Below are 50,861 nucleotides of genomic sequence, written 5' to 3'. Positions count from 1 at the left end.
GGCCCCGGCTGCCGGAACAGCCGGGGTCGCCGCGGGCCTCAGCCCTTGACCAGTTCGGGCGGGGTCGCCTCGAACTCCCCCTCGACGTCCTCCTCGACCGTGGCCCGGCCGGGCAGCAGGACCGCGGCCACCACCACGATCAGCGCGAGCGCCGCGGAGACCAGGAAGGCGAGGCGGGTGCCGTCGAGGTGCGCGGCGACCGCGTCGGCGCCGTCCTCGATCAGTGCGCTGCTGCGCGCGGACATCACGGTGATCACCAGCGCGGTGCCGAAGGCGGCCGCCACCTGCTGCAGGGTGGCGAGCATGGAGCTGCCGTGCGAGTACAGGTGCTGGGAGAGCGCGCCGAGCCCGAGCGTGAAGACCGGGGTGAAGGTGGCCGCCAGCGCGAGCATGAGCAGGATGTGCCACGCGAGCAGCTGCCAGTACGGCGTGGTCATGGTGATCCGGCTGAAGCCGGCCAGCGACACCGCGATGCCGACCGCGCCCGGGATCACCAGCCAGCGGCCGCCGAAGCGGTCGAAGAGCCTGCCGACGGTCGGGCCGAGCAGCCCCATGGCGAGCCCGCCCGGCATGACCAGCAGGCCGGTGGCGAGCGGGCTGAGCCCGCGCAGGTTCTGCAGGTAGAGCGGGAGCAGGATCATCGAGCCCATCATGGCCAGGAACGCCACCGCCATCAGGACCAGCGCCTTGGTGTAGGTGCCCGCCAGCAGGACCCGGAGGTCGAGCAGCGGGATCCCGGTGCGCTGCAGCCGGACCTGGCGCAGCGCGAACACCGCGATCAGGGCGATGCCGCCGCCGACGATGAGCGCGGGGACTGTGTAGTCGCCGCTCTCGAAGCGGCTCAGCCCGAAGACCAGCCCGCCGAAGCCGAGCGCCGCGAGCACCACGCTGAGCACATCGATCGAACCGGCCTCCGGCTCGCCGACATTGCGCAGCTGCCGCAGCCCGAGCCAGGTCACCAGCCCCGCGATCGGCAGCACCAGCACGAAGAGCCAGCGCCACGACCCGACCTGCAGCACCAGCCCGGAGAGCACCGGCCCCATGGCGGGCGCCACCGAGATGGCCAGCGTGACATTGCCCATCACCCGGCCGCGGTCCTGCTCCGGCACCACGGTCATCAGCGTGGTCATCAGCAGCGGCATCATGACGGCGGTGCCGCCCGCCTGCACGACCCGGCCGATCAGCAGCACCTCGAAGGTCGGCGCGGCCGCGGAGAGCGCGGTGCCCGCCAGGAAGACCGCCATCGCCGTCGCGTAGGCCTGCCTGGTGGTGACGCGCTGCAGGAACCAGCCGGTCGCCGGGATGACCGCGGCCATGGTGAGCATGAACGCGGTGGAGACCCACTGCGCGGCGCGGTCGTCGACGTGCAGATCCGCCATCAGCCGCGGGATCGCGTTGATCATGATCGTCTCGTTCAGGATCACCACGAAGGTGGCGAGCACCAGCACCCGGATGACGAGCGGGGTCCGGCCCTTCGGTATGGGCACTGCGGTTTCGACGGGCATGGGCACCTCCGGGGGCGGAACGTCGGCAAGGTCTGGGCTGACCCGTGGCCGCGGCACCGAACTCCCCGCCGGCGCCACAGCGGTTCAGACGGTATGCACCGGTCGAACTCATCGGGTGCCGGTCAGTATTCCGCCGGGCACCGACAGACCGCATCCGATTTTTCGCCCCGACCGACGCAGAACGCCCCCGGCAGGGAGGGCCGGGGGCGTTCGGAGCGCGGGGGATCAGCCGCGCAGTACCTGGATGAGCCGCTGCCGCAGCCAGCTCAGTGCGGTCACCCCGCCGGGCGCCACGCTGTAGCTGGCGTACGACTGGTGGATGCCGGACTTCAGGAAGTCGTCCACCTGCTGCTTGCGCTCGTCGTAGGCGTTGGAGTTGAGCTGATCGGCGAGCAGGCCCCAGCCGCCCGCGGCGAAGGCGTCGCTGAGCAGCTCGCCCGCCTGGTACTGGTAGCTGCCGATCTTGGACGGATCCGGGTTGGAGAGCTGCACCGCGAACCCGGCCAACCGGCCCGCGAAGTCACCGTCCGGCATGGCGCAGTACAGGTCGCCCTCGATGCAGAAGGTGTACGTCGCCGGGCTGAGCCAGCCGAAGCCGTTCACCCTGGGCCCGACCGCGCCCGCGCCGGAGACCGGCGCGCCGATCAGCGCGTCGGTGGGCGAGCGGCGCGGGTCGGAGACCAACCCGACCAGCGCCACCCGGTTGGCGGGGACGACGGTGATGCCGGTGCCGATCTCGGCCGCGACGTCACCGGCCGCGTCCGCGCCCTGGCTGTAGCCGAGCAGCGCGATCTTGGTGTCGGCACAGGCCAGCGCCATCGCCTGGACGGCGCCGCGGGCACCGTCGACGGCCTCGGCCTTGGAGCGGCCGTAGACCTCGCCCTCCCAGGGGAAGGCGGTCGCGGCGTAGTGGATGTAGTCCACCCGGACGTCGCCGGGCAGCCCCTCCGCCGCCAGGCCGAGGATCCCGCGCCCTGGATCCTCCTTCGACGTCTCCCAGGTGCCAGGGACCGCCACCACGTACAGCTCCGGGCAGCCGCCCGGAGCCGCCGAGGCGACGGGGCTCTGGGCGAGCAGCGCACTCGACACCGCGGTGGCCGCACAGAGGGCGGCCATCGATTTCCACCGTGCAAGCATCATGGTCTCCATGTCGTCTCGAGAAGCATCCCTCGTGTGCCCCGAGTCCCCGACTACCTCGGCGGCACGCTCATGTCACGGTTCATGGTAGGGATCTCGATGCTCAACGGCATCCTGAGTTCCGACAGGTAGACCAGCGCGAACTGGCGAAGGAACTCGTCGAAGAGCCAGTAGGCGTCCGGCGCCAGCGGCACGATCGGCAAGAGCCCTTCACGGACGGCGACGAACGGGCCCCAGGAGACGTCGAGCAGCGTCTCCCAGACCGGCTCGCGCGCGATCTGCAGATCGTCGGCGAGGCGGTCGCCGAGGATGAAGCGGGTGAACGCGCCGAGCACGCCCTTGGACAGGATCGCCAGGTCCAGGTTGTTGCCGAGGTGCAGCAGCCGGTCGGCGAGCTTGATGCCCTCGGGGGTGGCCGCGACGACCGGGTCCAGGGTCTGCGCGGCCTGGGCGTTGGCCTGGTCCCACGAGTTCGGGATGTACTCGTCGCGGATGCCGAGCATGTGCGCGCAGACCTGCCACGAGTGCAGGAACGCGTCCGACTCGTGCACCGGGATCGGCACCCCCCAGGCCGTCAGGTGCCGCATGACGGTGGTCGGCAGGCTGTGCCAGGTGACCATCATGTCCTGCTGGCTGATCGGGATCTGCTCCTGGGCCGAGCTCACCCAGTGCGGCGACTGCGGCAGCAGGTGCCGCACGCCGGAGTGCGCCAGCCTGGTCTTGACGCAGGTCACGATCATCTCGCCGTCGGGGGCGTAGGCGTTGTTCGAGCCGATGTCGTAGCCCAGCTTGGCGGTCTTGGAGATGCGGTCCTTGAGGTCCTGGCCGCCCTTGGAGTAGTAGACCGCCTTGGCCTCCTTCGGGATGACCGTCGACATCATGCCGGAGGCCAGGCCGTAGAGGACGCCGAGGTAGAGCCCGCGCTTCTTGTTGAACTCGATCGCGGTGTTCAGCTTGCCCTGGTCCGCCCAGGCGGGCATCTGCCGGTTGCGCTCGATGAAGTCGTGCAGATCGGCGGGCAGCCCTGCGGGCAGCGGCTGCGAGTTGCGGGTCCAGGTGCGCAGCACCGCGTTGATCGCGGGGACCTCGCCGCGATCGATCAGCGAGGCGACCAGCTGGTCGGACTCCGGGTCCCAGACCGTCATCGGATCGGCGCCGTCACCACTGCCCGCCACCGAGCCGTCCGGCGTCCACGTCCACGGCACCGCGCGGGCCGGGGCCACCGTCGCCAGGGCGCCGACCGCGCCGAGCGCCCCACCGACCTTCAGTGCGTTGCGCCTACTGAATCCATCCATGTCGCTACTCCTCGTCGAGTTCCTGCACGCCCCGACCGCCGGGAATCTCGTGCCTCATGAACCGGAATAGTCAGTAACTTAGCAGGGTTCGGTTGTGGGCGACAGACTTTCCCAGATTTTGGGCAACGGCCACCCCCAGTTCCCCGAGAAATACCGTTGAACAGTCACTTTGGTGACGAACATGTTGCGGTCTACGGAGGGCCAACACTGCCGCGTCAACCCGGGGAGAGCCCCGAATAGGCGGTAACGTCGCAGTTGCACCGAGCGGAAACCGACCGCCCCGCACCGCCGGAGCGGCGCGGCGGGCCGCGATTGACACAATGAAACAGCTTTTGGATACTCGTTACATGCCGGAGCGGTACGACAGCGTGGACGAGTCGATCATGGACGCCGCGCTCGACCGGATCCTCCAGGTGGGGATCCGCCGCGCCAGCCTGGAGGACATCGCGCGCCGCGCGGGCATCAACCGGATCACCATCCACCGCCGCTTCGCGGGCAAGGACAACCTCGTCGAGGCGGTGCTGCAGCGCGAGACCAGGCGGATGCTGGCCGAGGTCACCGCGATCGCCACCACCGCGCAGGGGGTGGAGGCGCAGCTCGAGGAGACGATCCTGTACGTCCTGCTGCAGACCGGGATCCACCGGTTGGTCACCCAGCTGCTGCGGGTCGCGCCGGAGGAGGCGCTCGGCTTCTACACCGTGCAGGGCGAGCGGCTGGTCGCGATCGGCATCGACTACATCGTCGGCATGCTCACGCACGCCCAGGAGGCCGGGCTGGTGGCCCGCTACGATCCGCGGCCGGTCGCGGAACTCGTGGCCCGCCTGGCCCATTCGCTCATGCTGACGCCGGGCGGCGGCAGCGTGGACTTCACCGATCCGGAGCTGGCCCGCGCCTTCGTCCGGCATTCCCTCGTGCCGCTCATGAAGCACGGCATCGCCACCACCACCGAGGAAGTCACCGATGACGACGACCGCGCCCGTTCCCAGCCGACACCCGGAAAGGCCACGTAAGGCCCCCGGTCTCGGCCCGTTCGCCCTGCTGCTCGGCATCGGGAAGCCGAGCGCCGAGCGCTGGCGGCAGCTCGGCGAGTCGCTGCTCGTCGGCGACGAGCCGATGGACCGGCTGGTCGACTGGATGTACGCCGAGGGGATGCGGAGCACCCGCCCGCTCTTCGAGCAGGCGCTGCGCACCGGGATCGACAGCGTGCCGGAGGCGCCGGAGCCGCTGCGCGCCTTCTTCACCGCGGTCGAGGCGACCCCGGACTGGGTCGACCCCGAGCTGCTGCGCCGCGGCGAGCGGGTCTTCCGCTCCGGCGGCACCGACGGGCTCTACTTCGCCCGCGACGTCTCCTTCCTCGGCGGCTACCTGGCCTCCGGCTTCAACAAGACGCTGCTGCGCACCGGCGCGCTGGAGAAGGGGCCCGCCCAGCGCTTCGCCGAGACGCTGCAGTGGGCGATGGACGTCGCCACCGAGAACGGGATGGCGAAGTTCGGCCGGGGGTACCGCTCCACGCTGCACGTGCGGCTCATCCACGGGCTGGTGCGCAGGCACGTGGCCGGCATGCCGGACTGGCGCGGCGACGAGTGGGGGCTGCCGATCAACCAGACCGACATGGCGGCCACCCTGGTCGGCGCGCTGCTGGCGCCGTTCGTTGGGGGCATGGCGCTCGGCATCATCCCCAGCCGGGCCGACACCGCCGCGGCGGCGCACCTGACCCGCTACGTCGGCTGGCTGATCGGCGTCAGGGACGAGTGGCTGCCGACCGACTTCCGGGACGGCGTCGGCATCCTCTACCACTGCCTCAGCGCCATCACGAACCCGGACGACACCAGCAGGCAGCTCGCGCTCCCCATGGCCGACGACCCGCTGGACTGGCACTACCCCAACCTGCCCGAGCTGCGCGGAAAGATCGCCCGCTCCCAGCACCTCTCGATCACCAGCGCGTTCCTCGGCCCGAAGGCCATGCGGACGCTCGGCCTGCCCGCGCACCTGCCGTGGTACCCGGCGCTGCGCATCCCGGTGAACCTGGCGCGCAGCGCGCTGGTGCGGGTGGTGCCCGGTGGCGTCGACCGCGCCGCGGTCAAGGGCAGGAGCGAGCAGGAAGAGTTCCTGCGGCTGCTGATCGGCGAGACCGAGGCGACCATCGGCGAATCCGCGCCGCCGCACGCGCGGATCGCCTGACGGCCGATATCACCCGGCGTGGCTGCCGGGTGCGGCGCTGCCGCTGTAGTGCCCGAGATCGGAGACCAAGCGGGAGATCTCGGGCATGGCGGCGTAGCGCCGCTGGTGCAGGGCGGCGATCTTCGCGCCGAGTTCGGGGTCGGGGTCGTCGGTGATGTCGAAGGACATGAAGGAATCGACCAGCGGGAGCCCGACCCGGTCGGTGTTCAGGTGCGCCGGGTGCACCAGGTACTCCCAGTAGCCGTCGAGATCGTCGATGGCGAAGACGGCGCCCCACTCGTACTCGCCGCCGTAGTCGGGGCCGACGGTGAAGTGCCGCACCGCCGGGATCACCCGGCCCTGGTTGCGCAGGCTCGCCAGCGCGACCTCGCGCTGGGCGGTGCTGACGCCGGGCTTCAGGGTGAAGCGGTTGCCGTGGTAGATCATGACTTTCGACCTTTCTGCAGGAGGAATCCCGCGCCGAGCAGCGCGAGTCCGGTGGTCGTGAAGGCGCCCTCGATGCCGATGCGGGCGACGAGCGGTGCGAGCACGACCGGGGAGAGGAACTGTCCGAGGAAAATGGCGGTGACCAGGCCACTCAGCACCCGGCCGCGCCGGTGCGGCGGGGCCAGCTCACCCAGCCGGGTATTGAGGTCGGGCACCACCGCCCCGACGCCGAGGCCGCCGATCAGCAGCCCGGCGAGTACCTGAGCCGGGTGCGCGGCGGTTCCCGCGACCAGCCAGCCGAGGCCGAGCAGCGCGAGGCTCGCCGCGGTGACCGCGGTCGGGGTGAGCCGGGCGCGCAGCCGCGGGAAGAGGAGCGCGCCCGCGATGCTCGTCAGCGTGCTGCCCGCGACGATGACGCCGACGGCGGCGGGTCCGGCGCCCTGCTCGGTGAGCAGGAAGGGCAGCTGGGTCGGGGCCATGAAGAAGGCGAGCGTGGCGGTCAGCGCCAGCAGGTAGATGCCGAGAATTCCCGCCGTGTTGCCCTGTCCGCGCACCGGATCGGGTGTGTTCGGTGCGGCGGGCGGGCCGTCGCGCAGCAGCAGCGCCGCCGCGACGGCGATCGGCGCGGCCGCGGCGTGCAGCCAGAACGGGAGCCGCCAGTCGATTCCGGCCAGCACGCCCGCCAGCGGCAGGAAGACGACGCCGCCGAGGGAGGCGGCCGCCTGCTGCCGCCCGAGCCAGAGCGCCCGGCGCGGCCCCTCGTACCAGTCGGTGAGGGTGGCGGCGACCGCCGTCATCACCGCACCGACCGCGATGCCGAGCAGGATCCGGCTGCCGAGCAGCGCGGGCAGGCCGGTCAGGAACCAGCCCGCGGTGCCGCTCACCGCGTACAGCAGCAGGCCGCCGGTGAGCAGCGACGCCCGGCCGACCCGGTCGGCGAGCGCACCGGCGAGCGGCGCGCTCACCGCGATGGCGAGCGAGGTGATCCCGACCGCGAGCCGGACCAGCAGCTCCGCTCCCGGCGTCCCGGCGTAGGCCGTCGCCATGGCGGGCAGCGCCGGGGCGATGACGGCCGCGGCCATGAGGGTCAGGGCGGCCGCCGCCAGCACGGTCGCCAGGGCGGGCAGCCCCGGAGCGGCGCGCGCGGTGGCGATCGGCGCGTTCACGGCTCCAGCACCACCTTGCCCACCACCGTGCGGGATTCGGCGAGGCGCAGCGCCGCGGCGGCGTCGGTGAGCGGCAGCCGCGCGGCGACCTGCCCGCGGACGTCACCGGCCACGGCGAGCGCGAAGACCCGGCCGAGGTCGTCGGCGAGCCCGGCCCGGAAGGCGGCGGCGTTCCTCCGGCCCGCCCAGAGGTTGAAGAAGTGCGCGCGCCGCTTGTTCGGCAGCGCGTTCCAGAGCGCCAGCCGGGCCAGCAGTTTCAGCACGGGAAGCCGGGAATCGCCCTCGACGTCCTTCGTCGATGCGGTGCCGTAGGCGACGAGGGCGCCGCCGGGGGCGAGCAGCCGGAAGGAGTCGACGATGCCGGGGCCGCGACGTGGTCGAAGACCGCGGCGACGCCGTTCGGGGCCAGCTCGCGCACCCGGGCGGGCACGTCGCCGGTGTAGTCCACCCACTCGGCGCCGAGCGCGCGCACCGCGTCGGCATTGCGGGCCGACGCGGTGCCGATCACCGCGATCCCGGCGGCGCGGGCCAGTTGGACCAGCACCGAGCCGACGCCGCCGTTGGCGCCGTGCACCAGGATGGTCGCGCCCGCGGTGGTGCGGGCCGTGCGGTGCAGCATCTGCCAGGCGGTGATGCCGTTGACCACCAGCGTCTCGGCCTCGGCCGGGTCGAGATTGTCCGGCACCGGAATCAGGTCGGCGGCGTCGAGCAGGACGTGGCTGCGCCAGCCGCCGACCTTGGTCAGCGCCGCCACCCGGCGCCCGGTGAGCGCGGGGTCGACCCCTGCGCCGCCCGCGACCACCTCGCCGACCAGGTCGTAACCGGGGACGAACGGGAACGGCGGCTGGTCGAAGTACTTGCCGCGCCGCATCTGCTGCTCGGCGAAAGAGACGCCGGTGGCGAGCACCCGGACCATGGCTTGCCCCGGGCCGGGCGGCGGCAGTTCGCGCCGCTCGACGCGGAGCCCCTCGGGCTCGACCTTGCCGGGCAGCACGATCTCGATGGTGTTCACGATGATTCCTCCTGGTGTGTGATTGGTCAGTCACCTTGAGCGAAAGCGGCGCCATTGCCGTGACGGTCAGGGATCAGTCGCGGTTCGGGTGCCGGATTCCCTCGGTGAGCAGCGCGGCCCACTCCCCCGCGCCCGCGTCGATGTCGAGCGTGGTGATGAGGTGGCAGAGCTGGCCGTAGGCGATGAAGCGCTGGACCTGCTCGGCGCTCCCGCCGGAGCGTTCGGCCGCGTACGCGGTGACCAGCTCCAGCCCCCGGCGCATGGCCGCCGCGATCTCCGGGATGTCCGCCGCGGACTGGGCGTGCACCTGCACCATGAGCAGCCGGTTGTCCGCGATGAGCTCGGCGTAGGCGCCGCCCATCCGGTGCAGCACCGCCTCCGGGGTCTGCTCCCCCGGCGCCGCCGCGCCCACCGCCAGCGCCTCCCGGACCAGCTCGAAGGTGCGGTCCAGCGCGGCGACGAAGAGCGCGACCTTGCCGGGGAACAGCTTGAAGACGTACGCGGGCGAGATCTCCGCCCGCGCGGCGACGCTGGTGATCGGCGTGCCGTGGTAGCCGGTGCGGGCGAACCCGTCGATCGCGGCCTCCACCGCGGCCTCGCGACGGAGTTCCGCGGTGGAGAGGGTGGCCCGTCTGCTCATATGAGTGACCGTACACTCACTTGTCGCGGGGTGTCCACCCGAACAGCCCCGGCGGCGCGTGCCGGATGATGGGCGCATGGCGAATATCGAGCTCGGGACCGTGCCCACCTGGTTCGACGTGCGCGGCGACGGTGACCCCGTGGTCCTGCTGCACGGCGGCTTCGTCGACTCGCGCACCTTCGCCGCCGCGCTGCCGCTGCTGATCAGCCGGTTCCAGGTGTACCGGATGGACCGGCGCGGGCACGGGCACACCCCGGACGTGCCGGGGCCGCTGAGCTACGCCGCGCTGGCGGCGGACCTGGTCGCGTTCCTGGAGCGGGTGGTCGGCGGCCCGGCGCACCTGGTGGGGCACAGCGACGGGGCGAACCTGGCGCTGCGGGTCGCGCTGGAGCGCCCCGACCTGGTCCGCAGGCTGGTGCTGATCAGCGGTAACCACCACGTGGACGGCGTCCTGCCCGGCGTGCTGGACGGCTTCGAGGACGAGGCGGCCATGGCGTACCTGGCCGCGAAGCACGGCGAGGTCTCGCCGGACGGCGAGGAGCACTTCCCGGAGCTGGCCCGCAAGGTGATCGAGCTGGGCCGCAACGAGCCGAGCTACACCGACGGCGACCTGGCGGGTGTGGCCGCCCGCACGCTGGTGATGGCGGGCGACGACGACATGATCACGCTGGAGCACACGATCGCGCAGTACCGCGCGATCCCCGATGCCGAGCTGGCGATCGTGCCCGGCACCTCGCACCTGCTGGTGGTGGAGAAGCCGGAGCTGGTGTACCGGCTGGTGGGCGAGTTCCTCGGCACCGACCCGGTGCCGACCAGGCAGCCGGCCCGGCGCGCCGGGCGGTAGGGGCCCCGGGCGGAGGCCGGGTCGCGGGGCGCCCGCCCGGGGCCGGTTACGACGCCAGGGCCCGCACCAGCAGGAGCGGACAGGGTTGCCCGGGCGTCACCCCTCGGGGTTGCTCCGATCCCCCTGCTCAAACGTGTTGACCGGCAATCGGTTCGGTGGAGGCGCGCTCGACCAGGGTGGGGCGGAAGCAGACGTGTTCGGGCTCACCGTCGCTCTCCGCGCCGGCGACCAGCAGGTCGACGGCGGAGGAGCCGATCTCGGCGCGCGGCTGCCGGATGGAGGTGAGCGGCACGATGGCGGACTGCGCGAAGTCGATGTCGTCGTAGCCCATCAGCGCGATGTCGGCGGGGACCGCGACCCCGCGCAGGGTGAGCGCCTGCAGCACCCCGATGGCGAGCAGGTCGTTGACGCAGAAGACGGCGTCCGGGCGCTCGGCGGCGGGCTGGTCGGCGATGAGCTCCCCGACCTGCCTGCCCGCGAGCACCGTCGGCGCGGCGGTGTCCCAGATTGCGACGGTGACGCCGTGCTCGGCGGCGGCGCGCCGGGCGCCGGTGCGGCGGTCGGCGACCTGGGCGAGGGTGGCGGGCCCGCCGACGACGGCGATCCGGCGCCGCCCGGTCGCGCAGAGGTGCCTGACCGCCAGGTCGCCGCCCGCGATGTCGTCGACGGCGACCGAGGAGAACGGGGTGCCGTGGCCGTCCCGGTCGACCAGCACCACCGGGACGCCGCGGCTGCGCAGCGCGACGATCCGCTCGTCCCCGGCCCCGGACGGCGAGATCATGAGCCCGAAAACCCGCTGCTCGTCGAAGGTGTCGAGGTACTGCCGCTCGCGCTCTGGGTCGTCGTCGCTGGAGCCGAGCAGCACGACGAGGTCGTGCGCGGCGGCCCGCTCCTGGGCGGCGCGGGCGATGTCGGAGAAGAACGGGTTGCCGATGTCGAGCACCACCAGCCCGACGCAGCGCGAGCGCCCGGCCTTGAGCTGCCTGGCGGCGTCGTTGCGGACGAAGCCGAGCCGGTCGATGGCCTGCTGCACCCGCTGCACGGTGGCGGGCGCGACCTTCTCGGGGGCATTGAGCACATTGGAGACGGTGCCGACGGAGACCGACGCCGCGGCCGCCACCTCCCGCATGCTCACCACCGGGGCTCGCCCCTCCTCCGTGCCGGTTCGGGCACCGCGCCCGAACTGCTCACCCCCGATCTTGATCGGCGACCGGGCGCGGGGCAAGTCTGGTGAACTGCGTGACGTGCCGCGGCTCCAGCTCCTCCAGGCTGCTGACCCCGAGCAGCCGCATGGTGCGCTCCACCTGCCCGGCCAGGATCTGCACCGCGCGCGCCACCCCGGCCTCGCCGCCCGCCATGAGGCCGTACAGGTAGGCGCGGCCGATCAGGGTGAAGCGGGCGCCGAGCGCGATCGAGGCCACGATGTCGGCGCCGGACATGATGCCGGTGTCCAGCACGATCTCGGTGTCGCGGCCGAGTTCGCGCGCGACCTCGGGCAGCAGGTGGAACGGGATCGGCGCCCGGTCCAGCTGCCGCCCACCGTGGTTGGAGAGAACCAGGCCGTCCACCCCGACGTCGACGACGGCGCGGGCGTCGGCGAGCGTCTGGATGCCCTTCACCACGACCTTGCCCGGCCACTGGTCCCGGATCCAGGCCAGGTCCTCGAAGGTCACGGTCGGGTCGAACATGGAGTCGAGCAGCTCGGCGACGGTCCCGGACCAGCGGTCCAGCGAGGCGAAGGCGAGCGGCTCGGTGGTGAGGAAGTCGATCCACCAGCGCGGGCGGGGCAGCGCGTCGAACACGGTGGCGGGGGTGAGCGCGGGCGGGATGGACATGCCGTTGCGGGTGTCGCGCAGCCGGGCGCCCGCCACCGGGACGTCGACGGTCACCAGCAGGGTGTCGTACCCGGCGGCGGCGGCGCGCTCGACCAGGGCCATGGAGCGCTCCCGGTCCTTCCACATGTAGAGCTGGAACCAGTTGCGGCCGTGCGGGTTCGCGGCGGCGACGTCCTCGATGGCGGCGGTGCCCATGGTGGAGAGCGCGAACGGGATGCCGGAGCGGCCCGCGACCCTGGCCCCGGCGTACTCGCCCTCGGTCTGCATCATGCGGGTGAAGCCGGTGGGCGCGATGCCGAAGGGCAGCGCGACCGGCGCGCCGAGCACGTCCCAGCCGGTGGTGACCTTCTCGACGTCGCGCAGGATGGCCGGGTGGAACTCGATGTCTTGAAAGGCTCTGCGCGCCCTGTCGATTGATATCTCGGCCTCGGCGGCGCCGTCGGTGTAGTCGAAGGCGGCGCGCGGGGTGCGGCGCTTGGCGATCCGGCGCAGGTCCTCGATGGTGAGCGCGGCGTCGAGCCTGCGCTGCGCGCCCAGCTTCGGCCTCTTGAACTGCATGAGCGGCGCGAGGTCGCGCGGCTTCGGGAGCTGTCGTTTCATCAGCCTGCCTTCCTGACGGGTTCGGTGCGGGGCGCGTACCGGCGCGGCGGGAACGCGGTGGCCACCTCGGCCCGCAGCGCGTCCACATCGCCGTGCAGCAGCCCGTGCGTGCGGGCCTGCACCAGTATGTTGCCGAGCGAGGTCGCCTCGACCGGCCCGGCGAGCACCGGCACCCCCGCGTGGTCGGCGAGCAGGGTGCAGAGCAGCGTGTTGCGCGCTCCCCCGCCGACCAGATGGATGGTGCGCACCGGGGTGCCGGTGAGCTCGGCGGCGGTGCGGACGCCGGTGGCGAGCGCGACGGCGAGGCTCTCCACGATGGCGCGCACCACGGCGACCGGGTCGGCGGGGACCGGGAGGTCGCGGGCGGCGTACCACTCGGCGATCCGGCCCGGCATGTCGCCGGGGGTGAGGAAGACCGGGTCGTCGACGTCGAAGGTGGCGGCGGGCGCGGGGGCATCGGCGGCCGCGGCGAGCAGCCGGGAGAGGTCGGCGCCGGTGCCGGTGCGCTGCCAGTGCCGCACCGACTCGCTGAGCAGCCACAGCCCCATGACATTGCGCAGGTACCGGGTGCGGCCGTCCAGCCCGCCCTCGTTGGTGAAGTTGGCGGCCCGGCCCGCCGCGCTCACCAGCGGCGCGGTCAGCTCGACGCCGACCAGCCCCCAGGTGCCGCAGGAGATGTAGGCGGCGGAGTCCGGCGCCATCGGCACCGCGGCGACCGCGGAGGCGGTGTCGTGCGAGGCCACGGTGCTCAGGGTGAAGCCGGGGTCGAGCCCGAAGCCCGCCGCCACCGTCGGCAGCACCGGGCCGAGCGACGTGCCGGGGTCGACCACGTCCGGGAAGAGCGCGGGCAGCCCGAGCCGGGTGTGCAGAGCGGTGTCCCAGGTGCCGTCCAGCCCGAGCAGCCCGGTGGTGGAGGCATTGGTCCGTTCGGTGACCCGGGCACCGGTGAGCCAGTACCCCAGCAGGTCCGGGACGAGCAGCGCCGCGTCGGCGGAGTCCAGCGTGCCCGTGAGCTTCTCGGCGGCGAGCTGGTACACCGTGGTGAAGGGCAGGAACTGCAGGCCGTTGCGGCGGTAGAGCTCCGCCTGGTCCACCACCGCGTGCACGGCCTCGACGCCGGCGGCGGCGCGGGTGTCGCGGTAGTGGTAGGGCAGGTTCATCAGCGCCCCGCGGTGCAGCAGGCCGTAATCCACCGCCCAGGAGTCGATTCCGGCGCCGAGCAGCCCCGGCTCCAGCCGCGCCGCCTCGGCCAGCCCGCGCCCGACCTCCCGGTACAGCCCGGGCAGGTCCCAGTGCAGCGCCGAGCGGTCGCCGTGCCAGAGCGGCAGCGGGTCGTTGCCGAAGCGGGCGACCTGGCGCATGTCGATCCGGCCCGGCCCGACCCTGGCGAGCATGACCCGCCCGCTGGTGGCGCCGAGGTCGACGGCGGCGACCGCGCCGGTCATCGCAGGAACGCCGCGGCGACCCCGGCGTCGACCGGCACGTGCAGCCCGGTGGTGTGCGAGAAGTCGGCGCTGCACAGCGCGAACGCGGCATTGGCGATGTGCTCCGGCAGCACCTCCCGCTTGAGCAGCGTGCGCTGCGCGTAGAAGGCGCCGAGCTCGGACTCCTCCACCCCGTAGACCGCGGCGCGCTGCGCGCCCCAGCCGCCCGCGAAGATCCCGGAGCCGCGCACCACCCCGTCCGGGTTGATGCCGTTCACCTTGACCCCGTGCTCACCCAGCTCGGCCGCGAGCAGCCGGACCTGGTGCGCCTGGTCGGCCTTGGCCGCGGAGTAGGCGATGTTGTTCGGCCCGGCGAAGACCGAGTTCTTGGACGAGATGTAGAGGATGTCGCCGCCCAGCCGCTGGTCGATGAGCGCCCGCGCGGCCGCCTTGGAGACCAGGAACGAGCCCTTCGCCATGACGTCGTGCTGCAGGTCCCAGTCGGCGGCGCTGGTCTCCAGCAGCGACTTGGAGAGCGAGAGCCCGGCATTGTTGACGACCAGGTCCAGGCCGCCAAAAGCGAGCACCGCGGCGTCCACCGCGGCCTGAACCTGCCCCTCATCGGTGACGTCGGCGCCGAAGCCGATCGCCACGTCGGCCGAGCCCAGCTCGGCCGCGACCTCGGCGGCCTTCGCCGCGTCCCGATCCGCGACCACCACGCAGGCGCCCTCGGCGGCCAGCCGCCGCGCGATCGCCTTCCCGATGCCGGAGGCGGCGCCGGTGACCAGCGCGATCCGCCCGGCCAGCGGCTTGGGCTTCGGCCGGCGCGCCAGCTTGGCCTCCTCCAGCGCCCAGTACTCGATGCGGAACTTCTCCGCCTCGTCGATCGGCTGGTACCGGGAGACCGACTCGGCGCCGCGCATGACATTGATCGCGTTCAGGTAGAACTCGCCCGCCACCCGCGCGGTCTGCTTGTCCGCGCCGTAGCTGAACATGCCGACGCCGGGGATGAGCACGATGGCCGGGTCGGCGCCGCGCAGCGCGGGCGAGTCCGGGGTGGCGTGCCGCTCGTAGTAGGCGCGGTACTCGGCCCGGTACGCCTCGTGCAGCTCGGTGAGGCGCTGCTTCGCTTGGTCCAGCGGGGCGTCGGCGGGCAGGTCGAGCACCAGCGGGGCGACCTTGGTGCGCAGGAAGTGGTCCGGGCAGCTGGTGCCGAGCGCGGCCAGCCGCGGGTGCTCGGCGCGGGCCAGGAAGTCCAGCACCGGCTCGGTGTCGGTGAAGTGCCCGACCTGGCGGCGGTCGGTGGAGGCGAGCCCGCGCAGGAAGGGCGCCAGCGCGGCGGCCCTGGCCCGGCGCTCGGCCTCGGGCAGCGCCGCGTAGCCGGGCAGGACGGCGCCGAAGGGCTCGGCTTTGCCGTTGGCCGCCAGGAACTCCTCGATGGTCCGGATGATCTCCAGCGAGTTGGCCTCGGCCTCGTCCGAGGTCTCGCCCCACGCGGTGATGCCGTGGCCGCCGAGGATGGTGCCGATGGCCTGCGGGTTCGCCCGGCGGATCGCGGCGATGTCGAGCCCGAGCTGGAAGCCGGGGCGCCGCCACGGCACCCAGACCACCCGGTCGCCGAAGATCTTCTCGGTCAGCTCGGGGCCGTCCACCGCGGTGGCCAGCGCGATGCCGGAGTCCGGGTGCAGGTGGTCCACGTGCGCCGCCTCCACCAGCCCGTGCATGGCGGTGTCGATGGAGGGGGCGGCGCCGCCCCTGCCGTGCAGGGTGTAGTCGAAGGCGGCGACCATCTCGTCCTCGCGCTCCACCCCCGGGTAGACGCCGGTGAGCGCGCGCAGCCGGTCCAGCCGGAGCACCGCCAGCCCCGGCTCGGTGAGCGTGCCGAGGTCGCCGCCGGAGCCCTTGACCCACAGGAGCTCGACCGGCTCGCCGGTGACCGGGTCGGTGTCGGTGCCCTTGGCGGAGGTGTTGCCGCCCGCGTAGTTGGTGTTCTTCGGGTCGGCGCCGAGCCGGTTGGACCTGGCGATGAGTTCCGCGACCGTGGGGTGGGTCATGGCAGGTGTTTCCTCGTTTCCGATATCGGTGTGGTCAGGCGCCCCAGGAGGCGGCGGCTCCGGTGCGCTCGGCGGCGAGCCGCTGCTGCTGCCCGGAGCGGGCGTAGGCGGTCATCGGGTCCTCGGGCAGGCCGCGCTCGGCCCGCCAGGCCGCCAGCCGCGGCCGGACGTCGGTGTAGAAGGCGTCCATCAAGACGGCGTTGGCGCCGAGCACGTCACCGGCCTCCTGCGCGGCGGCGAGCGCGTCGAGGTCGACCAGCGCCGCGCGCGCCGTCATCTCCTGCACGTTGAGCACCGAGCGGAGCTGGCCGGGGATCTTGTCCTCGATGTTGTGGCACTGGTCGAGCATCAGCGCCACCGGGGAGCCCGGCTCCAGCGCGCCGCCGCGCAGCACCTCGAAGAGGATGCGGAAGAGCTGGAACGGGTCGGCCGCGCCGACGATCAGGTCGTCGTCGGCGTAGAAGCGGGAGTTGAAGTCGAACGAGCCGAGCTTCCCGAGCCGCAGCAGCTGCGCCACGATGAACTCGATATTGGTGCCCGGCGCGTGGTGGCCGGTGTCCAGGCACACCACCGCCCGCTCCCCCAGCGCGCTGACCTGGGCATACGCGGTGCCCCAGTCCGGCACGTCGGTCATGTACATGGCGGGCTCGAAGAACTTGTACTCCAGCACCATCCGCTTCGCCGCGCCGACGTGCTGGTAGATGGTGGCCAGCGACTCGGCGAGCCGGTCCTGCCTGGCCCTGATGTCGCCCTGGCCGGGGTAGTTGGTCCCGTCGGCGAGCCAGATCTTGAGGTCGCGGGAGCCGGTGCGCTCCATGATCTCCAGGCAGTCGAGGTGGTGGTCGATCGCCTTCTGCCGGATCCGCTTGTCGGTGTGGGTCAGGCTGCCGAGCTTGTAGTCGTCGTCCTGGAAGGTGTTGGAGTTCACGGTGCCGAGCCGCACCCCGAGATCGTTCGCGTACCGGCCGAGCGCGGCGTAGTCGTCGACGGCGTCCCACGGGATGTGCAGCGCGACGGCGGGCGCCAGGCCGGTGAGCCGGTGCACGGTGGCGGCGTCCGCGATCTTCTCCCGCACGGTGCGCGCGGTGCCCGGTGTGCCGAACACCTTGAAGCGGGTGCCGGAGTTGCCGAACGCCCAGGAGGGCAGCTCGATCGCGAGGTTCTGCAGTGCGGTGTCGACGGACACGGTGCTTCCTTTCTCGGGGTGCGGCACGGGTCAGGCCACCGGGGTGCGCGGCTCGGCCGCGGCGACCGGGGCGCCGTAGCGCTCGGTCTCGATCTCGCGCAGCGTCTTGCCCTGGGTCTTCGGCGCGAAGGCGGCGCCGATCACGAGCGCGACGGTGAGCAGCCCGACCAGCAGCAGCCCCACCGCGGTGAGCCCGGTGGCGGCGAGCAGGGTCGGGAAGAAGTAGCTGAGCAGGCCGGTGGCCGAGCGGACCACGAAGAACATGAAGCCCTGGGCGCTGGCCCGGTACGGGGTGGCGAAGAGCTCGCTGGTCCACAGGCTGTAGAAGGCCTGCGCGCCGATGCCGCTGGAGATGCCCCAGAGCACCGCGAAGATCAGCAGCGTCGGCATGCCCGCGTCGGTGAAGAACACCAGCACGCACCAGGCCAGGATGCCGAGCGCGGCGCCGAAGACGTAGAGCCTGCGCTGCGAGACCCGGTCCGCGTAGGCCATGAAGCCCCAGTAGGTGGCGGCCACGGTGCAGCCCCAGACCAGCACCTGCAGCAGGTTCTGCTGGACCGCGCTGTGCACGCCCGCGCTGTCGTAGACCCGCGGCATGAAGATGCCCGCCTGGCCCGCGACGGTGTTCCAGAAGCCGTAGATGCCGATGAGCACGAGCAGCGCGGTGATATTGATCCGCCGGGAGAACAGCCCGCGCATCCCCTGGCCGCCGGTGGTCGCCGCGGTGGTCGCGCCCGCGCCGGAACCGGTCTCGTCCTTCCAGATCTGCGACTCGGCGAGCCCCTGCCGGATCCACCAGACCACGGCGGCGACCACGAACAGGTGCAGGAAGATCAGCCGGGAGCCGAGCAGCTCCAGCGGGGCCAGCGCCGCGGCCAGCGCGAAGCCGATCAGCGGGCCGACCGACCAGGCCAGCTGGGCGGTGCCGACGTGCTTGGCGCGCGCGGTGCTCGGCGCCTGCTCGGCGATGTAGGTCCAGGAGGCGGGGACGCCCGCGCCGACCGCGATGCCGGTGATCACGAAGGCCGCGAGCAGCATGCCGAAGTTCACCGCGAAGGCCGCGAGCAGCACCCCTGCCATGTAGACCAGCAGGTCGTAGGTGTAGATGGCCTTGCGGCCGTAGCGGTCGCAGAGCGGCCCGCCGATGCCTGCGCCGATCGCCGCGCCGAAGGCGTTGGCGGAGAGCGCGGCGAGCAGGCCGACGGCGAAGTTGCTGATGCCGAACGCGTCCTGCCAGAAGGTCAGGCTGGTGGCGATGGCGATGATGGAGCCGGCCTCGATGTAGTTGGACATCGCGACGGAGATGGTCGCTTTCCACCCGGTGGTGGAGCGAGCGCCTACCTTCATGGTCTTCCTCGGGGTGCGGAGTGGGGGTTGGTCGGTGCGGGGGTCGGGGGGCTCAGTCGAGGTGGAAGTACTCGGTGAGCCGGTGCAGCGCTTCGTCCGGACGGGTGCCCGCGGCGCCGGTCGAGACCGGCCGGAAGTACTCGGCCATGGCCGACTGCCAGCGGGTGTTCACCGCGGTCGCGGCCATGGCCGACTGCGCCCGCTCGAAATCGGGCGACTCCAGGTAACCGACCACCATGCCGTCCTCCGGGCGCAGGAAGAGCGAGTAGTTGCGCCAGCCCGCGGCGCGCAGCGCGTCGAGCATCTCCGGCCACACGGTCTCATGCGCCGCGAGGTAGTCGTCGATCCGCTCCGGGCGCAGGGCCAGCAGGAAGCAGACGCGTTCGGTGGTGTCGGGCATCGGGGTGATCCGCCTCGTCGTTGAACCGGCACGGATTGAAACGTTTCAATCTGTGAGTGCAGTCACCGTACGCCCGAGGGCGCGGTCAGGTCAACAGCTACCTCAGAGCAGCCCGACGCCGAGCACGTTGCGCACCTCGGCCAAGGCGAAGCGGTGGATCCGGATCTCGCCGAACTCGTTGCCGCCGATCGTGGTCACCACGCCGTCCCGCGCGGCGAGGACCAGGTTGACGTGCTCCCCGAATGCGCTCTTCTTGTGGTAGAGCAGCACGTCCCCCGCCTTCGGCGGCGGCGCTTCGGCGATCGGTGCGAAGCGACCCTCGGCCTCGTAGTACTCCTTCAGTGTGTACACACCGGGGATGCGCCACGAGCCGGAGTTCGGGTTGGCATACGGCACCCCCGCGGCCCGCATCACCCAGCTCACGAAGTCGGCGCACCAGGGCTCGGCGATGCCGTCGGCGTACTTGGTGCCCGGCCCCGGAGCGGCGAACTCCCGCTCGGCGGCGGTCGCGATCGCCGCCTGGGTCGGGTCCAGCGCGGCGCGGTCGAGTACCGGGAATGTGGTGAGCCGCTCCCCCGCGATGGCGGTGTCCCCCGCGTCGCCCGCGCACCAGCGGGCGCCGAGTACCACGGCGACGGCCAGCCCCAGCGTCAGCAGCCCGGCCAGAGCGGGCAGCACAATTCGTCCGATCATCGCAACCTCCCGTTTTGCGTTGATGTCCTGACGTTCAGACGCACAGGAGGGCGAATCGGTTCCCGGGCTCAGCTGCCGAAGGTGCGGGCGGTGGCGAGGGTGGTGATCCTGTCGTCGTTGCCGGTGTCCCTGACCTGCACGCGGGCCAGCTCGCCGTGTTTGCGGGCGGTGGCGGTGACCGGCCCGACCCTGGCGCCGAGCAGGTAGCGCAGGCCGAGGAAGCCGAGCGTGGCGCCGGGGGCGAGGGAGAGCACGGACTCCTCGGCGACCAGGGCGAGGAGTCCGCCGTTCACGGTGTCGGAGGCGTTGAGCCCCTCGACGGTCCTCGGCAGCACCGCGACCCCGGGGGCGGCGCGGACGCACTGCGCGCGTTCGGCGAGCGGGACGCGGAGCCGCTCGGCGCTCGGCGGGAGTTCGACGCTGAGCCGGTCCGGCAGCGTGACGGCCGGGTCCGGCGCCACCATGAAGGAGGCGCCCGCGACCGCGATCGGCTCGCCGCGCACCGTGAAGTCGAGTTCGGCGACGAATACCGAGCGGCCCACCTTCACCGTCCGGCCGACGGCCTCGACCAGGCCCGCGGCGGGCGCCGGGCGGTGCAGGTGGATGTCGAGCTCGAGGGTGACCGGCACCCGGGGGCCCATGACCACCGAGGCGAGCAGCCCGGCGAGGGTATCGGCCCAGGTGACGAGGACCGAGGTGCGCAGGTGCTCGGTGCCGGGCACGTGCATCTCCGGCGTGATCTCCGCGGCGCCGTGCAACTCGTCGCCGGAGCGGCGGGTGGCGAAGTTCAGTTCGCGCAGGATCTGCCCGCGCCCCTCCAGGCTGCTGTGCACCGTCATGGCATCTCCCGCCGCGTGTCCGATAATGACATTCTCATGGTAGAGAATATCTGTTTCGGGCCTGGCGGCGGCGCTCCGGGTGGGAGCATGGCCGCGTGTTCGAGAATGTGATTCCGGGCCGGGTCCTCGGCGCCGTCGCCGCCACGGTGGCGCTGCTCGCCGCACCGGCCGCCGTCCCCGCCACCGCCGCCGCCGACCCCGGCGCGGTGCCGTCCGCCGGGTGCGCGGCTCCCCCCGCCGCAGCGGGCCACACCACCCAGACCTATGCCGGGGCGGGCCGCTCCGGTTTCTACCTGCGCGACGTTCCCGCTGTTCCGGGGCCGTACCCGCTCGTCGTCGACCTGCACGGCTACCTGGAGCCCGCCGAGATCCAGACCAGGAGCAGCGGGGTCGGCGAGTACGGCCTGCGGCAGGGGTACGCCACGGTCACCCCGCAGATCGAGGAGCCGGGGGTGCCGCGCTGGAACTTCCAGCCCGGCGGCGCCGACATCGACTGGCTCGCCGGGGTGATCGACGACGCCGAGGCGACGCTCTGCGTCGACACCGGGCGGATCTACGTCACCGGGCTCTCCATGGGCGCCTTCACCACCTCCGCGCTCGCCTGCCGCCTCTCCGACCGGATCGCGGCGATCGCGCCGGTGGCCGGGCTGCAGGACTTCGCGTGGTGCGACACCGAGCGGCCGGTGCCGGTGATCGCCTTCCACGGCACCGACGACCCGATCGTGGCCTACGGGGGCGGCGCGGGCCCGAACGCCAGGTTGCTGCCGCGCACCGACGGCACCGGCTCGGCGAACCCGGACGACCTGGACCGGGGCCCGAACGGCCCGGCGCCGCAGAGCATCCCGGACAATGCCGCGGCCTGGGCGGCGCGCAACGGCTGCGCGGCGGAGCCCGCCGTCGACCAGGTCGCGCCGGACGTGGTGCGCTACCGCTACGCCTGCCCGGCCGACGGCTCGGTGGAGTTCTGGTCCATCACCGGCGGCGGGCACGTGTGGCCGGGCAGCGCGATCCCCTTCCCGGAGCTCTTCGTCGGCAAGGACACCCCTTCGATCGCGGCGACCCCGCTCATCTGGGACTTCTTCCGCGCGCATCCACTTCCCGCGTGACCGGTGCGCCGAGCTCGTCCGCCGCCAGGACGATCTCGGCGTACCGCACCGCGATCCGGTGCGAGATGCAGGCCAGGGTGAGCAGCCCGAGCGCGACGTTGCCGAGCGCCCCGAACCCCTCGGTGGCGAAATCGACGAGGGCGTTCAGCATGGTGTAGACCAGCGCCGCGATCCGCAGCAGCCGCAGCGGCCGAAGCGGGCCGTCGCGGCGGGTGCGCAGCATCGCCGGGAACGCGATGACCAGCGTGACCAGCGCGCTGACGAAGAGGATCGCGCCGGAGACGGTCATCCGGTCCAGCTCGATCTGGTACGACCGGTCCTGGATCTGCAGCCCGCCGGTGGCCAGCGCCACGATGCCGAAGACGACGGTGACGAAGGCGGAGAGCACCATGAGCCAGCCGAGGATCCACACCGGCCACGGCCCGCCCGCCCAGCCGGGGATCAGCGCGGCGGCGCGCAGCCGCAGCGCGCGCAGCCGGTCGTCGCGGTGCGCGGCGCGCTCGAGCAGTGCACGGACGCCTGCCACGTCGGCCGGGTCGGCGCCGAGCTCGGCGGCGCTGTCGAGCATGAGCAGCGCGGCGGTGCGGCTGTGCGGCGGCAAACCGCGGACGAGACCGTCGGCGGCGACCGCGGCCGCGTTGCCGAGGTACTCGTCCCTGGTCGGGGTGCGCAGCTCCCTGGTGAGCCTGCTCGCCACCAGCAGCACGACCACCGAGACGTACATGATCTCGGCGGCGGGGCCGTAGAAGTAGTCGTTGTCCTTGGTGACGAACTTGCCGACCTCGTCCAGGAAGAGCCCGAAGCCGATGCCGCCGAGCAGCACCGCGAACCCGCGCACGCCGGAGCCGAGGAAGAGCCAGCCGACCAGCAGCGCGACCGCCATCGCCGCGCCGCCGTAGAGCGCGTGCGCGATGTGCAGGCTGCCGCCGCCGACCTGCGGGTAACCGGTGAGCTCCAGGTAGAGCCTGGTGATCAGGATGGTCGCGATCGCCACGATGAGGAAGGCCTCGGCGCTGGAGCTGCCCCACGCGCTGCGCAGCACCCGGGAACTCGCCGCCATCGGCACTCCTTCCTGCCCCCGTCGCTCCAGCCTCCCGCAGCCGCCGCCGGAAAGCGGGCGGACACACCCACCGGCCTCCGGAATTCGTCGATGGCCGCGCTTCGCACCGGGGCGAATACTTCCGCCCGGTGCGATCACGAATTCGCATTCGCAATTGTGCGCGCGCTCCGGCGGATTATTGCCCGAATTCGCCGGCCTCCGCTGCGGTGCCGCGGAAACCCGGAATTGGGACTCGCGGCCCACACACCGCGCCGGCAGAATCGCGCGCCCTCCGCCCGGGCCCGCCCGGCTTTCCCGACCGGATTCGCAACCTCGCGCAAGGGGGGAGTTCGTCACGGTGGCCGCCCCGAATCCCGTTGCTAGACTGTCGCTGCCGACGGCGGGGCCGTCGGCACGGTTGGGTATTCGATTCGAGATCTGCAGTTCCGTGCGTGCGGGGGCGGGAAGTTCGACATGAAGCTGGAAGAAGCGCTGCGCGACGGAATGAGCGTGGACGGGGCGATCGGGATCGCGCTCGTCGACCTCAGGAGCGGAATGCTGCTGGCCAAGCAGGGCGGACACAATATGTTCGACCTGGAGATGGCGGGTGCGCTGAACACCGAGGTGCTGCGGGCGAAGCTGCGCGCCGTCGAGGCGCTGCAGCTCGGTGACGACGTGCAGGACATCCTGGTCACGCTCGGCAGGCAGTTCCACATCATCATGCCGCTGCACAACGCCGACGGCGAGGAGCTCTTCCTCTACCTGGCCCTGGACCGCGAGCGCGGGAATCTGGCGCTGGCCAGGCATCAGCTGCGGCGTATCGAGCAAGCGGTCCGGGTGTGAGTAAGCCCGTGGAGGTCGCGCTGCGCGACCCGGCGGTGGTCGGCACGCTGCTGCAGCGGGCGGTGGACGAGATCGACGACGTCGCGCACGCGATCATGACCACCAGGGACGGCCTCGTCGTCGCGGCGAACCGGGAGGCGGGCGGGGCCGACGGCGAGGACACCCTGGCGATGCGCGGCTCGGCCATGGCGGCCGCCGCCTCCGGGATCGGCGACCACTTCACCACGCTGGTCCAGCAGGGCAGGCTGCACGCCTCGGTCTTCGAGGGCGAGCGCGGCTGCGTCGGGGTGTTCCCGGTCTCCGCCACCTTGCTGCTGGTGGTGGCGGGCGGGCCCGCGGTGACGATGGGCCGGTTCAATGCCGCGGCCAAGCGGGTGCTGACGCTTCTGCAGGCTCCCGACGCCTGACCGGCGCGGAGCCACTACAGTTACCGATCAGTACCCGCCCGAGCCGGACAGGGCGGGTACCGGTCGTGCGCGTGCCGGCGAAGGAGCGAACATGTCCGAGGCCACCCGTACCCCCGCAGAAGTCACCGAGCGCACCGCCGCGCTGCGGCGCAGGCTGGAGCGGCTGATCGGCATCGCCGCCTCCGAGGGGAACGCGCTGACCGCGCTGCGCAACGGCGACGAGATCTTCCCCGCCATGCTGGCGAGCATCGCCGCCGCCGAGCACACCGTCGACATGATGACCTTCGTGTACTGGAAGGGCGATATCGCGAGCCAGTTCGCGCACGCCCTGGCCGAGCGGGCGCGCGCGGGCATCCGGGTGCGGCTGCTGCTGGACGGCTTCGGCAGCAGGCTCATCGAGAAGGACCTGCTCGCGCTGATGAGCGAGGCCGGGGTGCGGATCGCCTGGTTCCGCAAGCCGGTCTACATCTCGCCGTTCAAGCAGAACCACCGCTGCCACCGCAAGGTGCTGGTGGTGGACGAGGAGGTCGGCTTCACCGGCGGCGTCGGGATCGCCGAGGAGTGGTGCGGCGACGCCCGCACCGAGCACGAGTGGCGGGACACCCACGTCGAGGTGCGCGGCCCCGCGGTGGACGGCATGGCGGCCGCCTTCGCGCAGGGCTGGGCCGAGTGCCACGACGAGCTCTTCGACGACCGCGACCGCTTCGTCGAGCACGAACCGCAGGGCAGCGCGGTCGTGCAGGTGGTGCGCGGCTCGGCCAGCGTCGGCTGGCAGGACATGCAGACGCTGCTCCGGGTGATGATCGAATCCGCCGAGGTCCGCTTCCGGCTGGCTACCGCCTACTTCGCGCCGGACGCCTACTTCATCGAGCTGCTCTGCGCGGCCGCGCGGCGCGGGGTCGAGGTGGAGATCCTGCTGCCCGGCCCGCACACCGACAAGCGGGTGTGCCAGCTGGCGGGCCAGCACTTCTACGAGGACCTGCTGGCCTGCGGCGTGGTGATCCACCAGTACCAGCCGACCATGATGCACGCCAAGATCATCACGGTGGACGGGATCGCCAGCCTGGTCGGCTCGACCAACTTCAACCGGCGCTCGCTGGACCACGACGAAGAGGTCATGCTCGCGGTGCTGGACCCGGAGTTCTGCGCCACCCTGGACGAACACTTCGACGAGGACGTGGCGAAGTCGTCGCGGATCCGCGAGGGGCGCTGGAAGCGCCGCTCGACGGTGCAGCGGGCCAGGGAGTTCGCGGTGCAGCCGATCCGCCGCTTCCTGTAGCGAGAGATCTTTACACTTTTTCGGTCAACCTCCGGATAACCCAGTTATCATTCGCTCGTGCACGCTTTTCGACGGGTTCCGCGCTGCGTAGCAGCACCGGCGGTGATCACGGCGAGCGCGGGCACCGGACGGCGCGACCGCGCGGCACCCGGCCGCTCCGATTGACGCGGCGGCGGCCGCTCGCCCACACTCGAGCAACCGGACAACACTGTCCGGTTCAACTCCGCATCCCGAAGGTGGGACATGTCAGGAATCTCGCGCCGGTCACTGCTGACCGGGGCCGTCGCCGCGGGCGCCGTGCTCGCCGGTGCCGGGGCCGTCGCCGCGCCGATCGCCGCCAGGGTGAACGGGGTGCCGCTCACCCGCGAGGAGCACCGGGTGGTCGTGATCGGCTCCGGCTTCGGCGGCGGGGTGAGCGCCCTGCGGCTCGCGCAGGCCGGGGTGCCGGTCACCGTGCTGGAGCGCGGGCTGCGCTGGTCCACCGGCCCGAACGCGGAGACCTTCCCGCGCGCGTCGAACCTGGACAAGCGGGTGCTCTGGTACCGGTCGAGCCCCAACCTGTTCGGCACCCCGCTGGTCTTCGAGCCCTATACCGGCCTGGTCGAGGCCGTGGTCGGCGAGAACATGACGGCGCTCTGCGCGGCCGGGCTCGGCGGTGGCTCGCTGGTGTACCAGGGCATGTCGCTGCAGCCGGACGAGGCGGTCTTCAACACCTGGTTCCCGCAGGAGCTGGACTGGAAGTTGATGGACCGGGTGCACTACCGCCGGGTCGAGAAGATGCTCGGCCTTGCCGAGGCGCCGGACGAACTCATCGGCACCGAGACCTACCGCGCCGCCCGGGTCTTCGCCGAGCGCGCGAAGCGGTCGGGGCTTCCGGTGTCGAAGATCCCGATGCCGATCGACTGGGACTTCGCCATGGCCGAGCTGCGCGGCGAGATGAAGGCCTCGTACACCAACGGCGACGGCGCGATGGGCGTGAACAACGGCGGCAAACACACCGTCGACGTCACCTACATCGCCGCCGCCGAGGCCACCGGGCTGGTGAACGTGCAGACGCTGCACGAGGTCACCGAGGTCGAGCGGGCGGACGACGGCCGCTGGGTCGTGCACGTCCAGCGCCTCGACACCACCGGCGCGGTGCTCGAGCACAAGGTCCTCACCACGTCCACGCTGATCATGGCGGCAGGCACCATGAACACCACCCGGCTGCTCATGCGGGCCGGGGCCAAGGGACTCATCCCGGACCTGCCCGACGATCTCGGCGGCAACTGGGGCAGCAACGCCGACCGCATCTACCTGTGGACCGACCCGTCCGCCGAATTCGGTGCGCCGCAGGGCGGTCCGGTGGTCTTCGGCAGCAAGAACTGGTCCGACCCGCAGAACGCGCACACCCTGATCCAGGCCTCCATCCCGCCGCTCTCGCTGAACCCACAGAGCACCGTGATGGTCGGCTACGGCGCGAGCGCGGGGCGCGGCCGGTTCCACTACGACAGCGCCAAGGACGACGCGATCCTGCGCTGGCCCATCGAAGGCGACAGCGCGCTGCAGACCGGCTTCATCGGCCCGGCCGCGCAGAAGATCGCCGGGCCGGACGGCTTCCTGCTCGACACCAACACGGTCTTCCCCTCCACCTGGCACCCGCTGGGCGGGGCGAGCATGGGGTCGGTCTGCGACCTGGACGGCCGGGTGCTCGGCCAGCGCGGGCTCTACGTGCTCGACGGCGCGCTCATGCCGGGCAACACCGCCGCGTGCAACCCGTCCATGACGATCGCCGCGGTCGCCGAGCGGGCGCTGGACAACCTGGTCGCGAAGGACGTCGGCAGCGTGATCTGACCGCCGGTCAGCGGGTGAAGTCGCCGTCCCAGGTCACGGTGCCCGCGCTCACCCGCGCCGAGGTCAGCTCGGCGCGGGTGACCCGGTAGGCGTGCTCGAGCTCCTGGGTCGCGCCGGGGGCCAGCGTGCCTGGCACCTCGGCGCCGTACCCCTCGGAGACCGAAACGACGTGCGCGGCGGGCATGTCCGACGGACCGTAGGTCAGCACCGGCGCGGTCCAGCCGCGCGGGACGATCGGGTCGCGGCCGGGATTCTCGAAGCGGAAGTGCAGCACGGTGACGGTGCCCGCGAGGCTCGGCACCGACTCCACCCTGGCGATGGCGATGCGCAGCCCGGACGCCGGGTCGGTGGCCACCTGGTCCGGGGCGTACGTGCCCGCGGACGGGATCCCGCCGAAGCCGCCGCCGAGCGCGGGGGTCGGCGAGCTCACCAGCTCCGGGTCGGAGCCCGCACCGCCGCACCCGGTCAGCACCACGATCGCCCCCGCCGCGATCGCCACCAGTCTCGCCCTCACGCCCGTACCCCTCTCCGCCGCACACCCCGCCGGACCGCGGCCGGGTGCGGCGTCATAGTACGGCGGTACCACCTTGCCCGGCAGCGGAACGCGCGGCGGAGCGGAGTACGGGGGCGGCCCCGGTCAGTACGCGATGAAGAGGATCTCTTCCCGGGAGTAGTCGTGGCCGGGGTGGTTCTCCTTGAGGTGCGCCTGGGTCTTGGTCACCAGCTCGTCCTCGTCGGTGCCCGAGATGGTCTCGCCGCAGGGGCAGTTGAGTCTGGTTTTCATTGTCGTCTCCTTCTCGTGACGGTTTCCGAGAACGAAACTACCGCTTCGCCGGGTTCATTCGAGCGCGGCGGCGAGCAGCGGCCAGGAATCGTGCAGGTCGGTCTCGAACTGGCCCCAGGTGTGCGCGCCCTGCGGGCGGTCGACGTGGGTGGCGGGGATGCCGAGCGCGGCCAGCCGCCGGGCGAAGGACGCGGTGCAGGTGCGGGCCAGCGCCTCCACCGGCGGAATGGCGGCGCCGCCGCGGTCGATGGGGCCGGGCACGCCGGTGGCGGCGGAGAGGTAGACGGCGGTGCCGCGCAGCGCGCTCGCGAAGGTGTAGGCGTCGTGCGCCTGCCAGCCGGGGCCGCCGAGCGGGCCCCACATGTTCGCCGGGTTGCCGCCGCCCCTGGTCACCTGGGCGGTGATGCCGACGACGCCGGACGGGTCGGCGGACCACGGGCAGCCGCTGTAGGCGGCGACCGCGGCGTACCGGCCCGGCGCCTGGATGGCGAGGTCGAGCGCGGAGCCCGCGCTCATGGAGACGCCCGCGACGGCGGCGCGGCCGGTGCTGTCGAGCTCGCCCGCGAGCGCGGCGGGCAGCTCCGCGGTGAGGAAGGTCTGCCAGCGGTTCCGGCCGAGTGCCGGGTCGTCGGCGCGCCAGTCGGTGTACATGCTGTAGGCGCCGCCGAACGGGAGCACCACGTCGACCTGCTTGTCCGCGAAGAAGGCCCGGACATCGGTGTCGTGCCACCAGGAGACGCCGTCGAGGCCGCCGCCGATCCCGGTGAGCAGGTACAGCGTCGGGGCCGGGCCCGCGGCGGCGTGCAGGACCCGGGTGGAGATGACCCGGTCCATCGACGGGGAGTAGACGTCGATGCGGGAGGCGCGGTCGTCGATGGGCTCCCTGGCGACCACGTGGGGTTCGGGCCGCGCCACCGCGGGGGCGGCGGTGAGCAGCGCGGCGGTGGCCGCGGTCAGGACAGCGAGGGTCGCTCGAAAGAATCGGTGCCGCACGGGATTCAGGTACCCGATCGCGGGGTACGTCAACCCTTTCGGTCCGCGGCCAGCAGGGTGCGGAGCGCGGCGCGGTCGAGCTTGCCGCGCGGGGTGCGCGGGAGCGCGGGGAGGCGCAGGATGCGGACCGGGACCGCGGGGGCGGGGAGGGTGTCGCGCAGGCGGGCACGGAGGTCGTTCGGGGCAGGCGCGTCCCCGGTGACCACGACGGCCGCCGCGGGGACCTCGCCCATGCGCGGGTCGGGCAGGGCGACACAGCCCGCCTCGAGGACGCCGGGGATCGCGGTGAGCGCCGACTCCACCTCGGCCGGTTCGACATTGAGGCCGCCGCGGATCAGCATCTCGCTGGCGCGGCCGTGCAGGTGCAGGCGGCGGCCGTGCAGCGCGCCGCGGTCGCCGACGGTGCACCAGCCGTCCACCGGGCCGCCGGTGATGCCGTGCTCGGTGAGGTAGCCGGTGAACAGCATGTCGCTGCGGATGTGCACGAGGCCGGCGCGGATCTCGGCCTCGACGCCGGGGAACAGCTCGCCCGCCGCGGTGCCGTCCCGGTCGCCGAGGCCGCGGTCGGCGGCGACGAAGCTGAGCTCGGAGGCGCCGTAGAAGTGGGTGATCTCGGCGTTCGGCAGGACAGCGCGCAGCGCGGCGCGGCCGGGGCGGGGCCAGCGGGCGGCCGAGGAGAGGACTTCGCGGACGGCAGGGAACGGGCCGCTGTCCGCGCGGGCGATGTCCCAGGCGATGGCGGGGACGGTGTACAGGTGGGTGGCGCCCGCCCGGAGCGCGGTGCCTGCGTCGCGCAGGTCGGCGGTGGCGCCGCGGGTGAGGGCGTGCAGCGCGCCGTAGAGGAAGTGGGTGTGGTCGAGGGTGCCCGGGGTGGCGACGGTGTCGCCGGGGGCGATGGCGAAGGTGCTGTCCGAGCGGTCCAGGGTGGTGGCCCAGGAGCGCTGGTCGCGGACGAAGAGTTTGGGTTCGCCGGTGCTGCCGGAGGTGAGGCCGACGAGGAGTTCGGTCTCCGGGGTGACCGAAGGTTCCGGACGGGTGTTACCGGGCAGGGAGGCGGCGGTGTGGATTTCGCCCTCGTGACCAAGGCGGCGGAGGCGGCGGTGCTGGGAGGTCGCGGCTACGAGGGCGCCGGGGCGGGTCAGGGTGAGGGCGCGGGTCAGGTGGGCGGGGGTGAGGTGGCGGTGCAGGAGGACGACGCTCACGCCTGCGTGCATCGCGCCGACGACGGCGACCAGCGACTCGACGTCCGAGGTGGGCAGCACCGCCACCCGGCGCATCCCGGCGAGCGCACTCGCGAATCCCCGCACCCGGTGCAGGAATTCACCGAACACCACCTCCTCCCCCGCGGCCCGCACCGCCACCGCGTCCGGCCGCGCCGCACCCGCCCGCAGGATGCGCGCGGCGAGCAGCTCAGTCATCGTCGACCCCGCGCGCCACCAGCGCCTCCCCCATGGCGTCGGCGGTGCGCAGCGCCCGCACCAGCACCGGCGTCACCAGCGCGGTCATCGACCACTGCAGCCCGCGCGCCCGGCGCGCCTCGGCCACGTCGTGCACGATCCCGGCGAGCAGCGGCACGCACCGGATGGCGAGCGCGAGCAGCAGCCCGAGCCGGTCGGTGTCCACCCCGACCCGGCGCAGCGGCGCGAGCCCCACGGTCACCGCGTCCAGCACGGCGCTCACCCGCGTGGTCAGCGTGACCAGCGCGGCCAGCGCCACCGAGACGAGCAGCACCCCGCAGACCACGACGGCCCGCGCGGGCGAGGTGACGAGCACCTGGAACACCGCGATGAGCAGCAGCACCCAGAACACCGGCCGCAGCTGCGCCAGCGCCACCCGCACCGGGATCCGGGCCACCGCGTAGAGCGCCGCCACCACCGCACCGGCCGCGGCCACCTGTACCGGCGTACGCACCAGGACCGCCGCCGCGACGATGCTCACCAGCAGCAGCACCAGCTTCACCCCGGCGGGCAGCCGGTGCAGCGGCGAGGTGCCGGGCCGGTAGAGCCCGATCATCCGATCAGGTCCCGGTAGGCAGGCACGGCGGTCTCCGGCGGGCCGTCGAACGCCACCGCGCCCTCGTCGATCACCACCACCCGGTCGAAGCCGGTGAGCAGTGAGAGCTGGTGGGTCACCACGATGACCTGCTGGTCGACCGCGTCGAGCGCGGCGGCGACGATCCCGGTGTTGCGCAGGTCGAGCAGGGTGGTCGGCTCGTCGGCGACGATCACCGCCGGGCGGCGGATGAGCACCGCGCCGAGCGCGAGCAGCTGCTTCTGCCCGCCGGAGAGCAGGTGCGCGGGGTGGTCGCCGTGGTCGTGCAGCCCGAACCGCTCCAGGATCTCGCGCACCCGCTCGGCGATCTCGGCCTTGCCGAGCCCGCTGCGGCGCAGCGAGAAGGCGAGGTCCTCGGCGACCGTCGGCATGACGATCTGGGTGTCGGGGTCGGTGAAGACGAAGCCGACCCGGCGGCGCACCTGCCCGCCCTTGCGCGCCACGTCCAGCCCGTCCACGGTGACGGTGCCCTCGTCCGGGGTGAGCAGCCCGTTGATCATCCTGGCCAGCGTCGACTTGCCCGACCCGTTCGCGCCGATCACCCCGATCCTGCGCTCGGTGAGCCGCAGGTCGATGCCGCGCAGCACGGTGCGCTCGCCGTACCCGTGGCGCACGCCGGTGAAGACGATCTCGCTCATGCCGTGCCCTCCCCCGGCGCGAGCGCGAGCCCTCCGTGGTGACGCTCCGCTACCGCCTCCGGGCCTGACTCGCTCATGCTGTGCCCTCCCAGCACGAGCGAGGGCCCTCCGTGGTGACGCTCCGCTACCGCCTCCGGGCCTGACTCGCTCATGCCGCCCGCTCCACCAGGAGCGCGATTCCCTGCCCGCCGCCGATGGCGCAGGCGGCGAGGCCGAGCTCGGGGCCGTCCGCGCGCAGCATCCGGCTCGCCAGCCGGACCAGCAGCACCGCGCCGGAGGCGCCCCACGGGTGGCCCATGGCGATGGCGCCGCCATCGGGGCAGATCCGCTCCTCGTCCAGCCCGAGTTCGTCGGCGACCGCGAGCACCACCGACGCGAAGGCCTCGGTGATCTCGACGACGCCGATGTCGTCGATGCGGACGCCGGTGCGGTGCAGCAGTTTCCGAATAGCGGGGATCGGGCCGAGGCCGGGCAGCGCCGGGTCCGAGCCCGCGACCGCCGCACCGCGCACGCGGAGCGCGGGGAGCCCGGCGGCGTGCTTCTCGTCGAGCACGGCGAGCGCGGCGGCGCCGTCGGAGATGCCGCAGGAGTTGCCCGCGGTGGCGGTGCCGCCCGCGCCGAAGCTCGGGCGCAGGCGGGCGAGCCGCGCCGCGGTGAGCCCGGCGCGGATGCGCTCGTCCCGCTCGACGCCCGCGACCGGCACGATCTCGGCGGTGAAGTCGGCGGCGGCGGCGCGGGTGTGCGAGCGCAGGGCGTAGGCGTCCTGGCGCTCCCTGGAGATGCCGCGGGCCGCGGCGAGCGCGTCGGCGGCCGGGCCCATGTCGGGGTCGGGGAAGCCGGGCGGGGCGAAGGGGGCGCGGGTGTAGCGGACCGGTTCGGGGCCGGGCCAGAAGCGCAGCGGCGCGGTGCTCGCCGACTCGACGCCGCCCGCCAGGATCAGGGTGTCGGCGCCGGAGTCGACCCGGAGCGCGGCCTGCATGACGGCGTCCAGCCCGGAGCCGCACTGCCGGTCGACGGTGACGCCGGGGATCGCGGTGCCGAGCCCGGCCGCGAGCGCCGCGATCCGCGCCGGGTCGCCGCCGGGGCCGAGGCAGTTGCCGAGCACGACGTCGTCGATCTCGGCGGTGATCCCCGCCCCGCGCACCGCGGCCGCCACCGCGCGCAGGACCGGCGCGGCCAGCTCGGTGACGGCGTGGCCCGCGAACCCGTGCCCCGCATTGCCGATCGGGGTGCGCCGCGGCGCGACCAGGACAGCGCTCATACCAGCAAGTCTCTCAGCGCACCCCGGGCGACCTTGCCCGCGGCGGTGCGCGGCAGCCGCCGCATCGGCACCCAGCGGCGCGGGACCGCCTCCCGGCTCAACATCCGGCGGGCGTCGGCGCGCACCGCGGCCAGCTCGGTGTCCGGGCTCAGCTCGACGGCGGCCGTCACGATGGCGCCGTAGACCGCGTGCGGTGCGCCGATGACGGCCACCGCGCGCACCCCCGGCACGGCGGCGAGCGTCCGCTCGACGTCCTCGGCGACGACGAGGGTGCCGCCGACATTGATCGCGCAGTCACCGCGGCCGCGCACCAGGAGCCGCCCGGCCTCGTCCAGCTCGGCCAGGTCCCCGACGCCGAACCACTCCGGCGCGCCGAGCACCGCGTACGGGGTCCGGACGAAGAGCAGGCCGTCCCGGATTGCCGCCTCGACGCCCGCGAACAGGCGGAGGGGTTCGGCGCGGGCGGCCCGCCGCACCGGAACCGCCGGTCCCCCGGCCGGCTGACCGTCGGCGGCCCGGCGGCGCACATCCTGCGGTGTCAGGGCCGGGTCACCGTCGGCGGCCCCGCGGCGCACACCCTGCGGCATTCCGGGCGGGTCACCGTCGATCCGGCGCGCGGCGGGTGCCACCGCGGCGGGCTCGACGCGGCGGGCGGCGACCAGCGAGACCTCGGCGGAGCCGTAGTACTCGACCACCGTGAGGTGCGCGGCCACCGCCAGCGCGCCGGGGTCGGGCGCGATTCCGGCGAGCACCGCGGTGCGCAGCAGCGGCGCGGTCCGCACGACGTCGCGCAGCACGGCGGGGACGGCGTGCACCACGGTCGCGCGCTCCGGCTCGTCGGTGACGCAGGCGCCCGACCACAGCGCGTGCAGCGCGCCGAAGAGGTGCATGGTGGCGTGCAGCGGGCCGGTGATCAGCACCCGGTCGGCGGCGGTGATGCCGGTGAGCGCGGAGAAGTCCGGGAAGCTGTCGTACCAGGAGGCGGCGGTGCGGGCCAGTGGCCGCGGCCGCCCGGTCGACCCCGAGGTGGCGACCAGCAGGAAAGCACCCGGCGGGATCTCCGCCCGCTCCGGCCGCGCCGCCGGGTTCTCCACCCGCACCGGAATCCCGCGCCGCGCGGCCGCGCACACGGCGACCAGCGCGTCCGCGAGCTCGAGCGTCGCGGTGTCGTAGAGGTCGAGGTGGCGGAACCGAGCGTTCCACGCGCTGATCGCGTGCTCCAGGTCGCGGTAACTCCAGCGCCGCCCGCCCGCGTGCACGGCGGGGTCGTCCGGGCCACCGCCGAGGACGCTTTCCGCAACCGCGGCGCCGGGTCGCCCGCTGTCTCGCGCCGGCGCGCCGCCGGGACCGGCGGTCGCGACACGGCCCCACGTCCCGTCCAGGGGCTCGGCACCGTCCCGCATACCACTTTGCGTCGCGCGGCTACCCCGCGGCGCGGCACCCACCGAACCGCAGGCGACATCCCCGCCCACGGCGAACTCAGCCACGGATCAACCCGGGGTACGCCCGATGCACACCCTTGGCGACCACCGCCGCGACGACGACCTTGGCGATGTCCCCCGGCAGGAACGGCCCGTTGCTGGTGATCGCCGCCCACACCCCGAGGTCGGTCCGCACCAGCAGCCCGAGCGTGCCGAACAGGTAGATGACCACGATCCCGCCGAGCGCGTTGATCAGCAACCCGAGCACGATCGGGTACTTGGGCAGGATCCGCGCGGTGAGCAGCCCGATCACGAACACCCCCGGCACCCACCCGATCAGGTACCCCGCGCTCGGCCCGGCCAGCGCGGTGAGCCCGGTGCGCCCGCCGGAGAGCAGCGGCAGCCCGATCATGGTCAGCGCGAGGAAGACGAGCACCGCCGCGGTGCCGTTGCGCCACCCGAGCACCGCACCCGCCAGGATCACGCCGAGCGTCTGCAGCGTGATCGGCACCCCGCTGAACCCGACCGTGATGGCCCCCGGCAACCCGAGCGCGGCGATGAGCGCCGCGAACACCGCGATCCGCGCCATGTCGCGCGCGGGCACACGGAGCCTCGGCCTGCGGGATTCCTCGACACCCTCCACGGCGCACACACCCTTCACACCCTGACTTGAACGACGTTCAAGGTAGCAGTTCAGCTGCGACGGGCGTAGTGCCGGGCCGCCTTGGTGCGGTTGCCGCAGGCGGCCATGGAGTGCCAGCGCCTGGTGCCGTTGCGCGAGGTGTCGTAGAAGAACAGGACGCAGTCCGGGTGCGCGCACTGCCGGATGCGGTCGGCACCGCGGTCGAGCAGGTCGAGCAGGTCGGTGGCGGCGAGCCAGCCGGGGAGCTGCGCCGGGTCGGCGACGTCGGGCTCGGCGGTGGGCCCCGCCGCGGTGAGCGAGCGCCGGATCCGGCCGTGCGCCAGCACCGCGTTGAGCGCGTCCCTGCCGCCCGCGGTGACGGTGTCGTGCACGGCGTCGCGCGCGCGGCGCAGGGCGTCGAGCGTGGCCGCGTCGGCGGGGACCCGGTCGGCCAGGCCTGCGGTGCCGAGCCAGATGGCGAGCCCGGCGCCGTCGGCGAGCAGGTCCCGCGGGCCGTCGCCACCGTTCCACCTGGTGTTCAGCAGGTCGAGGGCGAGGGGTTCGCCGAGGTGCGGGCGTGGATCGGGCACACCCGATGGTATCTCCTAACCCTCTATTTCAATTTCAACGGTTGACGCCGTCCCGCCACTCGGCCTACCGTCGTAACTGCTTTAGACGGTTACAACTCCGCAGGAGGAATCATGCAGCTCGCCACCGGCCACGTCGGTCTGAACGTCTCGGACCTGGACCGTTCGGTCGACTTCTACCGCCGCGCACTGGGTTTCGAGCAGCTCTCGGCGAACACCGAGGGCGCCCAGCGCTGGGCCTTCCTCGGCGCGGACGGGCAGCTGGTGCTGACCCTGTGGCAGCAGTCGGCAGGCGAGTTCTCGACCGCGACGCCGGGGCTGCACCACCTCTCCTTCCAGGTGGCCGATATCGACGAGGTGCGCGCGGTGGAGTCGGCGCTGCGCGAGCTCGGGGTCCGCTGGGTGCACGATGGGGTGGTCGCGCACGGCGAGGGCGCCGCCTCCGGCGGGCTCTTCTTCACCGACCCCGACGGCATCCGGCTGGAGGTCTACGCCCCCACCGGCGCCGAAACCGCCCCCGCGCCCGCCGGTTCCGCCCCCACCTGCGGCTTCTTCTGAGCCCATGCGCTTCCACGCCGGTGAACTGGCCGTGCAGCGGGCCATGGGCCAGGCGGAGATCGCCGAGCGGGTCGGCCGCTCCGTCCGCCCCGACATCCCCGCCGTCGCCGCCGATTTCCTGGCGGCACAGCGTTTTCTGGTGCTCGCGGGCACAGCCCGGGACGGCGCCGTGTGGGCGAGCATGCTCACCGGCCCGCCCGGATTCGCGCACACCGCCGACGAGCACACCGTCCTGATCGACACCCGCCCCGACCCCGACGACCCGCTCGCTCCCGCCCTCACCACCGCGGCCCCGATCGGGCTGATCGCCCTGCAACCGCAGCGGCGCAGACGCATGCGGATCAACGGCGACGCCGAACCGCACGGCTCCGGGCTGCGGGTCACGACCCAGCAGGTATACAGCAACTGCCCCAAGTACATCGCCCGCCGCGATGTACTCGCGCACCGCCCGGCCCCACCGCAACCGCTCCGCCGCCGCCCCGACCTCAACCCCGCCGCGCTCACCGCCATCGCCGCCGCCGACACCTTCTTCATCGCCAGCACCGACCCGGCGGGCCGCGCCGACGCCTCCCACCGCGGTGGCGACCCCGGCTTCCTCCGCGCCCTTTCCCCAACCCGGCTGCGCTGGCCCGACTACCGCGGCAACTCGATGTTCATGACCCTGGGCAACCTGGCCACCCAGCCGCGCTGCGGCCTCCTCGTCCCGGACTGGACCACCGGCGGTACCCTCCAGCTCACCGGCACCGCCACCATCAATACCGACCCCGCCACCTTCGCCCCCGGCGCCCAGTCCTCGATCGACTTCACCATCACCGAGGTCGTCACCCGCCCTCGCGGCCCCCTCCGCTGGGGTCCCCCCGACCCCTCCCCCGCCAACCCTCCCGTCGCGGGAACCGGAATCCCGTTCGAGGCAGGGCTGCCCGACGGGCAGCTGGGCCGGATCAGCCCGCGGTGATCAGCTCGACCGCGACCCGGGCACCGTCGGGGCGGATCTCGCGCGCGACGTCCCCGGCGCGAGTCGTGGAATCGAGGGCGGCGGCCAGGGCGGGGGTGAGCGACTCGACCCGAGGGGGTTCGCGGTAGGCGGCGCCGATGCCGAGCGCCGCGACCCGGTCGGCGAAGTAGAACTGGTCGAAGACCTGCGGGAGGACCAGCTGCGGGACCCCGGCCGCGGCGGCGGCGGTCGTGGTGCCCGCGCCACCGTGGTGCACGACGGCCGCCACGCGGGGGAACAACTGCCGGAGGTCGAGTTCGCCGACGGTCAGGCAGTCGGGTGCGTCGAGCGTGAGACCGGACCAGCCGGACGAGACGATCAGCCGCCTGCCGAGGGCGCGGGCGGCGCCGAGCAGGGCCGCGGCCGCGCCGCCGGGCTCGGGCATGCTGCCGAATCCGGCGTAGAGCGGCGGCGCCCCCGCGTCGAGGAAGGCGAGAACCGCGGTGGGGAGGGGGCGCTCGTCGGCGAACACCCAGGCCCCGGTCTGCCGGACCGCACCGCCGGGCTCCGGCCACGGCGCCAGCACCGGATCCGCGGCGAGCAGCGGGCTCGGCGTGCACAGGTGCTCGCGCACGTGCGCGACCGGCGCCAGTCCGAGCGCGCGGCGCCGCGCGTTCAGCGGATCGGCCCAGAGCAGGTTCCAACGCTCGGCGTCCTGCTCCCAGGTCCCCGCCTCGAGGCCACGGAACGCGGGCGGCGCGTGCCGAGCGGACGGCAGGGTGACCGGCGCGAAGGCCGCGTACGAGTAGGCGGCGCCGACGTGCTCCGCCACCGACCCCGCCGCGATGGCGAGCGCCCCGCCACCCACGACCGCCCCGCACCCATCGGCCACCGGCAGCAGCGCGTCGAACTGCGCGTCGACGGTCCCCGCGATCATCGCCCGCCGCTGCTCCTCGGTCGGCGCCGGCCCGGCGGGCCGCCGCGCGGTGCCGCGCAGCTCCGGCCCCACCGGCCGGTAGTCGACCCCGAGCCCCTCCGCCCACGCGCGGAAGTCGGGCGGCGCCACCACCACCGCCTCGTGCCCGGCGGCGACCAGTTCCCGCGCCAGCGCCACCACCGGCTGCACCTCGCCCCGCGACCCCACCGTCGAGATCAGAACCCGCACCTTGCCCTCCTTCCCGGCCCCCGTTCAGCGGCCGGAGCAGCGATTCTGGGCCGGCACCGTGGCCTTGCCGCAAGCCCCACCGCGCGCTATACATTCCAGTGGGGAGGAAATCGAGCGCGGGCACTACCGTCGGAATCCTGTTTCCCGAGCGGAGGAGAAGACGGTGCCCACAGCGTATTTCGGCCGGGCGGGCGAGCCGGGCAGCTCGTTCGAGCCGAGCCCCGACCTGCTCGTGGTCCGCGCCGCCTCCGGTCCCGCGGTGCCGAGGGCCCGCGGTTCGGTCCCGCTGCCGCTGCGCGACCTGCTCGCCGACGCCCTCCGGGTGCAGACCCACCCCGAGGTGGGCGTCGAGGTGTACCGGTTGCCGCCGGGGCAGCCGGTCGCCGCGCGGATCGCCGCGCTGGACGCCGCGCCCGAGGTCAGGTTCGCCGGGCACGTACTCGCCGACGCCGCGGGCGACCCGGTGCTCTACACCGAGAACCTCTTCGTCAAGTTCGCCGACGACGCCGACCCGGCGCACTGCCGCGCGGTGCTCGCCGAGGCCGGGCTGACCGTCCGGGAGCAGGTCGGGTACGCCGCCAACGGCTACTTCACCGCCGCCCCCGAGCGCACCGGGCAGCGCGTCTTCGGCATCGCCGCCGAGCTCTTGGCCCGCGCCGACGTCGAGTACAGCCACCCGGAGCTCATCCGCCGCCGCGCGCGCAAGGCCATCGCCCCGCAGCAGTGGCACCTGCACGCCACCACCGTCGGCGGGACACCGGTCGACGCCCACGCGAACGTGGCAGCGGCCCATGCGATCACGCGCGGCTCCGGCGTCACGGTGGCGGTGATCGACGACGGCATCGACATCGACCACCCCGAGTTCGCCGGAGCGGGCAAGGTGGTCGCCCCGCGCGACGTCACCGCGGGCACGGGCGACCCGCGCCCGAAGGACCAGAACGGCACCGGCCCCGACTACGGCGACAACCACGGCACCGCCTGCGCCGGGGTCGCCGTCGCGGCGGGCAGCGCGGGCGCCTCCGGGGTGGCGCCGGAGGCGGCGCTGCTGCCGATCCGGCTCACCTCCGGGCTCGGCTCGCAGGCGGAGGCCCGCGCCTTCCAGTGGGCGGCCGACAACGGCGCCGACGTCATCTCGTGCAGCTGGGGCCCGGCCGACGGCGCCTGGTACCGCCCGGACGACCCCGCGCACCAGCGCGTTGTCCCGATCCCGGCGAGCACCAGGCTGGCCCTGGAGTACGCGGCGAACAGCGGCCGCGGGGGCCGCGGCTGCGTGATCGTCTTCGCCGCGGGCAACGGCAACGAGCCCGCCGACAACGACGGCTACGCGAGCCACCCCGCCGTGCTCGCCGTCGCGGCCTGCAACGACACCGGCACCCGCAGCGTGTACAGCGACACCGGCGCTGCGGTGGCGGTCGCCTTCCCCAGCAACGATTTCGAGCACGCCCCCTTCCGGCACCCGGCACCGCTCACCCCCGGCATCTGGACCGTGGACCGGCGTGGCCGCAGCGGCTACAACCCCGGCGACCCCGCGCTCGGCGACGCCGCGGGCGACTACACCGCCGAGTTCGGCGGCACCTCCAGCGCCGCCCCCGGCGTCGCGGGCACCGCCGCCCTCGTCCTCGCGGTGAACCCGGACCTCACCAGGGACCAGGTCCGCGAGGTGCTCCAGCGCACCGCCGACCGCATCGACGAGGCCAACGGCCGCTACGACGCCACCGGCCGCAGCCCCTGGTACGGCCACGGCCGGGTGAACGCCCGCGCCGCCGTCGACGCCGCCGCGCGCGGCTGAACCGCGGTCGAACTACCCTCGACCCCGTGCCTGCCGCCACGCCCTTCCCGCCGATCGACCCGTACGCGGACGGCCTCCTCGACGTCGGCGACGGCAACCGCGTCCACTGGTGCACCAGCGGCAACCCGGACGGCCGCGCGGCGCTGGTGGTACACGGCGGCCCCGGAAGCGGCAGCAGCCCGGGCCCGCGGAAGACGTTCGACCCGAGCATCTTCCGCATCGTCCAGTTCGACCAGCGCGGCTGCGGCCGCAGCACCCCGAGCGCGGCCGACCCGACCACCGACATGGCGCACAACACCACCGAGCACCTCATCGCCGACATGGAGCGGCTCCGCGAACACCTCGGCATCGAGCGCTGGCTCCTGTTCGGCGGCTCCTGGGGCTCGACGCTCGTCCTCGCCTACGCGGAGCGCTTCCCCGAGCGGGTCACCGGCATCGTGCTGGTCGGCGTCACCACCACCCGCCGCCGCGAGCTCGACTGGCTGTACCGCGGCCTCGGCAGGCTGCTCCCCGCCGAGTGGGAGCGCTTCCGCGCCGTCGTCCCCGACACCGACGACCTCGTCGACGGCTACCGGCGGCTGCTCGAGCATCCGGACCCCGACGTCCGCGGCCACGCCGCCACCGAGTGGTGCCGCTGGGAGGACGCCGCCATCGCGCACGAGAACCTCGGCCGCCCCGGCCAGTACAGCGCCAAGACCGACAGCGCCATGCTCGCCTTCGTCCGCATCTGCACGCACTACTTCGCGCACGCCGCCTGGCTGGAGGAAGGCGCTCTGCTGCGCGACGCGGGCCGGCTCGCGGGCATCCCCGGCGCGCTGATCCACGGCCGGCTCGACATCTCCACCCCGCTGGAGACCGCCTGGGAACTCGCGCGGGCCTGGCCGGACGCCCGGCTGCAAGTCATCGCGGACTCCGGCCACACCGGCAGCCCGGCCATGGGCGATGCCCTGCTGCGCGCCGTCGCCGAGATCGGCTACTGACCGGCGGGTTTCCACCCCGGACCGCGCGCGACGAACCCCCACCGGTCCCGCCAGCGCCCCGCCCCGCGCACGTCCCGCCAGATGGCGGCGAACTCGTGGGTGGCGACCCGCACCGGGTTGAAGGTCTCGATATTCGTGGTGAGGCCGTACCGCACCCGGGCCCGCTCCGGCTCGAAGGTGCCGAAGAGCCGGTCCCAGACGATCAGGATGCCGCCGTAGTTGCGGTCCAGGTACTCCGGGTTCGCGCCGTGGTGCACCCGGTGGTGCGACGGGGTGTTGCAGACGAACTCCAGCGGCGCCCAGAGCCGCCCGACCCGCTCGGTGTGCAGGAAGAACTGGTAGAGCAGGCTCACCGACTGCTGGAGCAGGATGGCCCAGGGCGGGAAGCCGAGCAGCGCGAGCGGCAGCCAGAAGGGCATGGCGGTGAACGGTGTCCACGGCTGGCGCAGCGCCGTCGAGAGGTTGAAGTAGCGGCTGGAGTGATGCACGACGTGGCTGGCCCAGAGCACCCGGACGGTGTGGTGCGTGCGGTGGTACCAGTAGAAGGCGAGGTCGTCGGCGAGGAAGAGCAGCGCCCAGAACCACCAGGTGTCCGCGGGCAGGTGCAGCGGCGACAGCGTGTAGGCGGCGGCCAGGATCGCGACCAGGGCCAACTTCCAGCCCGCGTTCACCACCACGCTGCCCAGCCCCATACCGATACTGGTTCGGGCATCGCGGAATTCGTAGCCGAGCGTCTCCTCGTCCGGCCGGAAGCGGAACGAGGCCGCCTCCACCGCGAGGCAGAGCACGAAGACCGGGATGGCGTGCAGGATCAAGTCGAACATCGCTACTCCTCGACCCCGCCCGCCAGCAGCGCCACCATCCGGCCGAGCAGTTCGGTGGCGAGCGCCTGCGCGCCCTCGGCGTCGGCGGCGGCGATCCGGCGGGCCAGCTCGGCGTGCGCGCCGCGGTCCACGTACTCCATGAAGAGCCCGAGGTCGGCGATGACCGGCCAACCGATCGCGCCGAACCCCGCGACCAGGGTGTTCAGCCCGAGCCGGTAGGCGATGTTGCCGGAGCCGTCGATCACCGCGGTCCAGAACTCCAGGTCGGCCTCGGCGGCGTCCGCCGGGTGCTCGGTGGCGGCCGGGTAGCGCTCGGCGGCCGCGGTGACCGCGGCGCGCTGCTCCGCGGTGGCGCGCTCGGCGCAGAGCCGGGCGGCGTCCGCCGCGACGCTGCGGCGCATCTCCGCGATGTCGCGCAGCATCCGCACCGGCGGCACCGCGCCGGTCTCGGCCAGCGCGGAGAGCGCGTCCAGCCCGGCGCTGACCCGCCAGTCCAGCACCCTGGTCTTGCCGCCCTGCGCGATCCGCACCAGCCCGGCCTGCCTGACCCCCTTGAGCGCCTCGCGCACCGCGTGCCGGTTCACCCCGAACCGCTCGGCCAGGTCCCGCTCCGCGGGCAGCGCGTCGCCCGGCGCCAGCCGCCCCGCGAGGATCTCGGTGACGAGTTGCCCGAAGACCTCGTCGGAGACCGAGGCACGGGAGACCGGAGTGAAGTCCATTCCCCCACCATCCCGCATGCGGAGCCATCTGGTCAACTGGTTGGACCAGTTGATCGCCGGAACATTCGAACCGGACACTCGCCACCCGACGCTCGCAGTAATGCGAGGATGGTCCCCATGTCTGCCGCGGGCCGATGGCGTTACCCGACCGCACTGACCGCTGTCGGTGACGACCCCGGGCTGTCCGACGGGATCGCCTGGATCGCCCGCAGATCGCGCTACTCCGGCGGCACCCCGCTGGTCTACGCGCCGGGCCGGTCGAACGTGGACGACAACCCCTGGCTGCGCGAATTCGTCGACGAGGCACGGGCTCTGGTGGCCACGTGGCGTCGACCCGCGACGACCTGGCGCGGCGGGCCGGTGCTCGCGGCATGGCCGACCCCGGAGGAGCTCACCCGGATCGCCGACGACCGCCGCACCACGGCGCTCTGCGTGGTGCCGAACAGCCTGGACGAGGTGGCCGCGTGGGCCCAGGCCGCGCAGCCGCGGCTGCTCGGGCCCGCGGTGCCGCCGCCGGGCGCGGCCCGGCTGGACCCGGTGGTGGCCGAGGCGCTGGTGACGCTCTCCGGGCTGGTCGACCCGGCCTCCAATCTCACTGCCGCACAGGACCGGCAGGACGCCGCCGCGGTGCTCAGCATCGCGCACACCAACGGCCACTCCTTCACCGGCGACGACGTCTACGCCTGGACCCTGGCGAACGGCTGGCCCGCCCGCGCCGCGACCCGGCTGGCCGCGCTCGCCGCGCACGTCGCGACCGGCCAGCGCCCCCCGCTGCCGACCAGCACCTTCGACCCGGAGATCCTAGGCGTCTGGCGCCAGCGCGCCGCACCGCCCGACACCGCGAAGTAATCCGCGATTCCCCGGTTGGATACTGGTCGCCCGCTATTTACTCGGCACCATTGACCAGGATATGGTTCCGCCACAGCCTATTCATGTGAGTCGTGATTCACATACCGCCGGGAGTACGCATGGATCTCACCGCACGTCAGCGTGCAGCCCTCACGCTGATCTGCGACACGTTCGCACCGGGGGACGGCCATGCCCTGCCCTCCGCCTCCGAGCTCGGCGTCCCCGATGTCGTGCTGCGGCTGCTGGCCCGCAATCCGCGCGCCGCGGAGGGCAAGCAGCTCGCCACCCTGCTCGGGATCTGGGATTCGCCGCTGCTCGCGCTGCTCACCGGGGGCGCGCCCGGCCGCTTCTCGGCGCGCTCGCAGGCCGAGCGGGAGCGGCTGCTGCTCGGCCTCGGCAATTCCCGGCTCGCCCCGAAGCGCGCGATCTTCCAGGCGCTCAAGCAGGCCGCCATGCTCTCGTACTACACCACCCCCGGCCCGCACGGCGACAACCCGCTGTGGAAGGAGATGGGGTACCCGGCCCCGACCGGCCCGCTGGAGTCCGCGCCCGCGCCCGCGCTGCAGCCGCTGCGCCCCACCGGCTCCCAGACCCTGGAGTGCGACGTCGTCGTGGTCGGCTCCGGCGCGGGCGGCGGCGCGGCCGCGGCCAGGCTGGCCGCCGCAGGGCTGGACGTGGTGGTGCTGGAGCGCGGCGAGTACTTCGACGACGCCGACTTCGGCGGCGGCGAACTCGACGCCCTGACCCGGTTCTACTCCCCCGGCCCGCAGGTCACCGCCGAGGGCCAGCTGACGCTGGTGGCCGGGAGCTGCCTCGGCGGCGGCACCGTCGTCAACTGGAGCACCTCGCTGCGCACCCCGGACCCGGTGCGCGCCGAGTGGGCGGCGCTCGGCGCGGAGCAGTTCGCGGGCGACGAGTACGGCGCCGCCATGGACGAGGTGGTGCGCCGCATCTCGGTGACCTCGGAGCGGTCCCCGCTCTCCGCGCGGGACGGCGTGCTGGAGCGCGGCGTGCGCGCGCTCGGCTGGGACCTCGACACGCTGCCGCGCAACGTCACCGACGCCTGCGACGCCGGAACCGAGTGCGGCCGCTGCGGCTACGGCTGCCGGATCGGCGCCAAGCAGTCGGCGACCAAGACCTGGCTGCGCGATGCCGCCGAGCGCGGCGCCAGGCTGGTGGTCGGCGCCGACGTGCGCCGGGTCGAGGTGACCGCGGGCCGCGCGACCGGCGTCACCGCCCGCACCCCCGACGGCGCCGAGCTCACCGTGCGGGCCAGGGCGGTGGTGGTCGCCGCGGGCGCCATCCAGACCCCCGCGCTGCTCCGCCGCTCCGGGCTGAAGAACAAGAACATCGGCGACTACCTGCGGCTGCACCCGGCCTCGGCGGTCTTCGGCGCCTTCGACGACGAGATCAGGCCGTGGGAGGGCGGGCTGCAGACCCGGATCTCCCGGCAGCACGCCGACCTCGACGGCGACGGCTACGGCGTGATCTACGAGACCGGCCCGATGCACCCGGGCATGCTGGTCGGCTTCATGAACTGGCTCGGCGCCGACGCGCACCGCGCGGCCATGCTGAACCTGGCGCACACCGCCGCCGTCGGCGTGATCACCAGGGACCGCGACCACGGGAGGGTCACCGTGGACAAGGCGGGCGAGCCGATCGTGCACTACACGCTCTCCCCGCGGGACCGGGCGCACCTGCACCGCGGGATCACCGGCGCCGCCGAGATCCTGGAGGCGGCGGGCGCGCGGGCGATCAACTCCGGCCACCAGGCGGGCGCCTCGTACGAGCCGGGCAGCCGCGGCGACCACGCGGCCTTCGCGGCCCGCTGCGCGAGCGCCGGGTACGGGCCTGGCCAGTGCGCCATGGCGGCGCTGCACATCATGGGCTCGGCCCGGATGGGCGGCAGCGCCGAGAACTCCGCGCTGAACCCGGACGGCGCCACCTGGGAGGTGCCGAATCTGGTGGTGGCCGATGCCTCCTGCTTCCCCACCTCGTCCGGGGTGAACCCGATGGTCTCGATCGAGGCGATCGGCTGGATGAACGCGGGCAGGCTGGCCGCGACGCTCGGCTAGAGCGCCTGGATCCCCTTCAGCAGCGCGCGCAGGACACCGATGTCGGCGGCATCGGTGTCCTGGTCGAGCACCGGCTTGCGGAATTCCAGCAGCCCGTCGTCCACCAGGTCGCCGACCAGCACCTTGGTGGAGGCCAGCGGGAGGTGCAGCCGCGCGGCGAGTTCGGCGATCGACTGCGGCTCCCGGCTGAGTTGCAGGATCTGCGCGTACTCCGGCTCGGTGCGGCGCAGCCCGCCGAACCGGTTCGCCGCCACCAGCGTGAGCATGTCCAGCTCGGGGCGGCCGCGACCGGTCCGGCCGCGCGTCACCGCGTACAGCCTGCCGATCGGGCCTGCGTCCTCGTCGAACCAGGACTCACGGGAGCCGGTCACGGCCGCGGCGGGTCGAAGTCGTCCGGGCGCAATCGGTGCATCGGCCTGCTCGCGGTGTCACCGTTCGAACCGACCCCGACCAGCTCCTGGGCGCCGGTCGGCGGCTCCCAGCCGGTGGCGATGAGCGAGGACGGGACGATCACGATGGCCTTGATCCCCCCGTAGTCGGAGTGCGCGAGCCGCACCGAGACCCGGTGCCTGGTCGCCAGCCTGCCGACCACGAAGAGCCCGAGCCTGGCGTCGCCGGAGAGGTCGGCGACGCTGAAGTCCGGCGGATTCGCCAGCGTCGCATTGCGTTCGGCGAGCTCGTCGTTGCTCAGCCCGATGCCCTGGTCCCTGATCTCCAGCGCGATGCCGCGCCCGACCAGCGCCGCGGAGATCTCCACCCTGGTCTCGGTGGGCGAGAAGGCGGTGGCGTTGTCGGTGAGCTCGGCGAGCAGGTGGATGAGGTCGCCCACCGCGGGGCCGATGATCCGCACGTCCGGCAGCTTGGCGGTGTGGATGCGCTGGTAGTCCGCGCTCTCCGCGACCGCGCCGCGGACCAGCTCGACCAGCGGCACCGGGTTGCGCCAGCGCCTGCCCGGCTGCTCGCCGCCGAGGATCACCAGGTTCTCGGCGTTGCGCCGCACCCTGGTGGCGAGGTGGTCGAGGGTGAAGAGCATCTCCAGGCGGTCCGGGTTCTCCTCGTCGCGCTCGGCACGGTCCAGCAGCACCAGCTGCTGGTGCACCATCGCCTGGCTGCGGTAGGCCATGTTGAGGAAGACCGAGCTCACCCCGGACCTGGTCTTGGACTCCGCGACCGCGGCGTCCACCGCGGCCCGGTGCGCCCGGTTGAAGGCGTCGGCGACCTGGCCGACCTCGTCCAGGCCGTACTCCAGCCGCTCCACCTGGGCGTCCGGGTCGAAGGGGGCGCCGCTGCCGATGGCCCGCATGATCTCCGGCAGCTTCTTGTCGGCGAGCTCGAGGGTGTCGCCGCGCAGCCGCCGCATGCGCTGCACGAAGCGCCGGGCCAGCAGCGCGGCCGCGCCGAAGGCGAGCCCCGCGACGAGCAGCACCCCGAGCCCGCCGAGGAAGGCGTTGCGGCTGGTCTCGTCGCCCTCCGCCTTGGCGATGTTCTGCGCCGAGGTGGCCTGCTGCTCCCAGAGCGCGAGCAGCCCGGTGGTGACCGCGGAGGAGGCCTGCTGCCACTCCACGGTGCCGACCGGCAGCTCCTCGGCGGTGCGGCCGCTGCTACCAGGGACGACGCCGCGCTCCAGCACCGCGTTCTGCACCTCGACGAGCCGCCGGTACTCCGGCCCCTCCAGCAGCCGCTGCAGCACCGCCTGCTCGTCGCCGGTCAGCACCGTCCGCCCGTAGCCGAGTTCGCCGCGCGCGTCGCCGATGTACTCGGCGAACCTGGCCAGCTCCGCCGCGCCGAACTCGCCGCTCAGCTCGCCGGTCACGCCGAGCGCGGTGGCTTTGGCCAGCGCCTCGGCCGCGCGCAGCGGGTGCACCGACTTGTACAGCTCGACCGCGATGTCGCCGCCGGGCGCCACGTCGGCGGCGAGCAGCGTCGCGGCCACGATGGTGTCGATGACGTTGCTGTACGCCTCGAAGGCCTGCGCGGTGGGCAGCGCCCTGACGTCGATGGCCTGGCGCAGCTTCGGCATCTCGGCGTAGAGCGCCTGGAACCCCTCGATGTCGCCCGCGAGGTCGGGGCGCAGCTCGGCGGCGGCATCGCCCATGTCGACGATCTGCTTCATGGCCGCGTCCGAGGCGAGCCGGGCGGCGGGCAGGTTCTGGGTGCCGGTCGGGTCACCGTCCAGGTGCAGCAGCGAGGCCTGCCGCTCCACCTGGAAGGTGCGGACCAGGTTGATCGCGGGGGCACAGGTGGCACCGGCCAGGTCGGCCCAGTCCTGGGCCTCCTCCGCCGAGCGCACCAGGTAGTACGCCGCGCCGACGCCGATGCCGAGCAGGGCGATGCTCGGGATCAGCACGATGGCGAGCAACCGGGCGCGGACGCCGCGGGGAAGGCGCAGATACCTGCGCAGCGAGCGGCGAGAATCGCGATCGATCACCGATTGTGCCTACTTCTCGAGCGGGTGGAACCAGGGTTGACGCATCACCCTAGCCAGAGTGACACCCGTCACGCAATAACTTGGTCTACGGATTCCCGCTCTCGTTTCCCCTGCGCGACCGGGCGTTTCAGCGTCCGCTGACCGCGGGCGTTGCCACCCCGACCCGCAGTACCACCCGATCCTGGTAGAACGCGACGTGCCCGCGCAACCGGGCCACCTGCGGCGCCGGGTCCTCGTAGCTCCAGGCCACCGCCTCGCCGCCGTCGCCGTCGAAGCGCCAGTAGGTGGCGGCGCCCTTGAACGGGCAGGTGCTCGCCCGCGACTCGTCGACCGCCAGCCGCACCCGGACGTCGGCGCGCGGCAGGTAGAAGACGAGGCCGTGGTCCTGCTCGTCCACCAGCAGCGCGCGGATGCTCTCCGCGACCAGCAGCTCGCCGTGGTGCACGGTGACCAGGTTGCGGCGGGCGTGGATATCGACCCGGTAGTCCGGGCGGGTCAGATAGCCGGGGTGATCGGTCACCGGTATTCCCCTCTCACAGCCGGGCTTCCGCCGGGATGGCGGTGTCGTCCCCGCGCAGCGGGCGGATCATCGCCTCCTGGGTGAAGGAGGCGATCAGCCGCCCGTCCTCGGTGTGCACCAGCCCGCGCACGCAGGACATGCCCGCGCCGACCTGGATGCTCTCGTGTGAATACAGTAGCCACCCGTCCCACCCGACAGGCTCGTGGAAGCGGACCGCCACCGTCATCGGCGCGGTGGAGAGGGTGTGGTGTGCCTGCGCGGTGCCGACGCCCCGGTGCGCGCGCAGCGTGGTGGAGACCGAGAGGTGGCCGGTGAAGTGCGCGAGCAGCGCCCGCGCCAGGTCGTCGCGGTCCGGGATCGGGTCGTAGCGCAGCCAGGCGTGCAGCTCCGGCGGGCCGACCTCGTCCGGGTCGTTGACGTCCGCCACCCCGACAATGCGCAGGTCCCGGCCGGTCAGCGGCATGTCGACGGAGACCGCGGCCGCGGGGCCTGGCACCTCGGGGCGCGGGACGTGGTGGCGGACGACGTCGGCGGTCGGGGTGTCGGCCAGCACCGAGACCGTTGCGCAGCGCCGCCCGCCCTGCTCCACCCCGACCACCGCGCTCGCCATCGAGCGGCCGCGGTGCGTCTGCTCGACCGCGAACTCCACCGGGCGCTCGGGGTCGACCGCGCGCGAGAAGGTGGCGTGCCCGGAGCGGATCACCTTGCCCTCGAACGTCTTCGCCGCCGCGACCAGCGCCTGGGCCAGCAGCTGGGTGCCGTCGACCACCCGCCGCGAACCGCCGTCGCTGCCTCCGGTGAAGCGGCCGGGGCCCGCGGGCTCGACGTCGAAGATCGCCAGCATGCGCCGGACCGACGACTCCGTCATCCCGCACCTCCCTCGGTCGAGAACATTGTAATGCAAGTTCGGAAATTACATTCTCGTGCCAATCCTTCCTTTTCGACACGAGGTGACATTATGCTCGGTGTCACAGCCATACAGGAAGGTGACGCAGATGACCGAGGACACGAAGACCGAATCCCTCGTCGAGGAGGACGTGCTGGTCGAGGAGGTCTCGATCGATGGCATGTGCGGTGTCTACTGACCGTCCGCCGTTCGACCCGGCCCGGGCCTACGCACTGGCACCGTCGGTGTCGGTGCGGCCCGAGCCGTTCGGCGCGCTGCTCTACGACTACGGCACCCGAAGGCTCTCGTTCCTGAAGACGCCGCTGCTGGTGGCGGTGGTGACCGCGCTCGCCGAGCAGCCCGACGCGCACAGCGCGCTCACCGCCGCGGGGGTGCCGACCCCCTCGCACGACCACTATCTGCGAGCGCTCGCGGGCCTCGCCGACGCCGGGACCATCCAGGAGCGACCATGAAACTCGTCGAGCACTTCGAACACGGCCTGGACGCCCCCATCTGCCTCACCTGGGAGCTCACCTACGCCTGCAACCTCGCCTGCGAGCACTGCCTCTCCTCCTCCGGCAGGCGCGACCCGCGCGAGCTGAGCACCGCCGAGTGCAAGGCCGTGATCGACGAGCTGCAGCGCATGCAGGTCTTCTACGTCAACATGGGCGGCGGCGAGCCCACCGTGCGCCCCGATTTCTGGGAGCTGCTCAACTACTCCGTCGACCACGGGGTCGGCGTGAAGTTCTCCACCAACGGGGTCCGGCTGAACGCGGCCCGCGCCAAGCAGCTCGCGGCGAGCGACTACGTCGACGTGCAGATCTCCATGGACGGCGCCACCGCCGCGGTGAACGACGCGGTGCGCGGGCCCGGCTCGTTCGACATGGCGTACCGGGCGATGGGCAACCTGGCCGATGCCGGGTTCGAGAACTTCAAGATCTCCGTCGTGATGACCAGGCACAATGTCGGGCAACTGGACGAGTTCAAGGCCATCGCCGACCGGTTCGGCGCGCAGCTGCGGATCACCCGGCTGCGCCCCTCCGGCCGCGGCGCCGACGTCTGGCCGGAGCTGCACCCGACCACCGACCAGCAGCTCGCCATCTACGACTGGTTGGTCGCCAATGGCGAGCAGGTGCTCACCGGCGACTCGTTCTTCCACCTGAACGCGCTCGGCTCCACCCCCCTGCCGGGGTTGAACCTGTGCGGCGCCGGCCGCGTGGTGTGCCTGATCGACCCGGTCGGCGACGTGTACGCCTGCCCCTTCGCCATCCACGACGAATTCCTCGCGGGCAATGTGCGCGATCCCGGCGGGTTCGAATCCGTCTGGCGCCGGAGTGAGCTCTTCGCCCGGCTCCGCGAGCCGCAGACCGGCGGAGCCTGCGTCTCCTGCTCGGCCTACGACTCGTGCAAGGGCGGGTGCATGGCGGCGAAGTTCTTCACCGGGATGCCGCTGGACGGGCCCGATCCGGAGTGCGTGCGCGGAAACGCGGAGCTGGTGACGGCGGGGGCCCTGCCCAAGCCGGACAAGGATCACTCGCGGCGCGGGCGCAAGGTCACCGTCGGGCTCGGGTTGCCGACGGTGCAGCGTCCGGCCGCGACCGTCGCGGGCAAGGCGTGCGACACCAGCCCGCTGGCCGGTCTCGGCCGCTGATCATTGGCGTACACGCGTCGGGCGCCCCGCATTT

General features: G+C 73.1%; 52 protein-coding genes. 17 read left to right on the top strand and 35 right to left on the bottom strand.

Features of this window, described 5'->3' with window-relative positions:
- Window positions 1-38: 38 nt before the first annotated feature.
- The 3 genes from ACFUUZ_RS24360 to ACFUUZ_RS24350 all read right to left on the bottom strand — a co-directional run bounded on the left by ACFUUZ_RS24360 (window position 39) and on the right by ACFUUZ_RS24350 (window position 3,937).
- Window positions 39-1,505, bottom strand: coding sequence for an MDR family MFS transporter (locus ACFUUZ_RS24360; protein WP_378699959.1), 1,467 nt, complete (start codon window positions 1,503-1,505; stop codon window positions 39-41).
- A gap of 225 nt (window positions 1,506-1,730) precedes the next feature.
- Window positions 1,731-2,621: a cutinase family protein gene (locus ACFUUZ_RS24355; RefSeq protein ID WP_378699957.1), complete on the bottom strand. Its 891-nt coding sequence runs from the start codon at window positions 2,619-2,621 to the stop codon at window positions 1,731-1,733.
- A gap of 74 nt (window positions 2,622-2,695) precedes the next feature.
- Entirely contained in the window at window positions 2,696-3,937 is a 1,242-nt protein-coding gene (locus tag ACFUUZ_RS24350; RefSeq protein WP_378699955.1) for an oxygenase MpaB family protein, read from the bottom strand.
- Window positions 3,938-4,284: 347 nt separating this feature from the next.
- Between ACFUUZ_RS24350 and ACFUUZ_RS24345 the strand changes: the two genes are divergently transcribed.
- Both ACFUUZ_RS24345 and ACFUUZ_RS24340 read left to right on the top strand, forming a co-directional pair.
- Window positions 4,285-4,947 (top strand): TetR/AcrR family transcriptional regulator, encoded by a 663-nt coding sequence (locus tag ACFUUZ_RS24345; RefSeq protein ID WP_378699953.1) that lies wholly within the window; start codon window positions 4,285-4,287, stop codon window positions 4,945-4,947.
- On the top strand, window positions 4,898-6,118 hold the full coding sequence (locus tag ACFUUZ_RS24340) for an oxygenase MpaB family protein (RefSeq protein WP_378699951.1): 1,221 nt from the start codon (window positions 4,898-4,900) through the stop codon (window positions 6,116-6,118). The genes ACFUUZ_RS24345 and ACFUUZ_RS24340 overlap by 50 nt, the downstream gene beginning before the upstream one ends.
- Window positions 6,119-6,127: 9 nt before the next feature.
- Here the strand turns inward: ACFUUZ_RS24340 and ACFUUZ_RS24335 are convergent, their stop codons facing one another.
- The 5 genes from ACFUUZ_RS24335 to ACFUUZ_RS24315 all read right to left on the bottom strand — a co-directional run bounded on the left by ACFUUZ_RS24335 (window position 6,128) and on the right by ACFUUZ_RS24315 (window position 9,362).
- A complete protein-coding gene (locus ACFUUZ_RS24335) occupies window positions 6,128-6,544 on the bottom strand; it encodes a Dabb family protein (RefSeq protein ID WP_378699949.1) in 417 nt (138 codons plus the stop codon).
- On the bottom strand, window positions 6,541-7,710 hold the full coding sequence (locus ACFUUZ_RS24330; RefSeq protein ID WP_378699947.1) for an MFS transporter: 1,170 nt from the start codon (window positions 7,708-7,710) through the stop codon (window positions 6,541-6,543). The genes ACFUUZ_RS24335 and ACFUUZ_RS24330 overlap by 4 nt, the downstream gene beginning before the upstream one ends.
- Complete coding sequence (locus ACFUUZ_RS24325; RefSeq protein WP_378699963.1) at window positions 7,707-8,051, bottom strand: zinc-binding dehydrogenase; 345 nt, start codon at window positions 8,049-8,051, stop codon at window positions 7,707-7,709. Before ACFUUZ_RS24325 ends, ACFUUZ_RS24330 begins: the two co-directional genes overlap by 4 nt.
- Window positions 7,967-8,722 (bottom strand): alcohol dehydrogenase catalytic domain-containing protein, encoded by a 756-nt coding sequence (locus tag ACFUUZ_RS24320; RefSeq protein ID WP_378699945.1) that lies wholly within the window; start codon window positions 8,720-8,722, stop codon window positions 7,967-7,969. Before ACFUUZ_RS24320 ends, ACFUUZ_RS24325 begins: the two co-directional genes overlap by 85 nt.
- Before the next feature lie 73 nt (window positions 8,723-8,795).
- Window positions 8,796-9,362 carry a TetR/AcrR family transcriptional regulator gene (locus ACFUUZ_RS24315; RefSeq protein WP_378699943.1) on the bottom strand — a complete coding sequence of 189 codons (567 nt, stop codon included), beginning with the start codon at window positions 9,360-9,362 and terminating at the stop codon, window positions 8,796-8,798.
- Window positions 9,363-9,438: 76 nt separating this feature from the next.
- Here ACFUUZ_RS24315 and ACFUUZ_RS24310 point away from each other — a divergent pair, with 76 nt between their 5' ends.
- Window positions 9,439-10,206 (top strand): alpha/beta fold hydrolase, encoded by a 768-nt coding sequence (locus tag ACFUUZ_RS24310; RefSeq protein ID WP_378699941.1) that lies wholly within the window; start codon window positions 9,439-9,441, stop codon window positions 10,204-10,206.
- Between the two features lie 127 nt (window positions 10,207-10,333).
- Here ACFUUZ_RS24310 and ACFUUZ_RS24305 read toward each other — a convergent pair whose 3' ends face one another.
- From ACFUUZ_RS24305 to ACFUUZ_RS24265, 9 genes are all read right to left on the bottom strand, one after another.
- Window positions 10,334-11,335, bottom strand: coding sequence for a LacI family DNA-binding transcriptional regulator (locus ACFUUZ_RS24305; RefSeq protein ID WP_378699961.1), 1,002 nt, complete (start codon window positions 11,333-11,335; stop codon window positions 10,334-10,336).
- 58 nt (window positions 11,336-11,393) lie between these two features.
- Window positions 11,394-12,641: an alpha-hydroxy-acid oxidizing protein gene (locus ACFUUZ_RS24300; protein WP_378699939.1), complete on the bottom strand. Its 1,248-nt coding sequence runs from the start codon at window positions 12,639-12,641 to the stop codon at window positions 11,394-11,396.
- Complete coding sequence (locus ACFUUZ_RS24295; protein WP_378699937.1) at window positions 12,641-14,086, bottom strand: rhamnulokinase family protein; 1,446 nt, start codon at window positions 14,084-14,086, stop codon at window positions 12,641-12,643. Before ACFUUZ_RS24295 ends, ACFUUZ_RS24300 begins: the two co-directional genes overlap by 1 nt.
- Window positions 14,083-16,119, bottom strand: coding sequence for a bifunctional aldolase/short-chain dehydrogenase (locus tag ACFUUZ_RS24290; protein ID WP_378699935.1), 2,037 nt, complete (start codon window positions 16,117-16,119; stop codon window positions 14,083-14,085). The genes ACFUUZ_RS24295 and ACFUUZ_RS24290 overlap by 4 nt, the downstream gene beginning before the upstream one ends.
- A 34-nt stretch (window positions 16,120-16,153) precedes the next feature.
- On the bottom strand, window positions 16,154-17,305 hold the full coding sequence (gene rhaI / locus ACFUUZ_RS24285; protein WP_378699933.1) for an L-rhamnose isomerase: 1,152 nt from the start codon (window positions 17,303-17,305) through the stop codon (window positions 16,154-16,156).
- Window positions 17,306-17,335: 30 nt separating this feature from the next.
- Window positions 17,336-18,652 (bottom strand): MFS transporter, encoded by a 1,317-nt coding sequence (locus tag ACFUUZ_RS24280; RefSeq protein ID WP_378699931.1) that lies wholly within the window; start codon window positions 18,650-18,652, stop codon window positions 17,336-17,338.
- Between the two features lie 52 nt (window positions 18,653-18,704).
- The gene (locus ACFUUZ_RS24275) at window positions 18,705-19,052 is read right to left on the bottom strand and encodes an L-rhamnose mutarotase (RefSeq protein ID WP_378699929.1); all 348 of its coding nucleotides are present in this window, start codon (window positions 19,050-19,052) and stop codon (window positions 18,705-18,707) included.
- 102 nt (window positions 19,053-19,154) lie between these two features.
- Window positions 19,155-19,745, bottom strand: coding sequence for a CHAP domain-containing protein (locus ACFUUZ_RS24270; protein WP_378699927.1), 591 nt, complete (start codon window positions 19,743-19,745; stop codon window positions 19,155-19,157).
- Between the two features lie 68 nt (window positions 19,746-19,813).
- Window positions 19,814-20,584, bottom strand: coding sequence for a PaaI family thioesterase (locus tag ACFUUZ_RS24265; RefSeq protein ID WP_378699925.1), 771 nt, complete (start codon window positions 20,582-20,584; stop codon window positions 19,814-19,816).
- Between the two features lie 95 nt (window positions 20,585-20,679).
- Here ACFUUZ_RS24265 and ACFUUZ_RS24260 point away from each other — a divergent pair, with 95 nt between their 5' ends.
- Window positions 20,680-21,690, top strand: a complete 1,011-nt coding sequence (locus ACFUUZ_RS24260; protein ID WP_378699923.1) for an alpha/beta hydrolase family esterase — start codon at window positions 20,680-20,682, stop codon at window positions 21,688-21,690.
- Here ACFUUZ_RS24260 and ACFUUZ_RS24255 read toward each other — a convergent pair.
- Window positions 21,650-22,750: a hypothetical protein gene (locus ACFUUZ_RS24255; protein ID WP_378699921.1), complete on the bottom strand. Its 1,101-nt coding sequence runs from the start codon at window positions 22,748-22,750 to the stop codon at window positions 21,650-21,652. The genes ACFUUZ_RS24260 and ACFUUZ_RS24255 overlap by 41 nt on opposite strands.
- Before the next feature lie 453 nt (window positions 22,751-23,203).
- Here ACFUUZ_RS24255 and ACFUUZ_RS24250 point away from each other — a divergent pair, with 453 nt between their 5' ends.
- From ACFUUZ_RS24250 to ACFUUZ_RS24235, 4 genes are all read left to right on the top strand, one after another.
- A complete protein-coding gene (locus ACFUUZ_RS24250) occupies window positions 23,204-23,572 on the top strand; it encodes a hypothetical protein (protein ID WP_378699919.1) in 369 nt (122 codons plus the stop codon).
- Window positions 23,569-23,979 (top strand): roadblock/LC7 domain-containing protein, encoded by a 411-nt coding sequence (locus ACFUUZ_RS24245; protein WP_378699917.1) that lies wholly within the window; start codon window positions 23,569-23,571, stop codon window positions 23,977-23,979. The genes ACFUUZ_RS24250 and ACFUUZ_RS24245 overlap by 4 nt, the downstream gene beginning before the upstream one ends.
- A gap of 91 nt (window positions 23,980-24,070) precedes the next feature.
- Complete coding sequence (locus ACFUUZ_RS24240; RefSeq protein WP_378699915.1) at window positions 24,071-25,258, top strand: phosphatidylserine/phosphatidylglycerophosphate/cardiolipin synthase family protein; 1,188 nt, start codon at window positions 24,071-24,073, stop codon at window positions 25,256-25,258.
- Window positions 25,259-25,501: 243 nt separating this feature from the next.
- Entirely contained in the window at window positions 25,502-27,091 is a 1,590-nt protein-coding gene (locus tag ACFUUZ_RS24235; protein WP_378699913.1) for a GMC oxidoreductase, read from the top strand.
- A gap of 7 nt (window positions 27,092-27,098) precedes the next feature.
- Here ACFUUZ_RS24235 and ACFUUZ_RS24230 read toward each other — a convergent pair whose 3' ends face one another.
- The 10 genes from ACFUUZ_RS24230 to ACFUUZ_RS24185 all read right to left on the bottom strand — a co-directional run bounded on the left by ACFUUZ_RS24230 (window position 27,099) and on the right by ACFUUZ_RS24185 (window position 35,452).
- Complete coding sequence (locus ACFUUZ_RS24230; RefSeq protein ID WP_378699911.1) at window positions 27,099-27,605, bottom strand: hypothetical protein; 507 nt, start codon at window positions 27,603-27,605, stop codon at window positions 27,099-27,101.
- Between the two features lie 123 nt (window positions 27,606-27,728).
- Complete coding sequence (locus tag ACFUUZ_RS24225) at window positions 27,729-27,875, bottom strand: DUF1059 domain-containing protein (protein ID WP_378699909.1); 147 nt, start codon at window positions 27,873-27,875, stop codon at window positions 27,729-27,731.
- Between the two features lie 54 nt (window positions 27,876-27,929).
- Window positions 27,930-28,868 (bottom strand): alpha/beta hydrolase, encoded by a 939-nt coding sequence (locus ACFUUZ_RS24220; protein ID WP_378699907.1) that lies wholly within the window; start codon window positions 28,866-28,868, stop codon window positions 27,930-27,932.
- Window positions 28,869-28,897: 29 nt separating this feature from the next.
- Window positions 28,898-30,286 (bottom strand): AMP-binding protein, encoded by a 1,389-nt coding sequence (locus tag ACFUUZ_RS24215; protein ID WP_378699905.1) that lies wholly within the window; start codon window positions 30,284-30,286, stop codon window positions 28,898-28,900.
- Window positions 30,279-30,881: an energy-coupling factor transporter transmembrane component T family protein gene (locus tag ACFUUZ_RS24210; RefSeq protein ID WP_378699903.1), complete on the bottom strand. Its 603-nt coding sequence runs from the start codon at window positions 30,879-30,881 to the stop codon at window positions 30,279-30,281. The genes ACFUUZ_RS24215 and ACFUUZ_RS24210 overlap by 8 nt, the downstream gene beginning before the upstream one ends.
- Window positions 30,878-31,558, bottom strand: a complete 681-nt coding sequence (locus tag ACFUUZ_RS24205) for an energy-coupling factor ABC transporter ATP-binding protein (RefSeq protein WP_378699900.1) — start codon at window positions 31,556-31,558, stop codon at window positions 30,878-30,880. Before ACFUUZ_RS24205 ends, ACFUUZ_RS24210 begins: the two co-directional genes overlap by 4 nt.
- A gap of 148 nt (window positions 31,559-31,706) precedes the next feature.
- Entirely contained in the window at window positions 31,707-32,819 is a 1,113-nt protein-coding gene (locus ACFUUZ_RS24200; RefSeq protein ID WP_378699898.1) for a thiolase family protein, read from the bottom strand.
- The gene (locus tag ACFUUZ_RS24195) at window positions 32,816-34,078 is read right to left on the bottom strand and encodes a synthetase (RefSeq protein ID WP_378699896.1); all 1,263 of its coding nucleotides are present in this window, start codon (window positions 34,076-34,078) and stop codon (window positions 32,816-32,818) included. Before ACFUUZ_RS24195 ends, ACFUUZ_RS24200 begins: the two co-directional genes overlap by 4 nt.
- A 220-nt stretch (window positions 34,079-34,298) precedes the next feature.
- Entirely contained in the window at window positions 34,299-34,883 is a 585-nt protein-coding gene (locus ACFUUZ_RS24190) for a biotin transporter BioY (RefSeq protein WP_378699894.1), read from the bottom strand.
- Window positions 34,884-34,933: 50 nt separating this feature from the next.
- Complete coding sequence (locus tag ACFUUZ_RS24185; RefSeq protein WP_378699892.1) at window positions 34,934-35,452, bottom strand: CGNR zinc finger domain-containing protein; 519 nt, start codon at window positions 35,450-35,452, stop codon at window positions 34,934-34,936.
- A 111-nt stretch (window positions 35,453-35,563) separates the two neighbouring features.
- Between ACFUUZ_RS24185 and ACFUUZ_RS24180 the strand changes: the two genes are divergently transcribed.
- Together ACFUUZ_RS24180 and ACFUUZ_RS24175 are read left to right on the top strand one after the other, a co-directional pair.
- Window positions 35,564-36,007, top strand: coding sequence for a VOC family protein (locus tag ACFUUZ_RS24180; protein WP_378699890.1), 444 nt, complete (start codon window positions 35,564-35,566; stop codon window positions 36,005-36,007).
- 4 nt (window positions 36,008-36,011) lie between these two features.
- A complete protein-coding gene (locus ACFUUZ_RS24175; protein WP_378699888.1) occupies window positions 36,012-36,962 on the top strand; it encodes a pyridoxamine 5'-phosphate oxidase family protein in 951 nt (316 codons plus the stop codon).
- On the opposite strand, the gene ACFUUZ_RS24170 is transcribed toward ACFUUZ_RS24175, so the two are convergent.
- A complete protein-coding gene (locus tag ACFUUZ_RS24170) occupies window positions 36,949-38,106 on the bottom strand; it encodes a glycosyltransferase (RefSeq protein WP_378699886.1) in 1,158 nt (385 codons plus the stop codon). The two genes, ACFUUZ_RS24175 and ACFUUZ_RS24170, sit on opposite strands and share 14 nt — an antisense overlap.
- Window positions 38,107-38,269: 163 nt before the next feature.
- Here ACFUUZ_RS24170 and ACFUUZ_RS24165 point away from each other — a divergent pair, with 163 nt between their 5' ends.
- The gene (locus tag ACFUUZ_RS24165) at window positions 38,270-39,895 is read left to right on the top strand and encodes a S8 family serine peptidase (RefSeq protein ID WP_378699884.1); all 1,626 of its coding nucleotides are present in this window, start codon (window positions 38,270-38,272) and stop codon (window positions 39,893-39,895) included.
- Window positions 39,896-39,921: 26 nt separating this feature from the next.
- Window positions 39,922-40,875 carry a prolyl aminopeptidase gene (gene pip, locus ACFUUZ_RS24160; RefSeq protein WP_378699882.1) on the top strand — a complete coding sequence of 318 codons (954 nt, stop codon included), beginning with the start codon at window positions 39,922-39,924 and terminating at the stop codon, window positions 40,873-40,875.
- On the opposite strand, the gene ACFUUZ_RS24155 is transcribed toward pip, so the two are convergent.
- Together ACFUUZ_RS24155 and ACFUUZ_RS24150 are read right to left on the bottom strand one after the other, a co-directional pair.
- Window positions 40,869-41,699 (bottom strand): sterol desaturase family protein, encoded by an 831-nt coding sequence (locus ACFUUZ_RS24155; protein ID WP_378699880.1) that lies wholly within the window; start codon window positions 41,697-41,699, stop codon window positions 40,869-40,871. The two genes, pip and ACFUUZ_RS24155, sit on opposite strands and share 7 nt — an antisense overlap.
- Before the next feature lie 2 nt (window positions 41,700-41,701).
- Complete coding sequence (locus ACFUUZ_RS24150; RefSeq protein WP_378699878.1) at window positions 41,702-42,418, bottom strand: FadR/GntR family transcriptional regulator; 717 nt, start codon at window positions 42,416-42,418, stop codon at window positions 41,702-41,704.
- Window positions 42,419-42,535: 117 nt separating this feature from the next.
- On the opposite strand from ACFUUZ_RS24150, the gene ACFUUZ_RS24145 reads away from it, so the two are divergent.
- Together ACFUUZ_RS24145 and ACFUUZ_RS24140 are read left to right on the top strand one after the other, a co-directional pair.
- On the top strand, window positions 42,536-43,267 hold the full coding sequence (locus ACFUUZ_RS24145; RefSeq protein WP_378699875.1) for a hypothetical protein: 732 nt from the start codon (window positions 42,536-42,538) through the stop codon (window positions 43,265-43,267).
- 119 nt (window positions 43,268-43,386) lie between these two features.
- Window positions 43,387-45,342 (top strand): FAD-dependent oxidoreductase, encoded by a 1,956-nt coding sequence (locus ACFUUZ_RS24140; RefSeq protein WP_378699873.1) that lies wholly within the window; start codon window positions 43,387-43,389, stop codon window positions 45,340-45,342.
- Here the strand turns inward: ACFUUZ_RS24140 and ACFUUZ_RS24135 are convergent.
- The 4 genes from ACFUUZ_RS24135 to ACFUUZ_RS24120 all read right to left on the bottom strand — a co-directional run bounded on the left by ACFUUZ_RS24135 (window position 45,339) and on the right by ACFUUZ_RS24120 (window position 49,158).
- On the bottom strand, window positions 45,339-45,713 hold the full coding sequence (locus ACFUUZ_RS24135) for a DUF742 domain-containing protein (RefSeq protein ID WP_378699871.1): 375 nt from the start codon (window positions 45,711-45,713) through the stop codon (window positions 45,339-45,341). The genes ACFUUZ_RS24140 and ACFUUZ_RS24135 overlap by 4 nt on opposite strands.
- Complete coding sequence (locus tag ACFUUZ_RS24130) at window positions 45,710-47,770, bottom strand: nitrate- and nitrite sensing domain-containing protein (protein ID WP_378699869.1); 2,061 nt, start codon at window positions 47,768-47,770, stop codon at window positions 45,710-45,712. Before ACFUUZ_RS24130 ends, ACFUUZ_RS24135 begins: the two co-directional genes overlap by 4 nt.
- A gap of 127 nt (window positions 47,771-47,897) precedes the next feature.
- Window positions 47,898-48,290 carry a DUF427 domain-containing protein gene (locus ACFUUZ_RS24125; RefSeq protein ID WP_378699866.1) on the bottom strand — a complete coding sequence of 131 codons (393 nt, stop codon included), beginning with the start codon at window positions 48,288-48,290 and terminating at the stop codon, window positions 47,898-47,900.
- Between the two features lie 13 nt (window positions 48,291-48,303).
- On the bottom strand, window positions 48,304-49,158 hold the full coding sequence (locus ACFUUZ_RS24120) for an acyl-CoA thioesterase (RefSeq protein ID WP_378699864.1): 855 nt from the start codon (window positions 49,156-49,158) through the stop codon (window positions 48,304-48,306).
- Between the two features lie 127 nt (window positions 49,159-49,285).
- Here ACFUUZ_RS24120 and mftA point away from each other — a divergent pair, with 127 nt between their 5' ends.
- From mftA to mftC, 3 genes are read left to right on the top strand one after another with little or no spacing between them, the layout of a single operon-like run.
- Entirely contained in the window at window positions 49,286-49,375 is a 90-nt protein-coding gene (gene mftA / locus ACFUUZ_RS24115) for a mycofactocin precursor MftA (RefSeq protein ID WP_233017410.1), read from the top strand.
- The gene (gene mftB / locus ACFUUZ_RS24110) at window positions 49,353-49,649 is read left to right on the top strand and encodes a mycofactocin biosynthesis chaperone MftB (protein WP_378699861.1); all 297 of its coding nucleotides are present in this window, start codon (window positions 49,353-49,355) and stop codon (window positions 49,647-49,649) included. Before mftA ends, mftB begins: the two co-directional genes overlap by 23 nt.
- A complete protein-coding gene (gene mftC / locus ACFUUZ_RS24105; protein ID WP_378699859.1) occupies window positions 49,646-50,827 on the top strand; it encodes a mycofactocin radical SAM maturase in 1,182 nt (393 codons plus the stop codon). The genes mftB and mftC overlap by 4 nt, the downstream gene beginning before the upstream one ends.
- Window positions 50,828-50,861 lie beyond the last annotated feature (34 nt).

The sequence above is a fragment of the Nocardia sp. NPDC057353 genome (genome assembly GCF_042667085.1).
Classification (GTDB): domain Bacteria; phylum Actinomycetota; class Actinomycetes; order Mycobacteriales; family Mycobacteriaceae; genus Nocardia.
This window is presented reverse-complemented; position numbering and strand designations above follow the sequence as displayed.

Excerpts from the sequence above, each read along its gene's own strand:
- ACFUUZ_RS24225 (WP_378699909.1), bottom strand. The coding sequence starts at position 27,875 with ATGAAAACCAGACTCAACTGCCCCTGCGGCGAGACCATCTCGGGCACC.
- ACFUUZ_RS24210 (WP_378699903.1), bottom strand. The coding sequence starts at position 30,881 with ATGATCGGGCTCTACCGGCCCGGCACCTCGCCGCTGCACCGGCTGCCC.
- ACFUUZ_RS24355 (WP_378699957.1), bottom strand. The coding sequence starts at position 2,621 with ATGGCCGCCCTCTGTGCGGCCACCGCGGTGTCGAGTGCGCTGCTCGCC.
- ACFUUZ_RS24340 (WP_378699951.1), top strand. The coding sequence starts at position 4,898 with ATGACGACGACCGCGCCCGTTCCCAGCCGACACCCGGAAAGGCCACGT.
- ACFUUZ_RS24315 (WP_378699943.1), bottom strand. The coding sequence starts at position 9,362 with ATGAGCAGACGGGCCACCCTCTCCACCGCGGAACTCCGTCGCGAGGCC.
- ACFUUZ_RS24200 (WP_378699898.1), bottom strand. The coding sequence starts at position 32,819 with ATGAGCGCTGTCCTGGTCGCGCCGCGGCGCACCCCGATCGGCAATGCG.
- mftB (WP_378699861.1), top strand. The coding sequence starts at position 49,353 with ATGGCATGTGCGGTGTCTACTGACCGTCCGCCGTTCGACCCGGCCCGG.
- ACFUUZ_RS24215 (WP_378699905.1), bottom strand. The coding sequence starts at position 30,286 with ATGACTGAGCTGCTCGCCGCGCGCATCCTGCGGGCGGGTGCGGCGCGG.
- ACFUUZ_RS24180 (WP_378699890.1), top strand. The coding sequence starts at position 35,564 with ATGCAGCTCGCCACCGGCCACGTCGGTCTGAACGTCTCGGACCTGGAC.
- ACFUUZ_RS24335 (WP_378699949.1), bottom strand. The coding sequence starts at position 6,544 with ATGATCTACCACGGCAACCGCTTCACCCTGAAGCCCGGCGTCAGCACC.
- ACFUUZ_RS24240 (WP_378699915.1), top strand. The coding sequence starts at position 24,071 with ATGTCCGAGGCCACCCGTACCCCCGCAGAAGTCACCGAGCGCACCGCC.
- ACFUUZ_RS24250 (WP_378699919.1), top strand. The coding sequence starts at position 23,204 with ATGAAGCTGGAAGAAGCGCTGCGCGACGGAATGAGCGTGGACGGGGCG.
- ACFUUZ_RS24175 (WP_378699888.1), top strand. The coding sequence starts at position 36,012 with ATGCGCTTCCACGCCGGTGAACTGGCCGTGCAGCGGGCCATGGGCCAG.
- ACFUUZ_RS24120 (WP_378699864.1), bottom strand. The coding sequence starts at position 49,158 with ATGACGGAGTCGTCGGTCCGGCGCATGCTGGCGATCTTCGACGTCGAG.
- ACFUUZ_RS24145 (WP_378699875.1), top strand. The coding sequence starts at position 42,536 with ATGTCTGCCGCGGGCCGATGGCGTTACCCGACCGCACTGACCGCTGTC.
- ACFUUZ_RS24140 (WP_378699873.1), top strand. The coding sequence starts at position 43,387 with ATGGATCTCACCGCACGTCAGCGTGCAGCCCTCACGCTGATCTGCGAC.
- mftA (WP_233017410.1), top strand. The coding sequence starts at position 49,286 with ATGACCGAGGACACGAAGACCGAATCCCTCGTCGAGGAGGACGTGCTG.
- ACFUUZ_RS24345 (WP_378699953.1), top strand. The coding sequence starts at position 4,285 with ATGCCGGAGCGGTACGACAGCGTGGACGAGTCGATCATGGACGCCGCG.
- ACFUUZ_RS24305 (WP_378699961.1), bottom strand. The coding sequence starts at position 11,335 with ATGCGGGAGGTGGCGGCCGCGGCGTCGGTCTCCGTCGGCACCGTCTCC.
- ACFUUZ_RS24235 (WP_378699913.1), top strand. The coding sequence starts at position 25,502 with ATGTCAGGAATCTCGCGCCGGTCACTGCTGACCGGGGCCGTCGCCGCG.
- ACFUUZ_RS24270 (WP_378699927.1), bottom strand. The coding sequence starts at position 19,745 with ATGATCGGACGAATTGTGCTGCCCGCTCTGGCCGGGCTGCTGACGCTG.
- ACFUUZ_RS24155 (WP_378699880.1), bottom strand. The coding sequence starts at position 41,699 with ATGTTCGACTTGATCCTGCACGCCATCCCGGTCTTCGTGCTCTGCCTC.
- ACFUUZ_RS24295 (WP_378699937.1), bottom strand. The coding sequence starts at position 14,086 with ATGACCGGCGCGGTCGCCGCCGTCGACCTCGGCGCCACCAGCGGGCGG.
- ACFUUZ_RS24300 (WP_378699939.1), bottom strand. The coding sequence starts at position 12,641 with ATGAAACGACAGCTCCCGAAGCCGCGCGACCTCGCGCCGCTCATGCAG.
- ACFUUZ_RS24350 (WP_378699955.1), bottom strand. The coding sequence starts at position 3,937 with ATGGATGGATTCAGTAGGCGCAACGCACTGAAGGTCGGTGGGGCGCTC.
- ACFUUZ_RS24280 (WP_378699931.1), bottom strand. The coding sequence starts at position 18,652 with ATGAAGGTAGGCGCTCGCTCCACCACCGGGTGGAAAGCGACCATCTCC.
- ACFUUZ_RS24360 (WP_378699959.1), bottom strand. The coding sequence starts at position 1,505 with ATGCCCGTCGAAACCGCAGTGCCCATACCGAAGGGCCGGACCCCGCTC.
- mftC (WP_378699859.1), top strand. The coding sequence starts at position 49,646 with ATGAAACTCGTCGAGCACTTCGAACACGGCCTGGACGCCCCCATCTGC.
- ACFUUZ_RS24275 (WP_378699929.1), bottom strand. The coding sequence starts at position 19,052 with ATGCCCGACACCACCGAACGCGTCTGCTTCCTGCTGGCCCTGCGCCCG.
- ACFUUZ_RS24290 (WP_378699935.1), bottom strand. The coding sequence starts at position 16,119 with ATGACCCACCCCACGGTCGCGGAACTCATCGCCAGGTCCAACCGGCTC.
- ACFUUZ_RS24265 (WP_378699925.1), bottom strand. The coding sequence starts at position 20,584 with ATGACGGTGCACAGCAGCCTGGAGGGGCGCGGGCAGATCCTGCGCGAA.
- ACFUUZ_RS24310 (WP_378699941.1), top strand. The coding sequence starts at position 9,439 with ATGGCGAATATCGAGCTCGGGACCGTGCCCACCTGGTTCGACGTGCGC.
- ACFUUZ_RS24205 (WP_378699900.1), bottom strand. The coding sequence starts at position 31,558 with ATGAGCGAGATCGTCTTCACCGGCGTGCGCCACGGGTACGGCGAGCGC.
- ACFUUZ_RS24255 (WP_378699921.1), bottom strand. The coding sequence starts at position 22,750 with ATGGCGGCGAGTTCCCGGGTGCTGCGCAGCGCGTGGGGCAGCTCCAGC.
- ACFUUZ_RS24150 (WP_378699878.1), bottom strand. The coding sequence starts at position 42,418 with ATGGACTTCACTCCGGTCTCCCGTGCCTCGGTCTCCGACGAGGTCTTC.